The organism is Hyphobacterium sp. CCMP332 (assembly GCF_014323565.1).
Taxonomy (GTDB): domain Bacteria; phylum Pseudomonadota; class Alphaproteobacteria; order Caulobacterales; family Maricaulaceae; genus Hyphobacterium.
Genome location: NZ_CP058669.1, coordinates 647501 through 704126 on the forward strand (window position 1 = coordinate 647501; position 56626 = coordinate 704126).

At 59.4% G+C, this 56626-nt stretch carries 52 protein-coding genes, 3 tRNA genes and 2 rRNA genes (2 of these 57 cut by a window edge); 41 read left to right on the forward strand and 16 right to left on the reverse strand.

Annotation, left to right across the window (positions count from 1 at the left end; genetic code table 11):
- Positions 1-2530: ribosomal RNA gene (locus HXX25_RS03335) — 23S ribosomal RNA — on the forward strand (it extends 223 nt beyond the left edge of the window).
- A 91-nt stretch (positions 2531-2621) separates the two neighbouring features.
- A 5S ribosomal RNA gene (gene rrf / locus HXX25_RS03340) occupies positions 2622-2736 on the forward strand.
- A gap of 183 nt (positions 2737-2919) precedes the next feature.
- Here rrf and HXX25_RS03345 read toward each other — a convergent pair.
- Complete coding sequence (locus HXX25_RS03345; RefSeq protein ID WP_187167105.1) at positions 2920-3714, reverse strand: FkbM family methyltransferase; 795 nt, start codon at positions 3712-3714, stop codon at positions 2920-2922.
- Positions 3715-3834: 120 nt separating this feature from the next.
- On the opposite strand from HXX25_RS03345, the gene HXX25_RS03350 reads away from it, so the two are divergent.
- Positions 3835-3911, forward strand: a tRNA-Met gene (locus HXX25_RS03350).
- A 48-nt stretch (positions 3912-3959) separates the two neighbouring features.
- Here HXX25_RS03350 and HXX25_RS03355 read toward each other — a convergent pair.
- From HXX25_RS03355 to HXX25_RS03365, 3 genes are all read right to left on the reverse strand, one after another.
- Positions 3960-4451, reverse strand: a complete 492-nt coding sequence (locus tag HXX25_RS03355) for a hypothetical protein (protein WP_187167106.1) — start codon at positions 4449-4451, stop codon at positions 3960-3962.
- A 74-nt stretch (positions 4452-4525) separates the two neighbouring features.
- Complete coding sequence (locus HXX25_RS03360) at positions 4526-6148, reverse strand: phosphoenolpyruvate carboxykinase (RefSeq protein WP_187167107.1); 1623 nt, start codon at positions 6146-6148, stop codon at positions 4526-4528.
- Between the two features lie 142 nt (positions 6149-6290).
- On the reverse strand, positions 6291-7178 hold the full coding sequence (locus HXX25_RS03365; protein WP_187167108.1) for a pirin family protein: 888 nt from the start codon (positions 7176-7178) through the stop codon (positions 6291-6293).
- Between the two features lie 152 nt (positions 7179-7330).
- On the opposite strand from HXX25_RS03365, the gene HXX25_RS03370 reads away from it, so the two are divergent.
- From HXX25_RS03370 to HXX25_RS03385, 4 genes are all read left to right on the forward strand, one after another.
- Positions 7331-8818: a M28 family peptidase gene (locus HXX25_RS03370; protein WP_187167109.1), complete on the forward strand. Its 1488-nt coding sequence runs from the start codon at positions 7331-7333 to the stop codon at positions 8816-8818.
- A 181-nt stretch (positions 8819-8999) separates the two neighbouring features.
- Entirely contained in the window at positions 9000-10124 is a 1125-nt protein-coding gene (gene wecB, locus HXX25_RS03375; protein WP_187167110.1) for a non-hydrolyzing UDP-N-acetylglucosamine 2-epimerase, read from the forward strand.
- Positions 10124-12475 (forward strand): glycosyl transferase family protein, encoded by a 2352-nt coding sequence (locus HXX25_RS03380; protein WP_187167111.1) that lies wholly within the window; start codon positions 10124-10126, stop codon positions 12473-12475. The genes wecB and HXX25_RS03380 overlap by 1 nt, the downstream gene beginning before the upstream one ends.
- The gene (locus HXX25_RS03385) at positions 12475-14223 is read left to right on the forward strand and encodes a hypothetical protein (RefSeq protein ID WP_187167112.1); all 1749 of its coding nucleotides are present in this window, start codon (positions 12475-12477) and stop codon (positions 14221-14223) included. Before HXX25_RS03380 ends, HXX25_RS03385 begins: the two co-directional genes overlap by 1 nt.
- Before the next feature lie 12 nt (positions 14224-14235).
- Here HXX25_RS03385 and HXX25_RS03390 read toward each other — a convergent pair whose 3' ends face one another.
- The gene (locus HXX25_RS03390; RefSeq protein ID WP_187167113.1) at positions 14236-15042 is read right to left on the reverse strand and encodes a hypothetical protein; all 807 of its coding nucleotides are present in this window, start codon (positions 15040-15042) and stop codon (positions 14236-14238) included.
- A 24-nt stretch (positions 15043-15066) separates the two neighbouring features.
- Positions 15067-15996, reverse strand: a complete 930-nt coding sequence (locus HXX25_RS03395; protein WP_187167114.1) for a hypothetical protein — start codon at positions 15994-15996, stop codon at positions 15067-15069.
- Between the two features lie 164 nt (positions 15997-16160).
- On the opposite strand from HXX25_RS03395, the gene HXX25_RS03400 reads away from it, so the two are divergent.
- From HXX25_RS03400 to HXX25_RS03420, 5 genes are all read left to right on the forward strand, one after another.
- Positions 16161-17870, forward strand: a complete 1710-nt coding sequence (locus HXX25_RS03400; RefSeq protein ID WP_187167115.1) for an amidase — start codon at positions 16161-16163, stop codon at positions 17868-17870.
- Positions 17867-18508 carry a glutathione S-transferase family protein gene (locus tag HXX25_RS03405; protein WP_233346855.1) on the forward strand — a complete coding sequence of 214 codons (642 nt, stop codon included), beginning with the start codon at positions 17867-17869 and terminating at the stop codon, positions 18506-18508. The genes HXX25_RS03400 and HXX25_RS03405 overlap by 4 nt, the downstream gene beginning before the upstream one ends.
- Before the next feature lie 196 nt (positions 18509-18704).
- Entirely contained in the window at positions 18705-21230 is a 2526-nt protein-coding gene (locus HXX25_RS03410; RefSeq protein WP_187167116.1) for a TonB-dependent receptor, read from the forward strand.
- Positions 21231-21353: 123 nt separating this feature from the next.
- On the forward strand, positions 21354-22391 hold the full coding sequence (locus HXX25_RS03415) for an OmpA family protein (RefSeq protein WP_187167117.1): 1038 nt from the start codon (positions 21354-21356) through the stop codon (positions 22389-22391).
- Positions 22392-22892, forward strand: coding sequence for a helix-hairpin-helix domain-containing protein (locus HXX25_RS03420; RefSeq protein WP_187167118.1), 501 nt, complete (start codon positions 22392-22394; stop codon positions 22890-22892). It abuts the gene before it with no gap.
- On the opposite strand, the gene HXX25_RS03425 is transcribed toward HXX25_RS03420, so the two are convergent.
- From HXX25_RS03425 to HXX25_RS03435, 3 genes are read right to left on the reverse strand one after another with little or no spacing between them, the layout of a single operon-like run.
- Entirely contained in the window at positions 22889-23359 is a 471-nt protein-coding gene (locus HXX25_RS03425; protein ID WP_187167119.1) for a hypothetical protein, read from the reverse strand. The genes HXX25_RS03420 and HXX25_RS03425 overlap by 4 nt on opposite strands.
- Before the next feature lie 11 nt (positions 23360-23370).
- Positions 23371-25503 carry a methylmalonyl-CoA mutase gene (gene scpA / locus HXX25_RS03430; RefSeq protein ID WP_187167120.1) on the reverse strand — a complete coding sequence of 711 codons (2133 nt, stop codon included), beginning with the start codon at positions 25501-25503 and terminating at the stop codon, positions 23371-23373.
- Complete coding sequence (locus tag HXX25_RS03435) at positions 25500-26852, reverse strand: methylmalonyl-CoA mutase family protein (RefSeq protein WP_187167121.1); 1353 nt, start codon at positions 26850-26852, stop codon at positions 25500-25502. The genes scpA and HXX25_RS03435 overlap by 4 nt, the downstream gene beginning before the upstream one ends.
- A 150-nt stretch (positions 26853-27002) precedes the next feature.
- On the opposite strand from HXX25_RS03435, the gene HXX25_RS03440 reads away from it, so the two are divergent.
- Genes HXX25_RS03440 through HXX25_RS03450 form a run of 3 tightly spaced genes read left to right on the forward strand, consistent with a single transcriptional unit; the run spans position 27003 to position 29356 of the window.
- On the forward strand, positions 27003-28643 hold the full coding sequence (locus HXX25_RS03440) for a DUF2793 domain-containing protein (protein WP_187167122.1): 1641 nt from the start codon (positions 27003-27005) through the stop codon (positions 28641-28643).
- Positions 28644-28653: 10 nt separating this feature from the next.
- Positions 28654-28848, forward strand: a complete 195-nt coding sequence (locus HXX25_RS03445; RefSeq protein WP_187167123.1) for a hypothetical protein — start codon at positions 28654-28656, stop codon at positions 28846-28848.
- A 4-nt stretch (positions 28849-28852) separates the two neighbouring features.
- Positions 28853-29356 carry a hypothetical protein gene (locus HXX25_RS03450; protein WP_187167124.1) on the forward strand — a complete coding sequence of 168 codons (504 nt, stop codon included), beginning with the start codon at positions 28853-28855 and terminating at the stop codon, positions 29354-29356.
- On the opposite strand, the gene pip is transcribed toward HXX25_RS03450, so the two are convergent.
- Positions 29353-30369: a prolyl aminopeptidase gene (gene pip, locus HXX25_RS03455; protein ID WP_187167125.1), complete on the reverse strand. Its 1017-nt coding sequence runs from the start codon at positions 30367-30369 to the stop codon at positions 29353-29355. The genes HXX25_RS03450 and pip overlap by 4 nt on opposite strands.
- Before the next feature lie 5 nt (positions 30370-30374).
- Positions 30375-30449 (reverse strand) — tRNA-Thr (locus tag HXX25_RS03460).
- 283 nt (positions 30450-30732) lie between these two features.
- On the opposite strand from HXX25_RS03460, the gene murA reads away from it, so the two are divergent.
- From murA to HXX25_RS03500, 8 genes are all read left to right on the forward strand, one after another.
- Positions 30733-31992 (forward strand): UDP-N-acetylglucosamine 1-carboxyvinyltransferase, encoded by a 1260-nt coding sequence (gene murA, locus HXX25_RS03465; protein ID WP_187167126.1) that lies wholly within the window; start codon positions 30733-30735, stop codon positions 31990-31992.
- A 9-nt stretch (positions 31993-32001) separates the two neighbouring features.
- Positions 32002-32439, forward strand: coding sequence for a DUF2948 family protein (locus HXX25_RS03470; RefSeq protein ID WP_187167127.1), 438 nt, complete (start codon positions 32002-32004; stop codon positions 32437-32439).
- Positions 32439-32915: a UPF0262 family protein gene (locus HXX25_RS03475; protein WP_187167128.1), complete on the forward strand. Its 477-nt coding sequence runs from the start codon at positions 32439-32441 to the stop codon at positions 32913-32915. Before HXX25_RS03470 ends, HXX25_RS03475 begins: the two co-directional genes overlap by 1 nt.
- A 119-nt stretch (positions 32916-33034) precedes the next feature.
- Entirely contained in the window at positions 33035-33253 is a 219-nt protein-coding gene (gene infA / locus HXX25_RS03480) for a translation initiation factor IF-1 (protein WP_019961978.1), read from the forward strand.
- A gap of 20 nt (positions 33254-33273) precedes the next feature.
- Positions 33274-33858 carry a nucleoside triphosphate pyrophosphatase gene (locus tag HXX25_RS03485; RefSeq protein ID WP_187167129.1) on the forward strand — a complete coding sequence of 195 codons (585 nt, stop codon included), beginning with the start codon at positions 33274-33276 and terminating at the stop codon, positions 33856-33858.
- Positions 33855-34931, forward strand: a complete 1077-nt coding sequence (locus HXX25_RS03490; protein ID WP_187167130.1) for a ribonuclease E/G — start codon at positions 33855-33857, stop codon at positions 34929-34931. The genes HXX25_RS03485 and HXX25_RS03490 overlap by 4 nt, the downstream gene beginning before the upstream one ends.
- A complete protein-coding gene (locus HXX25_RS03495; RefSeq protein WP_187167131.1) occupies positions 34928-35098 on the forward strand; it encodes a DNA gyrase inhibitor YacG in 171 nt (56 codons plus the stop codon). The genes HXX25_RS03490 and HXX25_RS03495 overlap by 4 nt, the downstream gene beginning before the upstream one ends.
- Before the next feature lie 89 nt (positions 35099-35187).
- Positions 35188-35263, forward strand: a tRNA-Phe gene (locus HXX25_RS03500).
- Positions 35264-35277: 14 nt separating this feature from the next.
- Here HXX25_RS03500 and HXX25_RS03505 read toward each other — a convergent pair.
- Both HXX25_RS03505 and HXX25_RS03510 read right to left on the reverse strand, forming a co-directional pair.
- Positions 35278-35640 carry a hypothetical protein gene (locus HXX25_RS03505; protein ID WP_187167132.1) on the reverse strand — a complete coding sequence of 121 codons (363 nt, stop codon included), beginning with the start codon at positions 35638-35640 and terminating at the stop codon, positions 35278-35280.
- Positions 35641-35741: 101 nt separating this feature from the next.
- Positions 35742-36299, reverse strand: a complete 558-nt coding sequence (locus tag HXX25_RS03510; RefSeq protein ID WP_187167133.1) for a DUF5655 domain-containing protein — start codon at positions 36297-36299, stop codon at positions 35742-35744.
- A 143-nt stretch (positions 36300-36442) separates the two neighbouring features.
- Between HXX25_RS03510 and HXX25_RS03515 the strand changes: the two genes are divergently transcribed.
- The 4 genes from HXX25_RS03515 to HXX25_RS03530 are packed head-to-tail and all read left to right on the forward strand — an operon-like array spanning position 36443 to position 41486.
- The gene (locus tag HXX25_RS03515) at positions 36443-37888 is read left to right on the forward strand and encodes an MBOAT family protein (protein WP_187167134.1); all 1446 of its coding nucleotides are present in this window, start codon (positions 36443-36445) and stop codon (positions 37886-37888) included.
- A gap of 19 nt (positions 37889-37907) precedes the next feature.
- Complete coding sequence (locus HXX25_RS03520; RefSeq protein WP_187167135.1) at positions 37908-39191, forward strand: hypothetical protein; 1284 nt, start codon at positions 37908-37910, stop codon at positions 39189-39191.
- The gene (locus HXX25_RS03525) at positions 39184-40512 is read left to right on the forward strand and encodes a TAXI family TRAP transporter solute-binding subunit (RefSeq protein ID WP_187167136.1); all 1329 of its coding nucleotides are present in this window, start codon (positions 39184-39186) and stop codon (positions 40510-40512) included. Before HXX25_RS03520 ends, HXX25_RS03525 begins: the two co-directional genes overlap by 8 nt.
- Entirely contained in the window at positions 40512-41486 is a 975-nt protein-coding gene (locus HXX25_RS03530; protein ID WP_187167137.1) for an NADPH:quinone oxidoreductase family protein, read from the forward strand. The genes HXX25_RS03525 and HXX25_RS03530 overlap by 1 nt, the downstream gene beginning before the upstream one ends.
- Before the next feature lie 2 nt (positions 41487-41488).
- Here the strand turns inward: HXX25_RS03530 and HXX25_RS03535 are convergent, their stop codons facing one another.
- A complete protein-coding gene (locus HXX25_RS03535; RefSeq protein WP_187167138.1) occupies positions 41489-42730 on the reverse strand; it encodes a hypothetical protein in 1242 nt (413 codons plus the stop codon).
- A 744-nt stretch (positions 42731-43474) separates the two neighbouring features.
- On the opposite strand from HXX25_RS03535, the gene HXX25_RS13945 reads away from it, so the two are divergent.
- The 9 genes from HXX25_RS13945 (at position 43475) to HXX25_RS03575 (ending at position 50706) form a co-directional block, all read left to right on the forward strand.
- On the forward strand, positions 43475-43600 hold the full coding sequence (locus tag HXX25_RS13945) for a hypothetical protein (protein ID WP_255466961.1): 126 nt from the start codon (positions 43475-43477) through the stop codon (positions 43598-43600).
- Between the two features lie 618 nt (positions 43601-44218).
- Positions 44219-45301, forward strand: coding sequence for an isoaspartyl peptidase/L-asparaginase family protein (locus HXX25_RS03540; RefSeq protein WP_187167139.1), 1083 nt, complete (start codon positions 44219-44221; stop codon positions 45299-45301).
- A 1-nt stretch (position 45302) separates the two neighbouring features.
- Positions 45303-45950 (forward strand): TIGR02466 family protein, encoded by a 648-nt coding sequence (locus HXX25_RS03545; protein ID WP_233346856.1) that lies wholly within the window; start codon positions 45303-45305, stop codon positions 45948-45950.
- Positions 45947-46345, forward strand: coding sequence for a hypothetical protein (locus HXX25_RS03550; protein ID WP_187167140.1), 399 nt, complete (start codon positions 45947-45949; stop codon positions 46343-46345). Before HXX25_RS03545 ends, HXX25_RS03550 begins: the two co-directional genes overlap by 4 nt.
- 51 nt (positions 46346-46396) lie before the next feature.
- Positions 46397-47539, forward strand: a complete 1143-nt coding sequence (locus HXX25_RS03555) for a homogentisate 1,2-dioxygenase (protein WP_187167141.1) — start codon at positions 46397-46399, stop codon at positions 47537-47539.
- An 80-nt stretch (positions 47540-47619) separates the two neighbouring features.
- Positions 47620-48267 carry a carbonic anhydrase gene (locus tag HXX25_RS03560; protein WP_187167142.1) on the forward strand — a complete coding sequence of 216 codons (648 nt, stop codon included), beginning with the start codon at positions 47620-47622 and terminating at the stop codon, positions 48265-48267.
- Positions 48268-48340: 73 nt separating this feature from the next.
- Positions 48341-49300, forward strand: a complete 960-nt coding sequence (locus HXX25_RS03565) for a sodium-dependent bicarbonate transport family permease (protein ID WP_187167741.1) — start codon at positions 48341-48343, stop codon at positions 49298-49300.
- 2 nt (positions 49301-49302) lie between these two features.
- The gene (locus tag HXX25_RS03570) at positions 49303-49614 is read left to right on the forward strand and encodes a DUF190 domain-containing protein (protein ID WP_187167143.1); all 312 of its coding nucleotides are present in this window, start codon (positions 49303-49305) and stop codon (positions 49612-49614) included.
- A gap of 78 nt (positions 49615-49692) precedes the next feature.
- On the forward strand, positions 49693-50706 hold the full coding sequence (locus tag HXX25_RS03575; protein WP_187167144.1) for a fumarylacetoacetate hydrolase family protein: 1014 nt from the start codon (positions 49693-49695) through the stop codon (positions 50704-50706).
- On the opposite strand, the gene hspQ is transcribed toward HXX25_RS03575, so the two are convergent.
- Positions 50703-51041, reverse strand: coding sequence for a heat shock protein HspQ (gene hspQ, locus HXX25_RS03580; RefSeq protein WP_187167145.1), 339 nt, complete (start codon positions 51039-51041; stop codon positions 50703-50705). The genes HXX25_RS03575 and hspQ overlap by 4 nt on opposite strands.
- A gap of 154 nt (positions 51042-51195) precedes the next feature.
- Between hspQ and HXX25_RS03585 the strand changes: the two genes are divergently transcribed.
- Positions 51196-52314 carry a Ppx/GppA phosphatase family protein gene (locus HXX25_RS03585; protein ID WP_187167146.1) on the forward strand — a complete coding sequence of 373 codons (1119 nt, stop codon included), beginning with the start codon at positions 51196-51198 and terminating at the stop codon, positions 52312-52314.
- Positions 52311-53051, forward strand: coding sequence for an RlmE family RNA methyltransferase (locus tag HXX25_RS03590; protein WP_187167147.1), 741 nt, complete (start codon positions 52311-52313; stop codon positions 53049-53051). Before HXX25_RS03585 ends, HXX25_RS03590 begins: the two co-directional genes overlap by 4 nt.
- Before the next feature lie 151 nt (positions 53052-53202).
- Here HXX25_RS03590 and HXX25_RS13460 read toward each other — a convergent pair whose 3' ends face one another.
- Positions 53203-53697: a GIY-YIG nuclease family protein gene (locus HXX25_RS13460; RefSeq protein ID WP_233346859.1), complete on the reverse strand. Its 495-nt coding sequence runs from the start codon at positions 53695-53697 to the stop codon at positions 53203-53205.
- 27 nt (positions 53698-53724) lie between these two features.
- On the opposite strand from HXX25_RS13460, the gene HXX25_RS03600 reads away from it, so the two are divergent.
- From HXX25_RS03600 to HXX25_RS03610, 3 genes are all read left to right on the forward strand, one after another.
- Complete coding sequence (locus HXX25_RS03600; RefSeq protein ID WP_187167148.1) at positions 53725-54525, forward strand: Coq4 family protein; 801 nt, start codon at positions 53725-53727, stop codon at positions 54523-54525.
- Positions 54526-54727: 202 nt separating this feature from the next.
- The gene (gene guaB / locus HXX25_RS03605) at positions 54728-56200 is read left to right on the forward strand and encodes an IMP dehydrogenase (RefSeq protein ID WP_187167149.1); all 1473 of its coding nucleotides are present in this window, start codon (positions 54728-54730) and stop codon (positions 56198-56200) included.
- A 180-nt stretch (positions 56201-56380) separates the two neighbouring features.
- Positions 56381-56626 carry the start of an RsmB/NOP family class I SAM-dependent RNA methyltransferase gene (locus HXX25_RS03610; RefSeq protein ID WP_187167150.1) on the forward strand. 1065 nt of this gene lie beyond the right edge of the window, so only the first 246 of its 1311 coding nucleotides appear in the window; it begins with the start codon at positions 56381-56383; its stop codon lies off the right edge, out of view.

Sequence of the window (56626 nt, forward strand, 5' to 3'; positions counted from 1 at the left end):
ATCAACCGAGATTCCCTAAGTAGCGGCGAGCGAACGGGGACTAGCCCTTAAGCTAGACAACTGGTAGGAGAAGGCTCTGGAAAGTGCCGCCATAGTGGGTGATAGCCCCGTATCCGAAACCTGAGTCTGGTGAAATCGAGTAGGACGGGACACGTGATATCCTGTCTGAACATGGGGGGACCATCCTCCAAGGCTAAATACTCCTGACTGACCGATAGTGAACCAGTACCGTGAGGGAAAGGCGAAAAGAACCCCTGTGAGGGGAGTGAAATAGATCCTGAAACCGTATGCGTACAAGCAGTCGGAGCGGACTTGTTCCGTGACGGCGTACCTTTTGTATAATGGGTCAGCGACTTATGTTCAGTGGCGAGGTTAACCGTTTAGGGGAGCCGTAGGGAAACCGAGTCTGAATAGGGCGATTTAGTCGCTGGGCATAGACCCGAAACCGGGCGATCTATCCATGAGCAGGTTGAAGGTGCCGTAACAGGCACTGGAGGACCGAACCCACTGTCGTTGAAAAGCCAGGGGATGACTTGTGGATCGGAGTGAAAGGCTAATCAAGCCCGGAGATAGCTGGTTCTCCCCGAAAGCTATTTAGGTAGCGCCTCGGACGAATACCACAGGGGGTAGAGCACTGTTTCGGCTAGGGGGTCATCCCGACTTACCAACCCGATGCAAACTCCGAATACCTGTGAGTACTATCCGGGAGACACACGGCGGGTGCTAACGTCCGTCGTGAAGAGGGAAACAACCCAGACCGCCAGCTAAGGTCCCCAAGTACCAGTTAAGTGGGAAACGATGTGGGAAGGCTCAGACAGCTAGGAGGTTGGCTTAGAAGCAGCCATCCTTTAAAGAAAGCGTAATAGCTCACTAGTCGAGTCGGCCTGCGCGGAAGATGTAACGGGGCTCAAACTGGTCACCGAAGCTGCGGCTGCTTGCATACTTTGTATGCGGGGTAGGGGAGCGTTCTGTAAGCCTGCGAAGGTGTGTTGAGAAGCATGCTGGAGGTATCAGAAGTGCGAATGCTGACATGAGTAACGACAAGAGTGTGAGAGACCCGCTCGCCGAAAGTCCAAGGGTTCCTGCGCAATGCTAATCAGCGCAGGGTTAGCCGGCCCCTAAGGCGAGGCCGAAAGGCGTAGTCGATGGGAACCAGGTCAATATTCCTGGGCCAGCGGGTAGTGACGGATTGCGTGGAAGTTGTTTTCCTTATCGGATTGGATGGGCAGCCATGAGGCAGTCCAGGAAATAGCTCCATCAGCACTATAGACCGTACCCTAAACCGACACAGGTGGACTGGTAGAGAATACCAAGGCGCTTGAGAGAACTATGCTGAAGGAACTCGGCAAATTACTCCCGTAAGTTCGCGAGAAGGGAGCCTGGCTGCGCGCAAGCGTTGTCCAGGGGCACAGACCAGGGGGTGGCGACTGTTTACTAAAAACACAGGGCTCTGCGAAGTCGCAAGACGACGTATAGGGTCTGACGCCTGCCCGGTGCCTGAAGGTTAAAAGGAGGTGCAGAAGCTCCGGATTGAAGCCAGATAGACGGTCGGCAGTAACTATAACGGTCCTAAGTGTAGCGAATTCCTTGTCGGGTAAGTTCCGACCTGCACGAATGGCGTAACGACTTCCCCGCTGTCTCCAACATCGACTCAGCGAAATTGAATTGCCTGTCAAGATGCAGGCTTCCCGCGGTTAGACGGAAAGACCCCGTGCACCTTTACTACAGCTTCGCACTGGCATCAGGATTGTGATGTGCAGGATAGGTGGTAGGCTTTGAACCCGTGACGCCAGTCGCGGTGGAGCCTCCCTTGAGATACCACCCTTCGCACTCTTGATGTCTAACCGCGGCCCGTTATCCGGGTCCGGGACCCTGCGTGGCGGGTAGTTTGACTGGGGCGGTCGCCTCCTAAAGCGTAACGGAGGCGCGCGAAGGTTGGCTCAGAGCGGTCGGAAATCGCTCGTTGAGTGCAATGGCAGAAGCCAGCCTGACTGCGAGACTGACAAGTCGAGCAGAGTCGAAAGACGGCCATAGTGATCCGGTGGTCCCGAGTGGAAGGGCCATCGCTCAACGGATAAAAGGTACGCCGGGGATAACAGGCTGATACTGCCCAAGAGTCCATATCGACGGCAGTGTTTGGCACCTCGATGTCGGCTCATCTCATCCGGGGCTGGAGCAGGTCCCAAGGGTACGGCTGTTCGCCGTTTAAAGAGGTACGTGAGCTGGGTTTAGAACGTCGTGAGACAGTTCGGTCCCTATCTGCCGTGGGTGTAGGATACTTGAGAGGAGTTGCCCCTAGTACGAGAGGACCGGGGTGAACGAACCACTGGTGGACCTGTTGTGGCGCCAGCCGCAGTGCAGGGTAGCTATGTTCGGACAGGATAACCGCTGAAGGCATCTAAGCGGGAAGCCCCCCTCAAAACAAGGTATCCCTGAGGGCCGTGGTAGACCACCACGTCGATAGGCCGGAGATGTAAGCGCAGCAATGCGTTCAGTTGACCGGTACTAATAGCTCGATTGGCTTGATCTTTTGACGGTTCATGCACGGCGAACGCCTCGTTCGCGCGTGACAGAGCGTCGGAAATCTGGATGTCTCAATGAAACTGAATCAAACGTGCCGACCGGGTGGTTATAGCGAGGGGAAACCACCCGTTTCCATTCCGAACACGGCCGTTAAGACCCTCAGCGCCGATGGTACTATGTCTTAAGGCATGGGAGAGTAGGTCGCTGCCCGGTCTGCACGTTTGATTTGGCCCTGATCCGAACAATTCATCAAAAAGCCCCGTGGGAAACTGCGGGGCTTTTTTGTGTCTTCATTCCGCTTTGCATGGAGGGCCGCAAGGCCCGAACGCCAGTGTCTGGCATCGCCTCGCGCAAAGGCGGCTTGTGCCGGCTCTATCTGGGCTTCCGGTGTGTCGCTCATGGCAATGACAGGATCACATTTCGCCCCAGATCCCGCTCGACAATATAGCCTTGTGAAATCGCAAGAGCGACCGGGTCCGTTTCGGGGGTCGCCAACAGCTGCTCAACAATCAGACAGCGCGGCCAGCTGGCCCTTGGAGCGCTCTGGAAAAAGGGTGCCAGAATACGGTGCTCCAGACCCTCAACATCAATCTTCATGGCATCAAGCCGCTCTATGGAGCGTTCCGTGAGATAATCGGCCAGAGGCAGGGCAGGGACAGTGATGGTCTCGCCTTCGCCCTGCAGCCCGCTTTCGCCGCGATTGTGATGATTGATGGTGAAGGTAATGTCCCCGCGCTCATCCGAAATCGCCAATTCGTCCAGCTGCACTGTCGCATCAAATTGATTGGCTGCCAGATTGAACGCAAATCTCCGCGCCATTTCCGGCTGCGCCTCGATCGCGAACAGGCGGGCATTTGCCGGGGCCTTAGCCGCGAGATGAAGCGTGTATCCGCCGCAATTGGCGCCCAGATCGACAAAAGTGAAGCCCTCCTTGATCAGGGACGAAAGATGCGCCAGCTCCGCGGGGTCAAAACGGCCGGGCGTATATAGCACCCGCTTTTCCGAGAGATTGTCCCTTGGATGCAAACGGGCTCGAAAGCCCAGCCTTTCGACATCGGCTATGTCGGGGGCAAACCAACTGGCCAGCCGCGCCCAGGCCTTGCTGTCGGCGGTGTGCGCACGTTCCAGAAATCGTTTGAACAGGCCCGATGGAGCGGCAGCCCCCCAGGGCCGGGGATCAGAATTTGTCATCCGTTCTGCATAGGCGAGAGAAAAGCAGTCGCCAAGCTGTCATGATAGTGTGACGGGCCTTGCATCAGCCTCCGTCATGGCCTAGATACGCCCTCCCGTCCTTGAAGGATGGGGTTTTGACGCGGGATGGAGCAGCCCGGTAGCTCGTCAGGCTCATAACCTGAAGGTCGTAGGTTCAAATCCTACTCCCGCACCCAAAAAAGCCCCTGGCACTTGCCGGGGGCTTTTCCTTTTCTGAGGGCTGGTTAGCCGGCGAATAGGCCGCTGGCGGTTTCGCCAACAACTTCCCATTCGCCCGGCGCGGTCTGACGCAGGCGCGCCGTGATCTCGAAATAGCTCTCGCCGCATTCCATATCCATGCATTCCATGCCGTCGGGGACGATCTCGAACCCGCTAACCGAGAGCATGCAGAACTGTTCCAGCGGGACATCCTCGATTTCGGTGCAATTGGCCGATCCGGACGAAACCTGCGTCACATCGTTTGCTCTCTCGCGCAAAGCCGCGATTTCGCTTTCCGGCGTCAGTTCGACTCCGCTGACAAACATGGACATCGGTCCGTAGTCGGATCCATTCTGATCAATCACAGCGACGCTATCGCCGGCGTCCTGATAGACGCCCAGAAGTTCGTTTGCGTTTGGCGATGTCCAGGACAGAGTGTCTGGGGCGGCAGTGTCTGTCGACCCACCACAACCAGCAAGGCAAACGGTTGTGGCGAGGGTGAAAATGATCCGTTGCATAATCTGTCTCCAAATAAAAAGTCCCGGTAGAGAGGCTACCGGGACTTTGTCAAAACGCTAATCGTGAAGGCGTTCTATTCCGCGACGGCCACGTTGACCTCGGCCAGGGTCGGAGCGGCTGCGCGCACATAGGGGGCAACATGATCCTCGAATTTCGTGAAATTCGAGACAAACATCTCTGCCAGTCTTGCTGCCTGGACGTCATAGGCGTTCGGATTTGTCCAGGTGGACCGCGGGTCGAGAATGCGGCTCTCAACACCCGGAACAGCGGTCGGAACCATAAAGCCGAAATTCGGGTCCTGGCGGAAGGTGGCATTGTTAAGCGAACCATCAAGGGCCGCATTCAACAGAGCGCGCGTGGCCTTGATCGGCATGCGCTGGCCTTCGCCATAGGCACCGCCCGTCCAGCCCGTATTGACCAGCCAGCAATCGACGCCGTGTTCCGCGATCAGTTCACGCAGAAGAGCGCCATACTCGGCCGGGTGGCGCGGCATGAAGGGCGCGCCAAAACAGGCTGAGAAGGTCGCGGTTGGCTCAGTGACGCCTTTTTCGGTGCCGGCGACTTTTGCGGTGTAGCCCGACAGGAAGTGGTACATGGCTTGCGCAGGCGTCAGTTTCGCGATCGGCGGCATGATACCGAAGGCGTCACACGTCAGCATGATCAGGTTTTTGGGCTGACCACAGCGACCGGTGTCGGAAGCGTTTGGAATGGCCTCGATCGGATAGGCGCCCCGGCTGTTTTCAGCCAGTGTCGCGTCGTCCAGATCAAGCTCCCGGGTGACGGGGTCCATGACAACGTTTTCCAGCACAGTGCCCCAGCGTTGTGTAGTGGCGTGAATTTCCGGCTCCGCCGTCGGGCAAAGCCGGATCATTTTTGCGTAACAGCCGCCTTCAAAATTGAAGAGGCCGTTTTCCGACCAGCCATGCTCATCGTCGCCAACCAGCGTGCGGCTGGCGTCTGCGGAGAGCGTGGTTTTGCCCGTGCCCGACAAACCGAAAAAAATCGCGGCATTGTCGCCATCGGTGTTGACCGAGCAATGCATCGGCATGATGCCCTTGGCCGGCAGCAGGTAATTGAGAATGGTGAAGACAGACTTTTTGGTCTCACCGGCATAGGATGTGCCGCCGATCAGAACCATTTTGCGCGCAAAATCGACTGCAATGACAGTTTCGCTGCGGCAACCATGACGCTCGGGATCGGCCTTGAAGCTCGGCAGGTTTACAATCGTGAATTCCGGGTCAAATCCGGCCAGCTCGCTGGCTTCAGGACGGCGCAGCAGGTGGCGAATGAAAAGCGAGTGCCAGGCAAACTCCGTCACAACCCGGACCGGAAGGCGATGATCGAGGTCGGCGCCGCCAAACAGATCCTGAACGAATAATTCCTTGTCCGCCATGTGGGCCTGGAAGTCTTCCCAGATTGCGGTGAACTGGTCCGGCGTGATCGCCGCATTGGTATCCCACCAGACGGTGTCTTCGGTGGTCTCATCGCGGACGGTAAACTTGTCCTTTGCGGATCGGCCTGTGTGTTGACCGGTCTTCACAACAAGGGCACCGCCCTTGGCGATCTCGCCCTCACCACGTTGAACAGCTTCCTGATAGAGGGCAGCTTCGTTCCAGTTGTGATTTAGCGGCCCGGTTCTGGACACTCCCAGATATGCCAATACGTTCGCATCGCGGTCATTCGCCTGCTCGAACATGGTACCCCCCGGTTGCTGGATGTCGCTGATCGCGACCGATCCATCCTGATGTGCGTTTTGCCGGTTAAACGCCCTCACTAAGGGACGAGACGCCCGGCATCAAGTCTATTCTCCCACTGCAAGTGCAGGGCCAGATAACGAATTATGACTCAGGAAGCGGAATGTGTTCTGTTTCGCCCGGTGGCAAAGCAAAGGCGCTGTTCTCGAATCCGGCATCAGCTGACGCTTTCCAGTCGGCCTTGGCTTTCTCAAGGCGGTCCTTGGAGCTGGACACGAAATTCCAGAAAATGTGCCGGTCTCCCGCCAGCTTTGCGCCGCCACAGATCATAACGCAGGCCGATTTCACTGTGCGTATGCCGATCGACGCCTCATCATCCAGTACGATCATCTCGCCTTCACCGAACAAGCGGCCATCAATTTCGATCTCGCCACTGACGACATACACAGCCCGCTCTTCGTGCTCGTCGGTCAGTTTGAAAACGGAGCCGGCGTCAGATTCGACATGCAGATAGAAGATCGGAGAAAACACTTTCACTGGAGATGTTTTACCGTAAGCCGATCCCAGGATCAGGCGCATCTTCACACCATCCATCTCGATTTCGGGCAATTCCCCGGAGGCATGATGGCTGAAAAACGGGTCGGTCTCTTCATCTCCGGTGGGCAGCGCGACCCACGTCTGGATGCCGTGCAGTTTGTGACCAGCGGCGCGCGCCGTGTCACCAGTCCGTTCTGAATGAACGATGCCGCGCCCCGCCGTCATCCAGTTCACATCGCCGGGTTTGATCGTTTTATGGACGCCGAGCGTATCACGGTGGTCCATTTCGCCATCAAAGAGGTATGTCACGGTCGCAAGACCGATATGCGGGTGTGGACGCACATCGATGCCAGTGCCGGGCTCGAATTCAGCGGGTCCGATATGGTCGAAAAATATGAACGGCCCGACGAGGCGTCTTTTGGCGACCGGAATAAGGCGACGAACGGCAAACCCGCCGAGATCCTTCGCCCGTCCGGAAATCGTCATTTCAATCATACGGCGATGCTCCTGATAACCCGGTTCGAATATAGGGGGCTTTTCACGACTTTGCACACCGAGTGAGGACACGCGTCTGAGCGCTTGCCTTGAGGGGCGGGGTGAGCCGGGTTAGCTTCCGCAGCAACACTGGGTTTTGGGAGATATCCAACATGTTTATTCGCGTTGCGAGTGCCGCCTGCCTTTTGATGTCAGCAACTGCATATGCGCAAGATGACGCTTTGATCAGCGAAGAATCCGCGGCCACGGCACGCGAACTGATGCAGCGGGGTCTGGAATCGGACACCGGTTATGAGATCGTCAGATCGCTCACCACCGAGGTGGGGCCGCGGCTTGGCGGCTCCGAACAGGAAGCTCGAGCCCGCGACTGGGCAGTACAGATGTTCACTGAACTGGGTTTCGAGAATGTCCGGGTCGAGCCCTTTGAAATGCCGTACTGGGATCGAGGCAGTATTGAACTGCGGATCGTCGAGCCGTTTCCCCAGATGCTGATCGGGTCGGCGCTCGGTGGTTCTGCCGCAACGCCGCAAAACGGGCTGGAGCGCGATATTGTCTTTTTTGACAGTTTTGATGCCTTGCGCGATGCGCCCGATGATGGATCGCTCGAAGGCCGGATTGCCTACGTAAATGACCGGATGATATCGGCGCAAACCGGAGCCGGTTATGGTCCGGCCAATGCAAAGCGCCAGTTTGCCTGGCTCGAAGCCGAGGCGCGCGGCGCTGCGGCCGTCATCATCCGGTCGGTCGGCACTGACAGCCACCGCTTCCCTCACACAGGTATGATGAGCACACCCAATGCATCTTCAGTGGCGGCAGGCCGTCATTCCCGGGCCGTCATCGACTACCTCAATGCCGAGCATCCTGACTTCAACGAGAATCGTGTCTGGTCGTCTATTCCGGCTGTCGCGGTTTCCGCACCGGATGCCGATCAGATTGAGCGCATTCATGGTGCGGGTGAAACCCTGAGGGCCCACCTCTCGGTCGTGGCCGGGTGGAGGGGCATGCGTCAGTCCGGAAATGTCATCGCCGAAATTCCGGGACGGGAACTGCCTGACGAAGTCGTCCTGATTGGCGCCCACCTCGATAGCTGGGACGAAGCCACTGGCGCGATCGACGATGGTGCCGGAGTCGGTATTGTCACCGCTGCAGCCCATCTCATCGGTCAGTTGCCGCGCGCGCCGCGCCGCACGATTCGCGTTGTATTGTTTGGAGCAGAGGAAGTCGGCCTGCTGGGTGCCTTTGCCTATGCCCGGCAGAATGCCGATGAGATCGGAAATATCGTTCTGGCCTCGGAATCTGATTTTGGCGCGGGTCTCGTTTGGTCGTTGACTTCGGGCACCAGCGATGAAGGAACGGCTTTCCTCGATGAAACCCAGCGCATCATTTCCCCGCTGGGAATTATTCGCGGAGATCGTGCCAATCGCGGCGGCGGGCCGGACATCATTCCGCTCGCCATGCAGGGGGTGCCAGTCTTCCGCCTGACCCAGGACGGCACGGATTACTTCGACCTGCATCACACGCCGGATGACACATTCGACAAGATAGACCCGGACGAGCTGGCCCAGAATGTCGCGGCATGGGCCGCCGTTGTTTGGCTTGCCGCCGACTCAGATGTCGAATTCCGAACGCAGGATGAATAGGTCTGACACCTGACCGCCTCTATTGGGCTTAACGGACACTTAACCGCCCCAAATGGGGCGGCTTTGTCGTTTCTGTCCCGGAATGGCCTTTTAGTGGCGGTTATTACTCCCTGATTCAAAGCGACTTTCCCGGTGCGAGGGATTTCCGGCGGGCTTGCCCGCCATCGCACTGGGGGGCGATATGGGAATCGCTATTATAGCGGGAACGCGGCCTGAGATATTAAAGCTCGCGCCCGTTTACCTGAGTTTGGAAGAAGCGGCGCTGGAGCCGGTCTGGATTGCCACGGGACAACACGGCGATCTGGCAGAGCAGGCGCTGGATGCCGTCGACATCCGGCCGGATGTAACGCTGAGCGGTGGATGGGATCCCCGTTCCCTGACGGAATTGTCCGCAGGGTTGCTGTCTCAGCTGGGACAGTGGGTCGAGGTAAACAAGCCACGTGCTGTCCTTGTGCAAGGCGATACGGCGAGTGCCTGGTCCGGCGCGCTGGCGGCGCATTTGCACAAAGTACCGGTCGGGCATGTCGAAGCCGGCTTGCGAAGCGGCGACACCAACAACCCCTTTCCTGAAGAAAGCTTTCGGCGGCTGATTGCGCCGATTGCCGACTTTCATTTTGCGCCGACGCGTTTGGCCGAGAAAAATCTGCGTCTGGATGGTGTGCGCCGGTCCCGGATTTGGATCACCGGCAATACCATCATTGATACCGTGCTGCAGATGGCGGACCGCGTTCGCGCGCCAGCGATCCTTGATCAGGTGAAGCCGGGCGAACGGATCATTCTGTTGACCGCTCACCGCCGAGAAAACTGGGGCGAGGGTATCGCGGGTATTTGCCGCGCCGCCAGAACACTCGTCGAGCGTCATCCGGATATTCGTATCATCTTTCCGGCCCATTCAAATCCGCGGGTCCGGGAAACGGTCGAGGCCATGCTGGGCGCAACTGACCGCATTCATGTCATCGCGCCGTTGGCCTATCCCGAGTTCATCGCCGTTCTGAAAGCCAGCCACCTCGTCTTGTCAGATTCCGGCGGCGTGCAGGAAGAGGCGCCCAGCTTTGATGTGCCTGTCCTTGTTCTGCGCGAGACCACCGAACGCCAGGAGGCTATCGACGCAGGCGTTGCCAAACTAGTGGGGACAGACCCCGGCGTCATCGTGAGAGAGGCGTCAAGACTTCTCACTCGCGCTGCCGCGCACCGTAAAATGGCAAGTCGACAAAATCCGTTTGGAGATGGCAAGTCGAGCCCTCGGATCGCTGACATACTGGCGCGTGAACTGAGCAAGCCGGTGGCTTTCAGGCAGGCCAGCTGATGGAGGGGTTTGATCCCTCCATGGCGCAAATCGCCACCGTGGATGCAGGCCTGTTGGCCTGGATCGAAGCTGTGTTGCAGGCGCTTTTGTCGGGTGACGCCGTTCGCCTCTATTGGGCCATTTTGAGCGGTCTGACCGTATATGCCGCTATCGCCATCTTTATCTCGTCAGTCGATGACGCCTTTCTCGATCTCTACTATTGGGTGCTCACCGTTCAGCGTGTCGTGACACGGCCCTTCCGCTATGTGCCATCGATGAAGCAGCTCGATGAAATGGAGCAGAAAAAACTCGCCGTCATGGTGCCGGCCTGGCACGAAGCCGATGTCATTGGCCGTATGCTGGTCAATACGCTCAAGACGATGGATTACCGCAATTACGAGATTTTCGTCGGCGTCTATCCAAACGACCAGGAAACCATTGACGAGGTCAATCGCATCGTTCGCCAGAATCCCGGTATCAACATCGCTTTTGTCGGCCACAACGGCCCGACCTGTAAGGCAGACAATCTGAACTGGATGGTTGCTGGAATCGTCAATCGCGAAGAAGAGCTTGGCGAACGCTTTGACGGCATACTGATGCAGGACTCCGAAGACGTCATTCACCCGATGTCCTTCAAGGTGATCAATGCCTATCTGGATAAGGCGGATATGCTTCAGCTGCCTGTGCTGTCAATGCCGCGAAAATGGTCATCGCTCACCGCCTGCCATTATATGGATGAGTTCGCCGAATGGCATGGCAAGGACCTGATTGCAAGATCGCATATGACGGATCTCGTTCCGTCTGCCGGCGTCGCAACGGCGTTCAGTCGCGATGCGATTGAACTCCTGCGGGCCGAGCGGCACAACCAGCCTTTCAATGTGGATTCGCTGACCGAGGATTATGATATCGGCCACCGCTTTTATGAGGCCGGTCTGAAATCCATGTTTGTGCGCTACTGGGCGCGCATGCCGTATGCGACGCGAAAAGCCTGGTTCGCCAATCGGGACGTGCACAAGCACCGACGCGAACTGGTGTGCACGCGGGAGTTTTTCCCGGACAATGTGAAGGTCTCCGTGCGCCAGAAATCCCGCTGGATGCTGGGTATATCCTATCTCGGATGGAAGCAGCTGGGCTGGATCGGCCCGGCCTCCCATCGCTATTTCCTCTACCGCGACCGGAAAGCCATCTGGACAGCCCCGACGGGCATGCTGGCCTATGCCATCCTTCTGCAATGGGCCTTGTACTGGCTGATCGCATCGCTCTTTCCGCAAGCCGGCGGATTGCCGCCGTTGATTGATCCAGACTCGTGGGTCTGGTCGATTGTGCTGATCAACTTCGTCTTCCTGTTGAACCGTGTTCTTCATCGCCTGATCTTCACGACGGCGGCACATGGATTGAAATACGCTGTGCTTGTTCCGGTTCGGATGGTTTGGGCGAACTACATTGGCTATCTTGCTTCAATGCGCGCGGCCCGGCGTTACCTCTGGCACGTCATCAGCGGTAACCGTATCACTTGGGACAAGACTGCCCATGCCTATCCGTCCATGGCCGAGCTGGGACAGGGCGAGGGTGGCCGCTTGGGCGACGCGCTGATTTACTGGGGGGCCATCGATGAGCGGGGGCTGCAACGCGCCGTTGCGATGCAAGCGGATGAATACCGCCCGCTGGGGCTTCTCCTGCTCGATCTTGGCGATATAAACGATGACCAGCTCGCCGATGCCGTCGCCGAGCATAAAGGCCTGGAGCGCATTTCGCTGGACCCGCTCGCCACAAAGCCGGAGGTCCTGAAACATCTCCCGCATGACCTTGCCGCCAAATATGGCGCTTTTCCGATGGCGCGGGATGGCCGCAGCTTGCAAATCGCCGTGGGTGAACCACTGAGTGAAACGCAGCTATCCGACCTGCGGCGCAGGCTGGGCCGGCCCCTGAAAGTCTTTGTCGCGCCGCTGAGCGATGTCAGTTTTGGTATCCGTTTTGGATATGATCCTGAGCTTCTGGAATCCGATATCAGAGCCGCCCGCGTGCTCAAACGTCTGTCCATTCTGGACGACAAGCAAGTGTCGGCCGTCTGGCGCAGCCTGCGCAAGGACTGGGTCCGGCTGGGCGATCATCTGGTCCGGCGCGGCGCGCTCAGCCATGCTCAGCTGCTGACCGAACAAAAAGGCGTGTACGTCGTTGATGAAGCGGCGCTGGGTGCGGCTCTGGTTCAGAAGCGCATCATCAGCAAGACGGATCTCGATGCGGCACTTGCCGCTCAACCCAAGCCTCCACTAGGCTTTGTGCAACGCGCCAAGGCGCTGGGCTATCTGACCGAGGTGGAATGGAGTGAAATCCAGGAGGCTCATGCCGATCTGGTCATGGAGGATGCCTGATGTCCCGTTTTTATAATCGCGGCTGGATCACCCCGGCCAAATACAATTTGCGGCCCCGGCTCCTGCTGGCGTCCACAGCCTCATTGACAGCGATCAGCTTTGCGGTTTCAGCAGGTGCGGATGATGATCCACGATCAATGGAACAGCGGCGCGCGGAAGCCCGCAGCCTGATGGAACAATCGGGATGCGCTGTTGCATTGCCCGCGCTGGGCGCCGTCGCGGACACCAGCCGCATGGCACTCGATTATATCGCTGTGGCTGAATGCGCGGTCGAGGCTGGTGATGCGGCACAAGCGGCCGACGCCTTCTGGCAGGCCGTCATTTATCGCCATCAGCTTGATGATACCCAACGCGCCTATGTCTTCCGCAGCCTCGGCTATCAGGCTGAAGCCGCTGGCGAGTTTTCGCGATCAGCGATTGGCTGGAATGAGGCTGCCGAAATCACCGGTGCGCCATTTGATGAACTGATGGCGGCCCGGGCGGCGCGGCTGGACGGGCGTCCTCAATCCGGCGCTGCCCGTCTTCAGCGGATCGAGATGGCGGAATTGTCCGGCTCCGATCTGGCGCTCTATTTTGAAGAACGCGCGCTTGTCATGGCTGATACTCAACCCGCAGCGGCGGCCATGTATCTGGCCCGCGCGATCGAGATAGAGGATCGCCCATACCGGCGCTTTCAACGCGGATTATTCCTCCAGCAGGCCGGCGATGAAGGCGCGGCCCTCGCAGAGTTCAGCGCCGCATTACGGAGCGAGCCCCGAAATGTGGATATTCTCCTGTCGACAGCCTATTCGGCGCAGCGCATAGGCGATGCAAACCTGGCCGCAGACCTGTTCGAGCGGGTTCTGGCAATCGACCCTTCGCGCTCAACCGTGCGTGAGGATCTCGGCTATGCCTTGATGCAGGCAGACCGGGAAGACGAGGCCGCCACAGTTTTTCGCGCTGCAATTCTCGATCCGGCGATGCGGGAGGGTGAATCGGCCGAGGAGCGCGATGCACGTACCTACCGCTTGCGTCGTCAGGTCGAACAACTCGAGCGATCGACTTACGGCTTTGTCTTCGCGTCCTATCGGGACGGGTCTGCGCCCAATTCCGTCAATTTGCCGGAGACCGGGCCAAACGAGACTCAGTTCGGTGGCGAATTTGGCTGGCGGCCTGATGCTTTCAATACGACCAACACCGGACTGACCTTGTTCGGCCGCGCCTATGTCTCGGCCGACCCCGGGACCATCACACTCAATGACGAAACCCTGCAAATGGGCGTTGGCGCGCGTTGGAAGCCACTGGCGCAACATGATTTCTACCTGGCTGGCGAGCGAATGATCGCAGGCGGTAATCAGGCCCGCGATGCCTGGCTGCTACGCGCCAGCTATGGCTGGTCGGACGGGCTTGATTGGGATCCCAATCAGAGCAGCTGGAATTATACCACCGCTTTCGCTGACCTGGCCTATATCCCGGACGATCCCGAATTCCTCTCCGCCTACGCCTCGGTCCGCCAGGGCAGACGGTTCCGCACCGGCGACCGCTGGACAGTGACACCTTATGTGACGGGCGTTGCGCAATGGTCGGATGATACCTTCCAGACACGCGAACGTCTGGAGGTCGGCCCGGGCGTTGTCTTCTCGCATTGGTTCGACGAAAGCGAAACATCTGCTCCGGCCCAGCGTCTGGATCTGGAAATGGAATACCGTTTCGGTATCGGCGATACGGACGATGAAGCCTTCATCGCCCGCGCGGTCTGGCACTTCTGAGGGTCTGAAGGTTCAGGAATAAGTGTCGGCCGGCAAAACCTGCCAGCTGACCGCCATTCCAAGCTGGCTGAAGACTTGTGTCCAGTAGCTGCGCTGGTCGCCATTCTGCTCGCTTTCCCAACCGGGACGCTCGATCAGATGGATTTCCAGTGTGATGCCCGCCAGTGCCATTCCGTATTCCTGGCGGATCGACTGAACGGTTTCGGCAACGGGTGGAAGCCGGTCAAACACATCGCCGCGTGCCCGTCCGTAAACGGAGACGATGTCCGAATTCTGCAGCATGTCTGACACCAGAACGATCCGGCGGCCCGGCACGGTTTGAGCCATGGATGGCTCCTGAGCCAGTTCCGCCAGAGCCTCCAGTATGGGGCTTTGAGGCGCATCCTTGGGCACAACCAGATCGGCCAGTGCTTGCTGCAATGGCGCGTCGAAAAGGGCTTCATAGCGCGCCTGAATGCGGTCCGGATTGCGATAAAGCGGGTTGACCTGGTCACCGCTGCCGGGATTGCAGAGCGAAAACTGGTTCGTGTCGTCCAGCCGGCCGGTTTCATCCAGTTCAAAGAGCGACAGACGCTCGCCAACCGCCAGCGTATCGCGCTGGGTCAGGATGATTCGCTCTATCGCGGCGGCTTGCTGCGTGGAGTAGAGGTCGGTCTTGTCGATAATGACCACGCGGTGTGGCGGCGTTTCGCCTGCAATACAGAGCGTGTCGGTATCATATTCTGCGGGGCGCAGCGTGAGCGCGAAATAGCTGACCGCTGCGACCACTCCGGCCACGAGTAACAGGTTGAATATACCAAGCAGGTCGCGTCCGGACATTAATCACCCCCCCAAAAGGCGGGATCAGCGCGGGCGCGCTGATCCGAAATCTTCTGCCATATCCATAAGCAGAATTTGGGCTTCGGCAATTTGCTCTTCTGGCGAATTACGGCCACCCGCGGCTTTCTTGACCACGCGGTTGAGTTCGCGAGCCGAACGTTCAGCACGGCGTTGCACCACACCAAAGCCCGGGATCGCATCATCAAAAGTGCGGCCCTTGTAGGCGGCAATGATGCCAAAGGTCAGTCCCAGTGTCAGCAAAAGATATGCCTCGAGGGTCTGGAAGGAAAACGGGGCGGCAATCAGGTGCTGGATCGGAGCGATCAGCTCGCCGGTAACCTCTGTTCCGCCCAGGGCCAATGATGCTGCGTGGATTTCAAGCAGGTCGCGATAGTGTGCAGCGGCCAGATTGAGCACAACGATGAATGCGACAGCCACGGGCAGGCCCAGCGCAGCGGCAGCAAACGACCAGCGCTTTTGCGGATTCGTCAGGTGGCGCAGGCAGAGATAGCCGATAACAAAGAAAGCGGTAATGACATTCACAAAGGAAACGGTGATGGCCTGAAGCCAGCCGCCCAGCAGACCCAGATCGGAACTGCCAGAGAAGAAGTAGGCATTGGCCAGCCCTTCAAAGAGAACCAGAGCGGCCAGAACCGAAAATGTCAGCAAATGCGAATCCGGATAGATGGCAGACCGTTCAATCGGCTTGCCGGCAGGACCGCTTTTTTCCTTGCCGATGGGGTCATCGAATGCCCAGCCGGCCGTGCGGCGAAAAGCGCGCAGGTTTTCAAAGTCGCGCCGGGCGCGGGACAGCGTGAATTGCAGGTCAAAGTCCTGAATGTGCGCGCCGTTGGAAAAATGTTCGCTGGCCAGAGCACGTGACCGTTGATCACGTTCATTCTCCGGCTTGTAAAACTGCCGCGTAGCGGTTTCGTTCAAATCGTTAAGTGCCATTTTCTCCCCCAGAATTTCGTTAGACAGCCCGCGTCGGGAGCGACGCAAATATGTCGTTAACCACGAAATGTGGCAGATTGCGGCGGCAATGCGGGCTGAAATGGGGTGATTTGATGGGAAACCGGATCAAACCGTTTATGTTGCGTTCATAAAGGGAGGTTGGCATGGCAACGACGCGACGCGAAATATTGGGTGGTCTGGCTGTTGGGGGCGGGACTTTGGCCTTCCTGCCTCAGGCGAACGCGCAGGAGCAGCTGACCGGCGATGTGATCCAGTGTTCCGAGGGCTTGTTCGGAATCGACTATACCGAATCGGAAGTCGAACAGATGATTATTGGTCTGGATGACTGGGCAGAAAATGCGGCGCGTTTGCGCGCGATCGACCAGCCGAATTCGCTTCAACCCGCGACAACGTTCGATCCACGTCTTCCCGGTGTCTCATACGAGATGCAGCATAACGGCCCGGATGTTGCTCCGGAAACCGATCCGGGACCGGTTCCGTCGCGCGAAGCTGACATTGCGTTTTCGCCGGCATGGAAGCAGTCGAAATGGCTTCGCGCCGGGCACATTTCATCCGAGCGACTGACTCGGATTTATCTGGACCGAATTGAACGTTTTGGCGGCGAACTGGAGTGCTTCGTAACGGTGACGGCTGAGCTCGCCATTGAGCAGGCCAGGGCGGCGGATGCGGCACTTGCCCGCGGTGAATATGCAAGCCCGCTTCAGGGGCTCCCGTATGCGCTCAAGGACATTGTGGATGTTGCCGGCATACGCAGCACCTGGGGCGCTACGCCTTATCAGGACCGGATCGCGGAATCGGATGCAGCTGTCTACCAGCGGCTGCGGGAAAGTGGTGCTGTCCTGATCGGAAAGTCTACCAGTGGCGCCATTGCCTATAATGACCTCTGGTTTGGCGGGCTGACGCGAAATCCGTGGAACACAGATGAAGGCTCCTCCGGGTCCAGTGCGGGATCGGCGTCTGCCGTCGGCGCAGGGCTGGCAAGTTTTGCAATCGGCACCGAGACGCTGGGCTCTATCGTATCGCCTTCGCACCGATGCGGAACCACTGGCCTTCGCCCGACCTTCGGACGCGTTTCGCGGGCCGGTGCGATGGCGCTCTGCTGGTCGCTCGACAAGATAGGCCCGCTAACGCGCAGTGTGGCCGATACGGCGCTCATCCTGGAGACGCTCAATGGATACGATGTCGCGGATGCGTCATCTCTCGAGATGCCTTTTGGTGTCGATTGGCAAACGGATCCCGCGACTTTGAAGGTCGGATATTTTCCCGGCGATTTCGAGAATGCCGCCGCGCCGGACCGGGCCGCATTGCAGGCGGTCAGGGATATCGGATGTGAGCTCGTCGAACTCAGCCTCCCGGATTTGCCGTATGGCGCATTGGGAACGGTTGTCGAAGTTGAAGCGGCCGCCGCTTTTGAAGAACTCACCTTGTCGGGCGGCGATGATGCGCTGCGCTGGCAGGGGCCAAATGCCTGGCCCAATACATGGCGCCGCGCCCGCCTGCGCTCGGCAGTGGATTACATCAATGTGGATCGCTTTCGGCGCACTGTCTGCGAAGCCATGGCTGTAGTATTCCACCAGTGTGATGTGATCATCGGGCCGAATTTCGCATCGAATATGTTGCTGATTACCAATTTCACGGGCCATCCGAGCCTGATTTTCAGATCGGGTTTTGTGGAACGGACACTGAATCCGCTGACCGCCAGTGGCGCAGCGCGGCAGGAGCAAACGCATCTTCTGCCCCACGGCACCTCGCTTTGGGGGCCGCTATTTGGCGAGGATAAACTGCTGCTATTGGGGCGGGAAATTGAATCCCGGCTGGATGTAGCGAGCGAGAGACCGGGACAATTCTCATGATGGATGACTACGTATTCTACGACTGTTTGACGGCACCCAGCCCGCGCCGGGCGCGAATTTTCATCGCTGAGAAAGGGCTGGCCATTCCGACCGTTCAGGTTGACCTGCGCCACAAGGAACAATTGGGTGAGGCCTACAAAGCCATCAATCCCAGATGCACTGTACCAGCGCTGAAATTGCCCGACGGACGAGTGCTTGGCGATAACGCCTCGATAGCGAGATATCTTGAGGAAATCCGTCCTGATCCGCCTTTGATGGGACGTGATCCCGTCGAGAAGGCGGTCGTTGCGGAATGGAATGCCATTGCGGAAAGCGACGGCCTCCTGGCGATGGCTGAAGTCATTCGCAACTCCTTGCCGGGCATGAAGGGCAGGGCGCTGACCGGGCCAAAAGACTATGATCAGATTCCCGAGCTGGCCGAGCGGGGACGCGCGCGAATTGGCAATTTTTTCGAATTGCTGGATCGCCGCTTGTCTGAACAGGCTTATCTCGGCGGCGAGGCATTCTCGGTGGCGGACATCACCGCATTTGTTGTGATTGAGTTTGCCGGATGGGTGAAGCTCGTTCCCGATGAGAATCATTCAGCTTTGAGAAGCTGGTATGAGGCTGTTTCCTTGCGGCCGAGCGCGAAGGTTTAGAACGTGTCTAATGTGACATCAGTGCAACGCAGCAGGGGAAAAGGTCTGAGATGCTTGGGTTTCAGGCACTCTGAGGCATTTCGCGAAGCGGATTGTCCTTTTTCCGTCGACCGAAATAAGACAGAATTGCGAAATCAATAACGGCAAAAATGCCGAGATAAGCACAACTGGCAAGTCCAGGACCGGGAGAAACAGAATGAAAATGATTAGCCGCGCAGCTCTTATGGCTGCCGTATCCGCCGCGGCGTTTACCGCGCCAGCTTTTGCTCAGGAGCGTCAGACGGTCGACGTCATCACCGTCACGGCCCAGAAACGCGAGCAGGGCATTCAGGATGTGCCCGTTGCCGTGACAGCTTACACAGCTGAACTGCTTCAAAATGCCGGCATTCGCGACATTCGCGATCTGGCAGTGATCGCGCCGGGTTTGAACATCACGTCGACTTCCAGTGAATATTCCACGACCGCTCGTATCCGCGGCGTTGGCACGGTGGGGGATAACCCGGGCCTGGAATCATCTGTGGGTATCGTGATCGATGGTGTCCCGCGCGCCCGGAACGGGGTCAGCTTCGGCGATCTCGGCGAAATCGAGCGCATTGAAGTTCTTCGCGGTCCGCAAGGTACGTTGTTCGGCGCCAACACGTCGGCGGGTATCATCAACATCGTAACCGCGGGTCCCGAATTCGAATTCGGCGCGAATGCTGAAGCGACCTATCTGACCGGCGGCGCAGATGGCTTCCGGATTTCGGGTAGCGTAACCGGTCCGATTGCGGAAGATCAGGCGGCTTTCCGGATCTACGCTGCGCGCGGCGAACGCGATGGTTTCCAATCTGTTCAGACCTTTGGCGGTCCTCGCACTATCAACGAAGACAACAATCAGGACTTCTACACCATTCGCGGTCAGTTGCTGTTCAATATCGGCGATCGTGGTGAGTTGACCCTGCAAGGCGATTTTACCAGCCGGGACGAGAATTGTTGCGGTGCGCCGAGCATTGTATCGGGTCCGACAGCCGCCGCTGTGAACGCATTGCAGCCGGGTGGCCGTCCGCTTCCAGGTTCGGAAGACCCATTCAGCCGTGTCATTCAGTCCAACCGCGACACCACGCAGGACATTGAAGATGGCGGCTTCCAGTTCCAGTATGAATATGAGTTTGAAAACTTCTCGCTGACAGCGATTGGTTCGACCCGCGATTATGAGATCGTTACCGGTCAGGATACGGACTTTACAGGTGCGGATATCGTCTATCGCGATCCGTCCCTGAACTCCTTCGAATTCGGGAACTCGACATTCGAGCTTCGTGCCCAGGGGCAACGCGAGAATCTTGACTGGATGGTTGGCGCATTCTTCTCGACCGAAGATCTCGTTCGTCGTGATGCCATCCAGTACGGATCCGACTTTGAAGCCTATCTCGGCCTCATCGGTGGCGGCGACCCTGTCCTGGTGACAACACTGGCGAATGGTCTCGGCGGTGCCTTCATTCCGGGCTACACGCCTCTGGCACCCGGTCAGGGATTCCCGGCAGGAAGTGCGAATAGCGGTGGTGACCGGTATGAGCAGGATGGCCAGACTTTCGGCATCTTCACCCACAACACGTTCGCACTGACGGAGAATACCGATCTTACGTTCGGACTTCGCTGGAACTCGACCGAGAAAGACGCGACAGCACAATTCTCGCCGGGCAATGCGCCAGCGTGTGATGTCTGGGAAACCGTCTTTGGTGAAGCGCTCGATTTCTCGACCGCACAGAACCAGGCAATCCTCGCCGGCTTCTCGCAAGCATCTCAGGTGTCTGTCGCCGGCCTCATCCAGTTCGGCACGTTTACATGCTTGCCGAGCGCACGGGATGTCTATTCGAATATCAACTTCAATGAATCGCTGTCGGAAGACGAGTTCACGGGGCTTGTGTCACTATCGCATCGCTTCAACGAAGACTTCCTGATGTACGGAACGTATTCGCGTGGCTATAAGGCTGGCGGATTCAACCTCGACCGCTTCACGCAGGCGGGTTCGAACGCGGTGAACTTCACCAATGTTCTGGCTGGCACGAGCCCTTATCCGGCTCAGTTCGATCCGGAGATCGTGAACTCGTTCGAAATCGGTTTCAAAACCGAAGGGTTCAACGACACGCTGTTGGCGAACCTTTACCTCTTCCACTCTGACTTTGAATCCTTCCAGCTGAATACGTTCAACGGACTGGCTTTCTTTGTGACCTCTTTGAACCAAGGGGCGGTCACTCAGGGTGCAGAGCTCGAACTGCTCTGGTTCCCGGAAGAAGTGCAGGGCCTGACCATTCAGGGTGGCATCACCTATGCCGATGCCACGTATAATTCGTTCGCCCCGACCGGCACGCCGGATGTTGACCGCCTGTCGGGCCAGAACTTCTCGCTGGCACCGGAATGGTACACTTCCGCATCAATCAGCTATGTCCGCCCGTTCGGCGATGGCATGGAATGGCTGGCGCACCTGAGCGGCCGCTACATGTCCGAGCAGAATACCGGCTCTGACCTTGATCCTGAGAAAATCCAGGAAGGCTACTCTGTCTTTAATGCGCGTGTGGGTATTGGCGCTGATGATCAGAGCTGGGCACTCGAACTGTTTGCCAACAACCTTTTCGATGAGGACTACATCCAGGTTGGTTTTGACGGTCCGTTCCAGCCGGGATCGTTCAATGCCTTCCTCGGCCAGCCGCGCATGTGGGGCGTCACGCTCCGTGCTCGCCGCTAGACGGCCTGGCTTTTAGAAATGAGGGCCGGAGCCATGCTCCGGCCCTTTTTTATTGCGATAGAATCACCGATCCTGTGGAAACGCGTATTTTGAGTTATGATGTTGTCGGGAAGTGAGTGCTGAATGTCATCGGAACGCCGCACATTATTGATTGGATTGGCCGTCTTTCTGGCCTTTTCGGTATATACGTCGGTATTCAGTCCGATCGCACCACGGCAACTGGAAACACGCCTGCAATCGGCTGCGGAAGACGCTTTGTCGGACCGGCGTTTTCGCTGGGCGAGTGTTTCGGTGGACGGGCAGGTCGCGACCCTTTCCGGCCGCTGGCCGAATGATAGCGAACACAATGCAGCCATTGAAGCGCTATGGTCCTCGGAATGGTCGGGCGGATGGCTTGCCGGTGGTATTACGCGCATTGTCGACAACAGCATTGCACAGCCCGGCGAGGCCGAAAGCCGGATTATTGCGGTGTTCAATTCGGACGGCGTAACGCTGTCTGGCATAGCGCCCGGCGATGCTGCCAGGACCGGATTGATCGAACAGGTGAGGCCGCTATTCCGCGGACGAATCGAACCGCGACTCGCGGCCCGGTCCGGCAATAGCAACCCTGACAACTGGCTGGATTCGGCCATGACCTTGCTCACGGCCCTTGAGGCGTTGGAGCGTGGGGTGGTTATCCTGGATTCCGATTCTGCCGTACTTTATGGCGTATCCTCAAGCAGTGATAATGCCCGGCAAATTCTGGAATCGATCGAGAATATTGCGGGCGCAATTCAACCGGTTGCACTCATATTAACAGATGATGAAGTGCTTGGGGGCATCAACTCCGCGCGCAATTGCGAAATGCTGCTCGATGCCGCCTTTGCCATGGGACGTTTGAGATTCAACCCGGGAAGTGCGTCCTTGTCACCTGGCGCACACGTTGTCCTCGAACACGTCTCAGCCGTTTTTGCCCAATGCCCCTCTGGCACATTGGGGGTCAGCGTGCGCCCCGTCGTCAGCGGAAATAGCGATGCAGAAATACTGGCGCGGTCGCGGGCCGAAGCTGTGCGCAATGTATTGATGACCTTTGGTATAGACGAAAATCGTGTCACCGCTCTTGTCAGCGCGGATCAGGATCAACTTGTCCGGATCGTTCTGGACGGTGAAGGAGAAAGCTGAATGCTCTGGTTAATCTGGCAAATGTGGTTTTTCCTGATCCTTGCCTTTCTGATGGGTCTGGGGCTGGGCTGGCGCCTGTGGTCGGCCTCCGGCGAAGCCGGAAAGGCCCTGCAAGCCGCGAGGGACGAGATCGGCCGCTTGCAGCGCGAGAATGACAGTCTGTCCAGTGTGGCCGCGCGCCATCAGGCCGCACTTGAGGCCAGCCAGTCGTCAGCAAAGCCGGAATCTGCCGATTCAAAGCCGATGGCCAAACCCGCAAAAACAAAAGCCGCAGCCCGTGCCAAGACGCCTTCCAGAACAGTTGAGGCCAGTGATTTGACCGAGCTGAAAGGTCTGGGACCGAAAGCCGCTGAGGCGTTGAATGCCGGCGGTGTCACCTCTTTCGAGCAGATCGCAGCCTGGACCAAATCCGATATCGCCAAATGGGACGAGGCGCTCACGGCGCGTGGGCGGATTGAACGGGACGATTGGGTGGGGCAGGCAAAGGCGAAAATCGCCTAGCCGAGACGTTGGACAATTTGCCGCGCATCATAGGCATCGGGAAGGTCTGGCCTCGGACCGGACCGGATCAGAATCTCCAGGAAGATCGTCTTGTCACCGGCACCGGGGGCAAACTGGATGCCAAGGCCCACGCTTGATCCCGAATAGCGCCGTGATCCAAACGTCTGGCCAACAGAGCCGCCTACGCGCACGGGCCGATCATCATCACCATCGCTGGACCGGGAGACAATTTCGAACCAGTCGCCGCCCCGCTCCAGCGTCAGTTCCGCGGCGCGGAGCAATGCCAGGTCTTCCAGTTCTTCAAAGCTGACATCCGATCCGCCATCAAACCGGATTCGAAAGCGATCCGACTCGATCTGCCGTTCGGAGTATCCGCGGTTGGACCCAGCGGAAGGCGCATAGGTGGTTGGTGCAGAGGCGCAAGACGTTAAGCCGGCGAATAATCCGATAATTATGAAACTGCGCATCCGATACCTCCTCAAGCCTTGACCGCGACCTCCATACGCTCAAGCAAATTCAGAGCGCTGTCGGCAATGACGGTGCCCGGCGGGAAAACCGCGGCAGCGCCCATCTGGCGTAAAACCGGTTCGTCATCGGGCGGGATGACACCGCCAACGACCACCAGCATGTCCTCGCGCCCGCGATCACGCAAGGCATTCCGCAATTCCGGCAGAAGTGTCAAATGACCTGCTGCCAGCGATGACATCGCAGCGGCATGGACATTCTCTTCATCCGCGAGCTCAGCAGCTTCTTCCGGCGTTTGGAAGAGCGGGCCAATGATGACCTCCCATCCCATATCGGCAAAGGCCGAAGCGACGACTTTCTGGCCGCGATCGTGGCCATCCTGACCGAGCTTTGCGATCAGGATTTTCGGCTTGCGTCCGGTGCGGGCTTCAAAATCAGCAGCAGCCTTGAGTGCCGAGGCCACCTTCGGATCCTTGCCGGCTTCTTCCGCATAGACGCCCTTGATGACTTTGATCTCAGCCTCATGGCGATTGAAGACGCGCTCCATCGCAGCCGACATTTCGCCAACGGTAGCCTTGGCGCGGGCCGCCTCGACGCAAAGCGCGAGGAGATTGCCACCCTCAGACGCCGCATGCGTTAGCGCCGCCAGTTTTGCTTCAACGGCAGCGTAATCACGCTCGGCCTTGAGACGTTTGAGCTTTTCTTCCTGTTCTTTTCGGACCTGGTAATTATCGACCTTCAGAACCGGCACATCCTCGTCTCCATCAAGAATGAACTTATTGATCCCGACAATCGTCTGCTGACCACTATCAATCCGGGCCTGGGTTCGCGCGGCCGCTTCCTCAATCCGCAGTTTGGGGGTTCCTTCGGCGATTGCATTCGCCATGCCGCCCAGCGCGTCGATTTCGCGGATATGCTCTAGGGCTCGCGCGGCAAGATCCTGCGTCAGGCTTTCGACATAATAGGACCCGCCCCAAGGATCGATAGAGTCGACGAGGCGGCTTTCCTCGGCCAGCGCCAGCTGCGTGTTTCGTGCGATGCGTGCCGAAAAGTCGGTCGGCAAAGCAAGCGCTTCATCCAGCGAATTTGTGTGCAAGGACTGTGTATGCCCGTCAATCGCGGCGATCGCTTCCAGCGCCGTGCGGCCGATATTGTTGAATACATCCTGTGCCGTCAGGGACCAGCCGGATGTCTGGCAATGGGTTCTGAGGCAGATTGACTTGTCCGACTTGGGCGAGAACCGCTCCTGCACCAGGCCGGCCCACAGCAGACGGGCCGCTCGAAGTTTGGCGATTTCCATGAAGACATTCATGCCAATGCCGAAAAAGAATGACAGGCGGGGCGCAAAACGGTCCACATCGAGTCCGGCCTCGACACCGGTTTTGATATATTCCAGACCATCGGCAATCGTGTAGGCGAGTTCAATATCCGCTGGCGCACCAGCTTCCTGCATATGGTAACCGGAAATCGAAATGGAATTGAATTTCGGCATGTTTTCAGCCGTGTAGGCGAAAATGTCCGAAATGATCCGCATCGATGGCTTGGGCGGATAGATGTAGGTATTCCGGACCATGAATTCCTTCAGGATATCGTTCTGGATTGTCCCTGAAAGCTGTTCCGGCTTCACGCCCTGTTCTTCGGCGGCGGCGATATAGAGCGCCAGAATTGGCAGGACCGCGCCATTCATTGTCATCGAGACACTCATCTCGTCGAGCGGTATGCCGTCGAATAATTCCCGCATGTCGTAGATGGAATCGATTGCGACACCCGCCATGCCGACATCGCCGGCCACGCGCGGATGATCGCTGTCATAACCACGATGGGTCGCCAGGTCGAATGCGACTGACAAGCCTTTTTGACCTGCCGCCAGATTTCGCCGGTAGAACGCATTGGAATCTTTCGCCGTCGAGAAACCGGCATATTGGCGAATGGTCCAGGCACGCTGCAGGAACATGGTCGGGTAGGGCCCGCGAATGAAGGGCGCAGCGCCCGGAACGGTCTGGCGAAGGCGCTCATCACTGTCATTGGCCGAGTAGCTGGACTTGATGTCGATATGCTCGGGCGAGCGCCAGGGTGCCGTGTCACCGGCAGAAGAGCTGGCAACAGGATGAAAATCCCGGCGGCTGAAGTCGATGCGATGGCTCATGAGTTTGCTCCTGCCAAGGCTGCATCTTCAAGGCGTATGGCTGGAAACAGGGGCAGGCTCGAGGGCGGCAATTGGCCGGTTTCGAACTTCATTTCACGCAAATCCGGTGCGGCAAATCGATTGATTCCGAACAGGACACGATCGCCGCTTTCATATTGTTTCTGCAAGGCCTGCCGCGCCGCAATGACGTCTCGGGTAAAAGCGCTGTCCCCGGAAAGGGCACTGTACCCACCATCGCTCTCAATGCTCTGGAACTGACGCCAGGCTTGTTCAGCCAAGGCCTGCGTCAGGTGTTCATGCAGGAAAGCGCCGGCCGCCGGGTCGGCAACCGCCCCGATATGAGCTTCTTCCTGCAATAGGATTTGCAGATTGCGAGCGGCGCGCCGTGCCAGCCTGTCCGGGCGTCCGAGCGCATAGGTGGCCGGCAGGATGGTAAGCGCGGAAACACCAGCCGCCGCAGCCGCAAAGCCCGCCGCTGATGTCCGGATCATATTCGTCCACGGGTCGCGCCGCGTCATCATGCGGCCGGACGTCACCGCGCGCATCCGGGGTGCGCCATCCTCCGCGCCGTAGGCTTCAAGAATATTTCGCGTAACCAGATATCCGGCCCGGATCTTCGAGAGCGTCAGATGAATGTCGGCATCGGCAGCCACTATGACCTCGATTTGAGCGGAAGCCTGCTTCGGCGAAACGCCGGCTTCAATCAGCGCTCCCATGGCCTCGGCATACCCGGCGGCGGCCAAGGCCAGCTCCTGAACCTCGGTGCCGCCCGTTTCGTGAATGGCGCGGGCGTCCACACTGGCAATGACGAATGACGGATGGGCTTTGGCCAGTGCTGCCAAACGCGGGTCGGCCGCATCAAGAGCCAATCCGGCTACGGACGCGCCCGCCTCCCTCATCCATGCTGCAAACCCTTCAGCATCGAAATCATGCCCCGGTTCCAGAAAGACCGGTGCGATGGATGTGTCGACGCCGTCCAACACCTTTGCGAGATCGCTTGCCTTGCCCATTGCGACGCCGCACGCGCCTTCGGGATCGATGTGCAAGCCGATTTGCGAAACGCCGCCCAACAAATCGGCAAGAATCGCCTTGTTGGCGCTCAATGGTTCGGCCTCCGTGAAACCTTGCCGGATCTGCCACGGAAGAAAGGCATCCGCTCGCTGCGGAGCGGCATTTCCGGTGCGTTCAGCGCTGAAAAACACCGGCCCCCGTTTAACTCCGTCCTCCGTCTTGCGAACAAGTGTTGTCTCAAAATCTGCTCCGCGAAGCGCCTTGTCTGCCAAAGCGCGCCAGTCATCCGTCTGGGCGGGTTGTAATCCATCAATGAGGGCGTGGAGCGTTTCGGTCATCAAAAATTCCTGCTGGCCGTTGTCTTGGCAAGAAAAAGGCGTGAGCCCGGCTCAAGGTCAAGCCGCAAGGGCATGGATAGCATGAATGCTTATCCGCACCGACCTCGCCAGCGTCTAGCCTGCAAGCCGGATTAAGGAGCTTTGCGGCACATGACCACTGAAACATCCCCGCGTTTGGGGCTTGATTACGTAATGGCCGCTCAGGCCCAGAAACATGTCACGGTGAATGAGAGTTTTCGTATTCTGGATTCTCTTGTGCAGGCTTGCGTGCAAAGTCGTGTGACCGACGAACAACCCGCCAGCCCCGGTGAAGGCGAGCTCTACATTCTGACCCCGGCCCGTTCGGGCGAACACTGGTCATTGATGGCAGAGCAAAACCTCGCAGCGTTTCGGGATGGTGAATGGTCGGAAATCCCGGCATTCGAGGGGCTGATGGTCTGGATCAGCGATGAGGCCAGATTCGGCTTTTTCGACGGATCGGCATGGGGCGATGTGGCGGCAACGTTTGACAGCCTCCAGAATCTCGACCTGCTGGGCATTGGCACGACTGCAGACGCGGCCAATCCCTTTTCAGCCAAACTCAATGCCTCACTCTGGACGGCCAGGACAGCGGGCGAGGGCGGAACGGGCGACCTTCGATACACGCTGAACAAGGAAAGCGAAGCCGATGTCCTGTCGCTGCTCTTTCAGAGCGGGTTTTCCGGTCGCGCGGAACTGGGCCTGATTGGAGACGACGATCTCCTGCTGAAAATGAGCGCGGACGGAACGAACTGGTTCGAATTGCTGCACATCTCGCCGACGCGCGTATCAGTCCCGGCCAGCGAAGGCCTGAGCGTGGCGGCGATCAACGGAACCGCACCCGGCCAACGCCGCAATCTGATTATCAATGGCGACTTTTCGATCGCGCAACGCGGGTTGAGTTTTAACAGCCCGGCAGCCGGAACCTGTACACTGGACCGTTGGCTTTTCGTATCGGGCGGCGGCATGGCCGCAGACATATCGCAAGAGGACTTCACGCTCGGACAGACCGATATTCCCGGCGCGCCAGCGCATTTCATGCGCTGGGCCCTGACCGGGACGGCCAGCGGGAATCCGTGGATCGAACAGCGCATCGAGAATGCGCGCTCGCTTCCGGTCGGCGATGCCACATTGAGCTTTTATGCGCGGGCATCCCGCAGCGTTGCCATGATTTCGCGGCTGCGCCGCAATTTCGGATCCGGCGGGTCCACGACGGATCAGATCGCCCAGGATTCCATTGCCCTGACCACAGACTGGACGAGGTTCGAAGTCCCGGTCGCCGTCACCAGCCTGACGGGCAAGACTCTCGGCGCGGGCCACTATCTCAGCCTCGAATTCTATCTTCTGGGCGGCGAAACATCGGTCGACATTGATATTGCTGACGTACAGCTGGAATGCGGGCCGATTGCCAGCCGCTTTGAACGGCTGAGCGAGGCCGAAAATCTGCGCCTTTGTCAGCGCTATTTTGTCAAGACATGGCCGCAGGGCACGGATCCCGGCAGCGCGTCTGAGGCTGGCAGCCTTGCGGGGGCAACGAGCGGTCCGTCGGCAACCGCGATCTTTGACTGGCGATTTCCGGTCGAAATGCGCGGGAGTCCATCTCTCACGCTTTACTCACCCGCAACAGCGGCAAGCGGAAAAATCGATGCCGCCGGAACGGACCTGGCCGGCACACCGCTTGCCATCTCGTCAAACACGGCAAGTTTTCAGTCCGCCCCGCATTCCGGCCTGGTGCTCGCTCGCGCCCATGCCACGGCCAATGCCGAACTCTAGGAGTTGAAAGATGGAATTCCGATTTGAATCGGCGGCGAGAGATGTCGTCCGGGTCACGGACGGCTCTGACATTCGCTTCATTCCGGCTTCAACAGACAATGCTGAATATCGACTGTTGTGCGATGGCCGTCCGGCGGATCCGGTATCCGGCCTGCCCGCCATCGAGCCCGTCATCATTCTTGAGCCCCTGAGCGAGGAGGAATAGACATATGGATATTGCCGAATTGAGTGCATCTGCCCTTTCGGGCGGCCTGCTCGGGACACTGGGGACAGCCCTGGGACGGGTCACCGGTTATTTTGAACGCCGTGTCGAGCTGGGTCAGGAACGCCAACGCTGGACACATGAATTGCAACTGGAGGAAATGCGGGCGCGAAATGCGGCTTCCGCCGCCGATAGTGAACGCGCGACTGCGCTGCAGACCGCGCGTTTCGAGGCGTTGGAAGAGAGCCTGCGTGGCGATGCGGCCCTGGAGTCCGGTTATGCGTGGGTGTCTGCCGTTCGCGCGCTTGTTCGCCCGATTCTGACACCGCTTCTCTGGCTGCTCTATCTGATCGTGTTTTTCGCAGTCATGAATGGCACGGCAGATCATTTCATTGCCGATGAAGTGGAAGCTGAATTTGTCGGTTACTTCATTGCCAATATTGCCTTCACGGCCAGCGCCGCAACCTTGTGGTGGTTCGGCGACCGGGCGCGCCCGTTACCGCGTCCCTAGGCAGCAGCTTTTGCCAGCCTTGCCAGGGCCGCCAATAATGCGGGGTAAACGGCGTCTGTCATGGCGTGGCCGTTCTGGGTGATCATCGTCAACCGGGCGTGCGGGCAGGCATCCTTGAGGCGATATGCGGCGTCGAGCGGGCATACGATATCATAACGGCTCTGGACGATTTCCACGGGTATATCGGCGAGGCGATGAGCCTCCCGGATCAATTGGTCAGGTTCCAGAAAACACCCGTTTGCAAAATAGTGCGCCTCGATCAGCGAGTGAGAGGCCACGAAATCGGCCCCCCTTGCAGAAAGGCCTTCGCGGACATGCTGCGGTGAGGCGTCCAGCCACGAAATGCGGTCTTCATACTCGGTCCAGCGATAGAGCAGGGACTGCCGCAGATCATCGAGTGTTGTGTCGGGGTCGGTGACGCGCTTCAGAAGAGGCATCCCGCTCTCGATTTCAGTCTGCATGGAATCACATGCGGATTGAAAGAAAGCTCGAATATTGCCTTTTTCGGGAACCTCAGCCTGTGCGATGAAGGTTTCGAACGCATCCGGAAAGAGGTTCGGCGCGCCGGGGCGGGTGTGCCACCATGCAAGCTCGGAATCCGAGGCCAGAAACACACCTTCTACCAGGACGCCGGAAACGGCTTCCGGGTGGGTTTGCGCATAGGCCAGGGTAAGGGTGGAGCCCCAGGACGGTCCCACCACGATCCATTTGTCGAAACCGAATGAGCGTCTCAGCGATTCGATATCCGCAATCTGGTGTTGCGTCGCATTTCCATCCAGAGAGAAGAGCGGCTTCGAGCGCCCACATCCGCGTTGGTCAAACAGCACAACATCGAAAACATCCGGGTCAAAATAGCGCCGGTGTGCGGGTGTGCAGCCGGATCCTGGGCCGCCGTGCAGGAAGACGAGCGGAACACCGCCGCGTTTTCCGCACCGTTCCCAATACAATTCGTGCCCGTCACCTGTCGGGTGATAGCCGGTCTCGAATGGGGTGATGTCATCAAAAAGGATCATAAGAATGGTGCCGCAAGGGAGAATTGAACTCCCGACCTCATCATTACCAATGATGCGCTCTACCACTGAGCTACTGCGGCCAAAGCCATGGATCGCGGCGTATAACCTATGCTGTCGCGCTCGCCAAGTCCGGCTTGACGAGAAGGTGCAGCGGGGTCACATCAGGACTCATGAGCATCAAAGATCCGACAGGCGAAGGACCCAGGTCGCCCGCGCCGAAGACGCAACGTGAAGATCGCCTCGCAGAGGCGCTTCGGAAAAACCTCCGTCGTCGCAAAGCCGCAGCGAAAGCTGCGAAGTCGCCTTGAAATGGCCATCGGCCGCATTTGAATTGGCATCAGGTTTTCTCGAAGGCAGGTTTTCATGGATGCAATAAAGGTGCGCGGCGGCAATCTCTTGCGGGGCGAAGTCGTCATTTCCGGTGCCAAAAATTCGGCGCTGAAGTTGATGGTTGCGACATTGCTGACCGATGAAAAGCTGACCCTGAAGCGTATGCCGGATCTCGCTGATACACGGTTTCTTTCGGGCCTCCTGACTCACCTCGGCGCGACGGTCGAACGCGATGCGGCAAGCATGGGTCTGCACACTGAAAGATTGGCCAGCGCGGAAGCGCCCTATGACCTCGTCCGGAAAATGCGCGCGAGTTTTAATGTCCTCGGACCATTATTGGCCCGGAATGGAGAAGCGCGCGTATCCCTGCCGGGCGGTTGCGCAATTGGTGCGCGGCCTGTCGATCTTCATCTGAAAGCGCTGGAAGCGCTGGGGGCAACGATCGAACTGGCCGATGGTTACGTCGAAGCCAAAGCCAAGAAGGGCTTGATTGGCGCACAAATCGTTTTTCCTTTTGTATCTGTCGGTGCAACCGAACACGCCATGCTCGCGGCCGTTCTGGCGAAGGGCGATACAGTCCTTGAGAATGCGGCCCGGGAGCCGGAAATACAGGATATCGCCGATTGCCTGAATGCCATGGGCGCCAGGGTGTCCGGTGCGGGAAGTTCGACCATCACCATTCAGGGCGTTGATCGCCTGCACGGCGCTGAGCATGCGGTCGTGCCCGATCGCATCGAGACCGGAACTTATGCGCTGGCAGTTGCAACAGCGGGCGGCGATGTGCTGCTGCGAGATGCTGTCTGGAAACACAATACGGCACTTTGGGACCGCATGAGTGCAGCAGGCGCGACGCTAAGCCAGGAGATCGAGGGCGTGCGCGTGAAGGCCAGTGGCGAGCGGCTGACGGCAACGGATATGGAAACCCGGCCATATCCGGGCTTTCCGACTGATGAGCAGGCCCAGTTCATGGCGGCCATGTGCGTGGCTGATGGACGATCTGTGATCCGTGAGACGATTTTTGAAAACCGGTTCATGCACGCACCCGAACTGATGCGTATGGGCGCGAAGATCGACTTGCGTGGCAATGAGGCTATCGTCACCGGCGTTAGCGAACTTCGCGGGGCACCGGTCATGGCAACGGATTTGCGGGCATCGGTGTCGTTGGTCATAGCGGGACTGGTTGCCGCAGGTGAAACCACGATCGGGCGAGTCTATCATCTGGATCGGGGATTCGAGAATCTGGAAGCCAAGCTGGCCGGCTGTGGCGCAGATATCGAACGGGTAAAGGAATAGGACCGGGCTGTGGCACGACGCCAACCAATCAGGCTTGCAGCGGAAGATGTGGATGACCTGTCGGTCATTTCGGCAGCCCTTCAGGATGCAGTGGCGCAGCTGGGTGATTTCAGATTCGATCGGAAGGCGCGCCGGTTTACTGCTGTTTTCAACCGCTTCCGCTGGGAAGACGGCAGGGGCACGCAAGGCTGGCGAACGCGTTCGGCGCTGGACGTTTCCGGCATCTTGAAGGTGCAGTCCAAGCGGCTGAAACAGGATGCGCCCGAGGCGATTGTGTCTCTGCTTTCATTGACGTTCGAGCCGGGCGAGACTCCTGGCGGCGCAATCCTGTTTGCCTTCTCCGGCGGCGGCGAATTGCGGCTGGATGTCGAATGCATCGACTCCTTGCTCGTGGATATCGCCGAGCCCTGGCCCGCGAAAAGCCGCCCGAAGCATGAGGCCGGCTAATGAGCGCGACGGAGCATATTGTCTCGATTGAATTGCTGGGTCTGCCGGGTGGCGACACCACGGCGGATCGTGAGCGGCGCGTGGCGATATCGGACCTGCTCGATTCAAACTTCTTTTCCCCGGAAGGCGAAAACCATGGGCCGTATGCCGTCAATCTGTCGATTGATGACGGCAAACTCGCGATTGAGGTCAAAACCGAAGGCGGGGATCCGGTTCACGCCTTCATGTTTTCGCTCGGACCATTTCGGGGAATATTCAAGGATTATTTCATGATTTGCGAAAGCTATCATGAGGCGGTGCGGGATTCGTCTCTGGCGCAGATAGAGGCGATCGATATGGGACGCCGCGGTGTTCATAATGAGGGTGCCGAACTTCTGCGTGAACGCTTCGTTGGTAAAATCGATGTTGATTTTGAAACGGCTCGCCGCCTGTTCACGCTGATCGGGGCTCTGCACCATCGCGCCGGCAGCAACTGATCACCTCATGAATTAACAGGATTTGGGCTCGACTTGTTACGGTGCCCACGTCTATATACCGCGCCGCTGGGCCATTTGTGATATGGCTGAGCGTCGATTCACCGCCAGATGAGGAGCCCATGGCGAAAGAAGAACTATTGGAGTTTCCCGGTGAGGTGACGGAATTGCTTCCGAATGCCACCTTCCGCGTGAAACTGGAAAACGACCACGAGATCATTGCCCACACGGCGGGCAAGATGCGCAAGAACCGTATTCGCGTTCTGGCGGGCGACAAGGTGCTTGTCGAGATGACGCCGTATGATCTGACCAAAGGCCGGATCACCTATCGCTTCAAGTAACTCCCGGACGTGTTGTTGGCATGACTGAGCCCTTGCGCCTTGTCCTTGCCAGCGCGTCACCTCGGCGTTTGGAGCTCCTGCGCCGCATCGGCGTCGAGCCGGACGAAATCCGGCCTGCTGATATCGATGAATCCGAAATTCCCGGAGAAACTCCGCGACAAATGGCTGAGCGCCTGGCGCTGTCCAAGGCTGGCGCGTTTCCGGACGAGACGGCGCTCATATTGGGATCGGACACCGTTGTCGGCGTTGGCCGCCGCATTCTTCCCAAGACAGAGGACGAAAATAGCGCGCGCGCATGTCTGGAATTGCTTTCCGGGCGCAATCACCGCGTCTGGACCGGCGTTGCGCTGATCGCCCCGGATGGCCGCACAGCGTCGCGGCTTGTCGAAACCCGGGTTTCGTTCAAGCGACTTTCGTCCGAAGACGTGAACGCCTATATCGCCAGCGGCGAGTGGAAGGGCAAGGCCGGCGGCTATGCCATACAGGGTATGGCCGAAGCCTTTGTCATGCGTCTTGCCGGGTCGTATTCAGGCGTAATGGGTCTGCCGCTATACGAAACCGCCAACATGCTCCGCGGTTTTGGTTATCCGGTACTGAGATCATGAACCGCCAGATCGCCGTCGAGGAATGGGTCGGTGAAACCCGCGCGGCCGTGATCGAGAATGGACAGATTGTCGAATTGCATTTCGATCGCTGGAGCGAACAGGGCCGTCGTGCCTTTTCGGGCGAGCTCTATCTGGGCCGCGTGCGGAAAGTGGACGGCGCGCTCAATGCGGCCTTTGTCGATCTGGGACGCGGAGAGCCGGGATTTCTTCCGTTCGGCAAGGCGGGACGCCCCGCCGGTCTGCACGAAGGCGCCGCGATCGCGGTAAGGGTCGCGCGCGAGGCGTTCAGCGAAAAGGGACCGACACTGGCCCTGGCTGATGTCGAGGCCAGCGGTGAGGCGCCTTGCCTGTTGGAGGCGGATGCCAATCTCGCCGAGCGCTTGCTGCGCCGCTTTCCGGAAGCCGACGCCATCTGGGCGGACGAAGCCGGCGTTGATATTTCCGCGGCGATTGAGTCGGCGACCACCATCAGAGTGCCCGTTCCGGGCGGCGGCGCTCTGGTCATCGAGCCGACATCCGCGCTGACCGCGATCGACATCGACAGTGCCGGCCGAACGGCAAATGCCGGGCGAAAGCTGGCGCTGGATCTCAATCTGGCAGCTATGGCCGAGATTGCCCGGCAGGTCCGCTTGCGCGGCATTGGCGGCAATGTCGTGATTGATTGCCTGCATTTGCGCGCCCAGCCTGACCGCAAGGCTGTCGAAGTGGCCTTGAAGCGAGCCCTGAAACACGATGCCGCGCGAGTCGATGTCCTGCCCATGTCGCATTTCGGATTGATCGAGCTGGTGCGTCAGCGAACCGGGCGGTCAGTGACGGAGGTCCTCAATTCTGAAAACGGGTGCGAGTCAGACGAAACGCTGGCGTTGAAAGCGTTGCGGATGCTGGAAGCGGAAGCGCAGAGTAATCGTGCGGCCAGACTGGTTTTGCGAGCGTCTCCGCCCATTGCGGACTGGCTCGAAGCCGGAAACATCGATTGGCGTGCAGCTTTGGCCGACCGTATCGGCCCTCGCTTCTCGCTCGAATCGCGGCAGGACGTCGCCAGGGATTATGCGGAGGTTGTCGCGGTAAAATGACCAGGGTGAAGTGTCCGATATGCAAAAAGCCGGCAGAGGCCAAATGGCTGCCCTTCTGCTCGAAACGTTGTGCGGATGCCGATCTTGGCCATTGGCTGGCGGATGATTACGCCATACCGGGCGAGCCAGCGCCTGCAGACGCATTCGACCCCTCTGCAGAAGACTGATCTTTCAACGCAAGAGGGCGTGGACAGGCTGCAATCTGCCGCCTATAAACCCGCCTCTCCGAAGGCCTTTTACACGAAGGCCGTCGAACGCCCGGGTAGCTCAGTTGGTAGAGCAGCGGATTGAAAATCCGCGTGTCGGCAGTTCAATTCTGTCCCCGGGCACCATTTATTTCTTAAAATCATCTCCCGGTTCGCCGCATCGCGACGAGCAGAATAAAGAGCATGATCAGAGTAAACGCGCCGGAGATCCACAACGATTGATCTGGCGATCCGCTCATCATCGGGCTGGCTGCGGAAAGGCCATCGATTTCGCCGCTTTCGACAGATTGGCTCCGAACGGTCATTTCCGGCTCCGGTGCGCCAAAAACCGCGACGGCGGTTTCGTCCACGAAAAACCCGAAGCGGAAAAACAGGCCTGAAATGATATCCGGGAGCCCCGACAGCCATTGATTGACGGGGACGCCGAAGCGTTCAAGCAGGTCCAGCCCGCCGGTAACGAAGCCCAGCATGGAACCGATGGTGATCAGAAAACGAAACAGCATGGCAAGTCTCCCCGTGTGTAGGTCAGTTTCACCTTTCCAACATCGGTCTGGCAAGCTGAATGTCGGCTGAAATCGCGAGAGCCTTCTCGTTCATACGGCCGCTACCCGGCCGCGTCGTATGCGCGTTGGGCAATAGCGACGATGTCATCATCGATTTCGTCGGCGGAATGCAATGAGATGATGTACTGACACATGCCACCGGGTTTCACCGGCGCCATCAGGGGGTGAGATGCGTCGGCCTTCAGATTAATCCCGAGTTCGAACCGGTCCTTTGTTTTTGGCCCGAGCATGGCAAATTGCTTCTTCCGACGCAGCGCTACATATCCCTTTTTCGGCGCCGTCTCGAATGCACCAAACCCGTTGATATGCGCCATCAGCGAGTCATGAATGGCGCGTTGGTGCGCTTTCGAGCCGATATAGATGTCGTCCAGAGGATCGCTTGTTGCAGGGGCATCTTCAACAGATCGCCTAGCAACGTGAACAATTGTATTGGCATCGCCATGACCCAGGCCCCAATTGCTCTTTACCCAGCTGACCATCTCGCCATGCTTGGAAAGACCGAGATCCAGAATCTCTTTCGAGAGTTGATCCCGTGTTTTTCCGGTTTTGGCTTCGATGTTTGACACTTGTGTTTCTGCGGCCTGATCCAGAACGCTCATGAAAATCTCCCCGATTACTTGCCGGTGAGGATGCCCTGTGACCGGCAATCGGGAAAGTGTTTTCGTTGCGCCGTCGTCTGCCACCATCAATTGACCCTTGCGGTGAAGCGCAGTCTATTTGCGTTCGCGCGCGGGGCGGATGAATGCTTTTCAATTCCTTTGAATTCCTGTTTCTTTTTCTGCCCGCCACTCTTGGCATTTATTATGTGCTGCGCCGCTGGGTGGCGCACCATGCCGCGCTGGTGGCGCTCACCATTGCCAGCTTCGTCTTCTATGCGTGGTGGGATATCCGCTATCTGCCGCTCCTGCTGGGGTCGATAATCGTCAATCACATACTGGGGCTGACAATCGCCCGGCACGGTTCGCAGCCATGGCTCGCCATTGGCGTCGTGCTGAATCTCGCGAGTATCGGCCTGTTCAAATACGCGGACTTCTTTCTGGGCAACATCAATGCCGTTGCCGGAACCGATTTTCCGCTCCCCGGCTTTGCCCTGCCGCTGGCGATTTCCTTTTTCACCTTCCAGCAAATCAGTTTTCTGGTGGATGTTGCCCGCCGGGAAAGCCAACCCTCAGGCTGGCTGGGGCATGGATTATTTGTGGCGTTTTTTCCGCAACTGATCGCGGGGCCAATCGTCCGGCATGACCAGATCGCGCCGCAATATGAAGACAAGGACCGCGTCGATGACTGGGCGGCGAATATCGGCATAGGTCTGTCGATTTTTACAATCGGCATTTCCAAAAAGGTATTGCTCGCGGATAATTTCGAACCCTTTGCGGCCAGCGCTTTTGGTGCCGCGGCGAGGGGGGATGAGGTCGGCCTGTTGGAGGCCTGGACCGGTGCACTGTGCTATACCTTCCAGATATTCTTTGATTTTTCCGGCTACTCCGACATGGCCATCGGACTGGCGCGGATGTTTGGGTACAAGCTGCCGATCAATTTCAATGCGCCTTACCGCGCGCGGTCGATCATTGATTTCTGGCGCCGCTGGCACATTACGCTGTCTCAATTCCTGCGCGATTATCTCTACATTCCGCTGGGCGGAAACCGGCATGGTCAGGCCCGGCGCGCGATCAATCTGGCGGTCGTCATGTTGCTGGGCGGGCTCTGGCATGGTGCGGCCTGGACATTCGTTTTCTGGGGCGCGCTGCACGGGCTCGCACTGGGATGGTGCAACTGGCTCAACAAGGTGCGGCCCAATGGCCTCTTGCCGTCAGCGCCCTGGGTGTCGGTGGTTTTCACCTTCGTGTTTGTCGTTATCGCCTGGGTTTTCTTCCGCGCAACATCATTCCCCGCAGCCATCGAAATGCTGCAGGGCATGGCGGGACTGAACGGCATTGGGCCGGGTGTCGGTGATGAGCCTTTCATCGCCATTGCTGTCGGCCTCGCAATTATCTGGGGATTGCCGGACACTGCGTCGGTTTTTATCAAATGGTTCGATGATGTGACCATCAAAACGGCCGGACTGGTGCCGCAAAAGGGTCTGCGCTTCACGACCCGTCCATGGATATCCGGAACGCTCGCTTTTCTGCTCTTCCTGTCCATCGTCAACGCCTGGAACACTGCGGAGTTTATCTATTACAACTTCTAGATCGAAACCGCCCCTGACGATGAAGGGATATGCTGTGCGTCTGGTTCTGACACTGGCGGCATGGTTGATCCTGTTTGGTGGTTTCACCTTTATCGTCGACCCTTATCATGTGAATGCATGGAGCGAGATTCCCGGGGTTAACGAGCGCCGGACGCGGGCCCATGCCGATGGATACCGCGTCGCTGTCGGACACGGACTGGTCGAAACACAGGCGGGAACATTGCTGTTTGGCTCGTCGCGCTCGCATGACGGTTTTCCGCACGAAATTTCCGATTGGCCGGGTGGTTTCGAGAATATGGCCATGGGCGGGACAAACGCGTTCGAATTAGCCAATGCGGCTGTTCTCGCCGCCGGGAACGAGAACGTCGACTGCGCCATCATCGGCCTCGACCTTCGCGAATTCGGCGACTATCCGCGTGCAGATTCGACCTACTGGCTGACGCCACTGGCGGGTGGTTCGCAACTCCAATCCCATATCCAGACATCGCTTTCGCTGGATGCCTTTGCCCGTGCGTTGCAGACCGTGATCGATAATGCGACCGGCGGTTCGGACGTCGACTGGGAAACGGCTTATGCGCCGGAAAACTCCCGCGAACGTTTCGATACCGAACTGGCAAAGCGCTATCGCAGCTATCGCGGCTTTGTTTACGATCCGGAACGCCCCGAATTCGTTTTCCGCGGCATAGACGCCTTGCTGGCGCGCGGCATTCAGGTGCGTGTCTTCATTCACCCCATTCATTCGCGCATCGAAGAAGCGCGATGGCGAACCGGGATTGACGATATCGAGCTTCAGCTGAGACGCGATCTTGTTGCGCTTGCTGCAGCGCGCAACCCATCGCCCTCCCGGTCTCCTTGCTTTCCCGGCGAAGGGCTGGAAGTCTGGGATTTTGCAGGCTTCTCCGAAGTCTCGCAAAGCGCACCGCCGGCCCATTCCGGCGACCCCCTCAATCCCTGGTATTATGAACCCTCCCACTATCGGCCTGTATTGGGCCTCACCATTCTGGATCGATTGTCGGGGGAGATGACGCAAGCACCGGTCCGTCCAGAACAATTTGGTGCCCGCATCACCGTGGACAATGTTGAGCAGCATTGGGCCGATGTCGCGGCGCGGCGCTCCGAATGGCTCGAAAATGACGAATGGGCCGGTTGGGTGACGGAGCAGTACGACGCCATGGATGCCGATCCCCCGCGTATCGAAGAACGGCCCCATGTTTTCCTCAACCGGGATGATTTCAATTCCCTTGAGCGCCGCGTCTCGCGTATAGAAGCGCGGGGAAGCTTGAGCCGGGAGACAAATGAATAGCCTGATAGCGCGTTGGAAAAATCTGAGCCTGACCGAAAAAGTGATGTGGTCCGGCGGATCACTCGTCTCTGTCGTGATCACGGTCATCCTTGTTTGGGTGGCGCTGTCGATCGACCCGGCACCACCGCGCTCCATTACGCTCGCCACAGGCGCGCCAGGCGGTGCATATGATGCGGCCGGGCGTCGGATCGCCTCCTTTCTTGAAAGCGAGGGCGTCACGGTCGAACTTGTTCCCACCGCGGGCTCTGCAGAGAATATCAATCGTTTGATGGCCCGCACCGCGGATGTTGCCATCGTTCAGGGCGGCGTCGGTGCCGAACTTGCCCCGATGGGACGGCTCGAATCCCTTGGAGCGCTGTTTTACGAGCCGCTATGGGTTTTCACCGCAGCCGGAAACCCTGTCGGCGACATTCGCGACCTGGCAGGCATGCGGATAGCGGCCGGCGATGTCGGCTCGGGGACGCGGGTTTTGTTATCCGCACTGTTTGAGCTGAACGGCGTTGATGACGCTATCTGGGTTGAAGAAGCCGGCAGCGCCGCGGCGGCCGCTCTCCGCACAGGAAATGCCGATGTGGCGGCATTCATGACATCGCCGGATCGCGCCTATATCCGCGATCTTGTCGCTGACCCGGCTATCTCCGTCATGCAGATGGAACGCGGGCCCGCCTATGTTCGGCTCTTGCCCTATCTGTCGACCGTGACGCTTCATGAGGGCGTTCTTGACCCGGCCACAAACATTCCGGAACAGGATGTTCATCTCATCGCGGCGGCTGCGGTGACAGTGGTTCAGGCGGATTTGCATCCCGCCATTCAATCCCTGATCTTGCAGGCCATGCATGAAGATTTCCAGGGTGGAACGGTCTTGTCGGCGCCGGCAGAGTTTCCGAACCGCCATCTGGTTACTTTCGATCTCTCGAATGAAGCTGAGCGTTATTTTGACCGCGGCGGCCCCGCCTTTCTCCAGCGCTACTTGCCATTCTGGGCGGCCAATCTGGTGGACCGGATCTGGATACTGGCCATACCGGTCGTCACCCTGTTATTCCCCTTGTTCAAATCCGCGCCGCCCATCTATCTGTGGCAAATTCATCGCCGGATTAAGCGCTATTACCGGGATCTGCGCCTTCTGGAACAGAGCGTTTTCCGGGAGGGTGAAACCCCGGATTATCCCGGCCTGCTCGCGCAACTTTCCACGCTGCAATCTGACGTGCGGAAAATGAATGTCCCCTGGACCTTTTTTGACGAAGTCTATGTGCTTCAGACCCATATCGTCTATGTTGAGCAATTGATTTGGAATGAAGCGAAAGCAAAGAGAGAGACTTGATGAAAGCCGTTGTTTGCAAGGAATTTGCGCCCTACCAGCAACTCACCGTCGAGGACGTCGACGACCCGGTTGCCGAGGCCGGACACATCGTGATTGATGTGAAGGCGGCCGGTGTGAATTTCCCCGATATCCTTCTGGTAGAAGGCAAATACCAGATGAAACCTCCGCTGCCTTTCATTCCCGGCGGCGAAGTCTCGGGCACGGTTTCGGCCATTGGTGAGGGCGTGCAGGGCTTCAGGGTTGGCGATCGCGTGGTTGCGGCAACCCTGCTCAACGGCTTTGCTGAAAAGGTGGCCACGGCAGCGGTGCAGGCCGCGCCGATCCCGGATGCCATGCCGTTTGACGAAGCCGCTGCGCTGATCACGACTTACGCCACCACGATCCATGCGCTCAAACAGCGCGCCGAGTTGAAAGAGGGCGAAACGCTGGTCGTGCTGGGCGCGGGCGGGGGTGTCGGCACGGCGGCCTGTCAGCTGGGCAAGGCGTATGGCGCGCGCGTCATTGCCTGCGCGCGCGGTGAGGACAAGCTGGCGGCGGCGAAACAGGCGGGCGCGGACGAGCTGATTGATTATGAAAGCGAAGATCTGAAAGCCCGCCTCAAGGAGCTGACCGGCGGCAAGGGCGCGGATGTGGTTTATGACGCCGTGGGCGGACCCTTCTCGGAACCGGCCATGCGCGGCCTCGGCTGGGGCGGGCGCTTCCTGGTGGTCGGATTTGCCGCCGGGGATATTCCGAAGATGCCCCTGAACCTCGCTCTCCTGAACAGCCGCGATATCCGCGGGGTTTTCTGGGGCGCCTGGGCCGGGCAATTCCCGAAGGAGAACGGGAAGAATATGGCGGAGCTCTTCGCGCTTTATGCCAAGGGCCAGATCAAGCCCATGGTGTCGGCCAGCTACCCGCTTGAAGACGTCACCAAGGCCTTCGACGATCTGATGGAGCGCCGCGTCAAGGGCAAGGTCGTTCTCACCGCCTGAAGCTAGAAGCTCTCGTTTTTCAACCGGTTGCGATAATGGAGGATCTCTCCCTTATCGCGCCGGATCTGATCCTCCAGCCCCTTGTCGATCCCCGAGGTGTGAAAGCGCGCCCATTCGCTCGCATACATTTTCCGCTCCACCAGTGAGGCCGGGTCGGCGCAGATATGGAAGATGTAGAAATAGGGCAGGACGGTAAACCAGACTGTCGCCGCAATCGAAATCGTCAGCGCTTCCGGCCATTCCAGACCGAAGGAGAAACTGGCCGCGACAAAGCCGGCATTGGCGGCCAGCAGAATGAGAAAACTGCCCCATTTGTAGAGATCGGTATTGCGCCGGATCTGGAACAATATGTTGCGGATTCCCTGCTCGTTCAGGAAGGACCGCCAGATCATCCAGTGATAGCAGAGCATCCAGTCGACCGCCGAGGTCAGCACTTCGGCCTCGTTGGACTTTTCCTTCTCCGCATTGGCGGATTCCTTCAGCGCATCGGCGCGGATCGTATTGATCCGGTTCAGCCGCGTTTCGATATAGCCGTTGAAATTCTGCGTGTTACGGATCTGCTGGTTCTTGTAGCTGACATAATAGGAAAAGGTCGCAAAGCCGAAGCCCAGGATCGGCCCGATCAGGCTGAGCAGCATCCATTGATCCTGAAAGATCTGCAGGCCGGCAAACACATCGCGCCCGCGCGCATGGTCGATGAAGGCGGCAAAAAACGGCGCAAAGCCCAGCACCATGCCGGCGGTCAGCAGCCACAGGAAATAGGTCGCCGTATTCTGGTTCGTCGTATGCCGCATCCGCGTCAGCGTGCCGACATAATAGCGGTCTTCCTCCTCGATGGTTTTCAGCTTCTCGTTCGGCGCATCTTCCTCGCCGGAGAGTGCCGAGCTTTTCGCCTCGTTTCCATAGATGGACTCGATATATCCCGCTTCCGATTCCTCGTAGAAGACATTGCTCTGATTGAAGAGATTGATCGGGTGGGCAAAGAAACGCCGGGCTTTCTCGGCATAGGCTTGCGCCGCCTCGTGATCGACTTCGGAGGCGCGCAGAGCGATGATTTTCGGGCGCGGAAAGCTTTTGAAGAACAGCGCCTTTTCAACATCGCGGGCATCTTCGGATACTTCCGCATGCGCACCGGGGGCATGCGTGCCGGCCGCTTTCACCGCGCTGGCCTGCGCGGCGCGTTTGCCCGCCGCCGCCATACCGCCGCCCGATCGCCTGAAAAGTCCCATAATCGCCTTGATCACGCTGTCACCTCCTGTCGGGACGGACTATGGCGCATGTGCGCGGGGATTGTAATCGGGATTCCCCTCATGCGAGTCCTCCCGCCGGACGGGTTTGCCGTCGGGCCGGGTCTGGACCGGACGGCGCAGGGCCTGCGCCCGGCGTGGATAAGATTCCGGTTTTTGGCAAATCAGTCTCCTACTACGACTACTACTACAACGACTACAATTGCTCCGGCGGGCCGGTCCGGCGCGCGTCCCAATCGTGTGTTTGGCAAGGCGCTTCCGCTTGTTTTCATCTTTCCAGACATCTCCAGTGAGTCTCCAATTCGACTCCAACTGTCTCCAGCTGTCTCCGACAGTTTCCAACTCGCCTCCGGCTGTTTTCAGAGCCCGGCCCGCAGCGCGTGGGGCGCAGACCCGCAGACGCAGTTGGCGGCCAGTGTAAGCGGTTCGGGGGGCGAGGGGATAAGGCGGTCATGACCCGTCTATGGGACGTATCCGAAGCGGCCACAGGCTTCACCAGGCCGGTCTGAACAGAACGCTTCGCGGGCCCGTCCGCACCGCGCGCGGGGAGGGATGAAAGATGTGTGTCCCTGTTTTTCACTTGGTCATCCCTGCAAAAGCAGGGACCCAGTTGCGCTAGCCCAACAGGCACGCCCTGAGCCAACCAGCCTCCAGCATCAACGCTGCGCAGATTGCGCGCATGGATTGGCGGGCTTCATTGCGGCTCTGGGGCCCTGCTTTCGCAGGGATGACGGCAAATACGTGTGTGTCCCTGTTTTTCCCGGCGGCTGCACGAATTACACCACTTATGATCGCCAGTGGCTGCTATCGGATGAGCGCGGGTCGGTCATCACCATCACCGATGATGCCGGAAATACCAGTCGCTAATGGTATAATCCCAAGATAAAGAACCGAGCGGAACATGACGATCCGCTGATATCGTCCCGCAAACAACCCTGATTTCTGGAATTGACCGGCCTCTAGACGGTTCGAAATCGAGTATCCGAACCCTTGGGCTGAGGGAAGAGATCCAGTAATTTAACGAGTGCTCCTGATCAATACGAAGAGATTGCGATTAATTCTCGCGCCCAAATAGCACCTCATTGCGCTCGTTCAGTATTGCAAAATCTCTGTAGCCATTGGGGCCCATGAATACCATATCATGCCCAAGCGCCCTGAGATCATATATCGTCCCATAGACGCATGCTGGGGCCGGCAACTCCATGCCCCCATTGCCGATTTCGGCTATGTCTATGCTGTTCAAGGGATGCCTGTCGCTCGACGCAGAGGTGCATCCTGTAGCCACAATCGAGCAAAGAAGGATTAGCGTTCGCATTTGCTCTCTCCAAAAAGGAGCAACAAAAATAACGCGAAGTAGTCACGATTTGCTAGCATAAGTTGGACGAGGGCCGCGCGGGGTCGGACGGCTTGCGGGCGCTTTCCGATGCCCCCTTGCATTCCCGGCATAATCAGGCGGAATGTCGCGCAGCAAACGGGGAGGCGATCATGCGGATACTCACAGCAACACTCATAGCAACATTATTGGCGGGCCTGACGACGGCCGCCAGCCTGGCACAGGACGAAGCCCGCTGGGCCATTGTCGTCCATGGCGGGGCGGGCGTGATCGAGCGCGAGTCGATGACCGCCGACACCGAGGCGGCCTATCGCGCCGCGCTGGACGCCGCGCTGGAAACCGGCGGGGCGATCCTGTCCGAAGGCGGGTCGTCGCTGGATGCCATCGAGGCCGTGATCCGCGATCTGGAAGACAATCCCTTGTTCAATGCCGGGCGCGGCGCGGTCTTCACCGCCGAGGGCCGCAACGAGCTGGATGCCTCCATCATGGACGGATCGAACCTGAATGCGGGCGCTGTGGCCGGTGTGACGGGGATCCGCCACCCGATCACCGCCGCGCGCGCCGTGATGGAAAATTCCCGCCATGTCATGCTGGCCGGTGAGGGGGCCGAAATATTTGCCCGCGAACAGGAACTGGAATTTGTCGATCCGGCGTATTTCTTCACCGAGCGCCGCTGGCGCTCCATGGAGCGGGCCGTGGGTGATCTCGGCCTGCCCCTGCCGGAACGCCCCGCAGGCGCACCCGAGCCGGAAGAAATTCAGGAAGGCCATCTCGATCTGATGGAGCGCGAGCACCGCTTTGGCACGGTCGGCGTGGTGGCGCTGGATCAGTCCGGCCATATCGCGGCCGGCACCTCCACCGGCGGCACCACCGCCAAGCGCTGGGGCCGGGTCGGCGACAGCCCGGTCATTGGCGCGGGCACTTATGCCACGGAGAGCTGCGGAGTCTCCGCGACGGGCACGGGCGAGTATTTCATCCGCCTGAACATTGCCGCCCGTATCTGCCATGAGCTGGAGGTGATGGATCGCGGCGCGGAAGAACGCGCCTTTGCCGCGCAGGATGCCGCCGACATGGTGATCCAGGGCGCGCTGACCGATCTGGGCGGGGATGGCGGCGTGATCGTGCTGTCGGGCAGCGGCGAGACCGCCTGGAGCTTCAATACGCCGGGCATGTACCGCGCCAGCTGGGGATCGGACCGTGAACCCGTGGTCGCCATTTACGGCGATGAGGACTGAGATGGTGGCAGAAACGCAGGAAGCGACGCTCTCGAAGATCTTCGCCACGCCGCTGATTGAAGCCCGCCCGGCCGCTGCTCAGCCGCTTGTCGCGCCGTTGCGGCAGGCCATTCTGGCGCGCCGTGCCAGTCACCCAGGTATCGCCCGCTCGAATATTCTCGGCTGGCATTCCGATACGATGATGCTGGATTGGGGCGGCGAGGCAGCCGGTCTGCTGGCCCGGGCGACGGTCGAAACCTGCGCTGCTTTCACGCACGATATGGGCCGTCAGCCGAACGGAGAGCCGCGCTTCGAATTCGGCATGGACATGTGGGCCAATATTTCCCCTGCCGGTGCGTCCAACCAGATGCATGCGCACCCCAGCTCGCTCTGGTCGGCGGTTTTCTACGTCGATGATGGTGGCGACAGCCAAAGCGGAGAGCTTGTCCTGCTCGATCCCCGTTTTCCGATGAACCGGATGATGGCGTCTGACGTGGCGCTGGGCGAACGCCCGGCGGACGGCGCGCCATTATCGCAGATCCATATCCAGCCCGAGGCAGGGAAGATGGTCATATTTCCGTCCTGGCTCATGCATGCCGTGCGGCCACATAGCGGTCCGGGAGAACGCATTTCCATCGCCATGAACCTGCCGGTCCGTCAGGTCGCATGACGGGACTGCGCGACGGGCTGGCCTATTTTGCCATCGTCTTCGCGGCCGGCTTTCTGTTCGGCGTGATCCGGGCGGTTTTTCTGACGCCCCACCTCGGCGCATTGCCGGCCGTGCTCGTCGAACTTCCCTTCATTCTGGCGCTGGCCTGGTGGGCGTGCGGCCGGATACTCGATCGCCGCCGGGTCCCGGCCCGTCTTGCCGATCGCGCCCTGATGGGTGGCAGCGCCTTTACCCTGCTGATTCTGGCCGAAGCCGCGCTGGCAGCCGGCCTTCAGGGGCAGACAATTGTGGAATTCATGGCCGGATGGCAGGAACCGGCAGGGGCTGCCGGACTGGCCGGTCAGATCGTGTTCGCCGTCTTGCCGCTGATCCGGACAAACAGGACTTCCATTTAGTTTCATTTGTAACTAAATTGGCGGAGAACCCGTTCGGCAGGAGACATGGCCATGGCCAATCGCAAATGGATTTACGCCTCTCGCGTGGAGGGCAATGCCTCCCGGCAGGCCCACGCGGATATGCCGGAAGGCACCTATGAGCGCGAAATGTCCAAGGAAGGCTTCTTCGGCCCCGCCGCTTTCCTGCACCATAAAAATCCGCCCACCGGCTGGGTGAAGTTTGAAGGCCCGCTGCAACCGCGCGCCTTTGACCTCAACAGGCTGAATGCGGCGGAAAACTCGCCGTGGAATTCCAGCGCCGTCCTGCACAACAATGCCACCGATGTCCGCTTCTGGAAGCTGGCCGGGCCGATGACGGCGCTGGCGCGCAATGCCGATGGCGACCAATTGCTCTTCATCCATCGCGGCACCGCCGACCTCTTCTGCGACTTCGGCCATATCGAGGTGACGCAGGGCGATTATGTCTATCTGCCGCGCGGCACGATGTGGCGGTTGAGCCCGTCCGAGCCGCTCGCCATCCTGATGATCGAGGCGACGAATACGCACTACACCCTGCCGGACAAGGGTCTGGTGGGACCGCATGCCGTGTTTGATCCGGCGATCCTCGATGCACCGAAGGTCAATGACGCCTTCATCGCGCAGCAAACCGACGAAAACCATGAATGGGTGGTCGAGGTGAAAAAGCGCGGCGCGGTCTCCCGCATCACCTATCCGTTCAATCCGCTCGATGCCGTCGGCTGGCATGGCGAACTCGCTCCGGTGCGCCTGAATGTAAAGGATATCCGGCCGCTGATGAGCCACCGCTATCACCTGCCGCCGAGCGCCCATACGACTTTCCTGTCGGATCGCTTTGTGGTCTGCACCTTTGCGCCGCGCCCGTTCGAGACCGATCCCGGCGCGCTGAAAGTGCCCTTCTTCCACAATAATGACGATTACGATGAAGTCCTGTTCTACCATGCCGGCGACTTCTTCAGCCGCGACAATATCGATGCCGGCATGATGACCTTCCACCCCGCCGGATTCACGCATGGCCCGCACCCCAAGGCGCTGAAGAACATGCTGAAACAGACCAAGGACGCGACTGACGAATATGCGGTGATGATCGACACGCGCGATCCGCTCGATGTCGGCGAGGGCGCGTCCAGCGTTGAAAATCGCGACTATGTCAATTCGTGGAAAACGCCGGGCGGATAAGCGCTGTGCCTGCCGGTGAGAGTTGATATGCCGCCGCGACCGGCACTAGTCTGCTGGCTGGACAAAACTGACAGGAATTCATGCCCAAGCGCTCCATGCCCCACGAACTGACGGATGGTTTTGACCGGTTCCGCACCGAGCTCTATCCGCGTCAGCACAGCCTGTATGAAAGCCTCTCGGACAAGGGTCAGAAACCCCATACCATCGTGATCGCCTGCTGCGACAGCCGGGTCGACCCGGCGCAGGTCTTCGATGCGCGGCCGGGCGAGCTCTTCGTCGTGCGCAATGTCGCCAATATCGTGCCGCCCTGCGAGATTGATGGCGCGCATCACGGCGTCTCTGCGGCGCTGGAATTTGCGATCCGCAAGCTGGAAGTGCCGAATATCCTGGTGCTGGGCCATCGTCAGTGCGGCGGCGTCAATGCCTGCGTCTGCGGGGAGCCGGATCCCGATTCGCTCTTCATCGACCACTGGATCGAACCCATTGCCGAAGCGCTGGAGGATGCCCGCGCCGAGTTGCCCGGTATCGAGGATATCGACGCCCTGTCCGAGCGCACCGAGCTCTGCTCCATCCGCCGCTCCATGGAGCGCCTGATGACCTATCCCTTCATCCGGCAGCGCGCGGAGGAGGGACGTTTGAAGATTCACGGCGCCCGCTTCGGCATTGCCGATGGCGAGCTGGAATGGCTGACCGTTGACGGCGATTTCACGCAGGTCGAGCACCGCTAGGCAGATCTGCTCTTGCGACTGGTTCGCAACGCTGCTACACGGCGCAAAATCATGAGGAGAGCGCCCGGTGGGATTGTTTGATCTGGCAACGGCAAATCTGATTTCGCCGCCGATACTGTTCTTCGCTCTGGGGCTGGCTGCCGCGCTTGTGCGCTCCGATCTCGTGGTCCCCGAAGCCGTCGCCAAATCGCTGTCCATCTATCTGATCATGGCCATCGGCTTCAAGGGCGGCGTCGAGATGGCGAGTAGCAGCCTGTCGGTGGCCGCATTGGCGATTGGCGCCGGCATTGTATTGTCCTTCGCCATCCCCTTCATCAGTTTTGCCCTGCTGCGGGCGACCAGCAAGACGGATCGCACCAACGCTGCGGCGATTGCGGCGCACTATGGCTCGATTTCCATTGTCACCTTCATCGCGGCGTCGGATGCCGGTGCGGCGCTGGGCCTCGCGGCGGCCGGTTTCATGGTGGCCGTGGCCGCCGCCATGGAAGCGCCCGCAATATTCTCCGGCCTGATGCTGGCGGGAAAACAGGACGGGCAATCCAACAAGGAGCTGGTGCGCGACGTCGCCTTCAACGGCTCCATCGTGCTGCTGATCGGGGCGTTCGCGATTGGCTGGGCGACCGGCGAGACCGGCCAGCAAGTCGTCCAGCCCTTCTTCTACGATATTTTCCGCGGCGTGCTTTGCCTCTTCCTTCTGGATATGGGGCTGGTTGCCGGACGCGGCCTGGTCCGGCAGGCGGGCGATATCCGGCTGCCGGTCATCCTGCATGGCCTCTACATGCCGTTGATCGGCGCCGCGCTGGGCCTGATCGCCGCCATGCTGATCGGCATGGAGCCGGGCAGCGGTGCGCTCCTGATGACGCTGGCGGCCAGTGCGTCCTACATTGCCGTGCCGGCCGCCATGCGCCTCGCCTTGCCGAAAGCGAAGCCCGCCATTTCGCTGACGCTGTCGCTGGGTATAACCTTCCCCTTCAACCTTATTTTCGGCATCCCGCTCTATTATGCGGTCGCCGGCCAGATGCTGGGTGGATGACCATGGATACGACGCCAAAAAAGCGGCTTGAAATCGTGATCGAGGCCCCGGTCCTGGATCGCCTCTGCCGCCGTCTGGATAAGCTGAAAGTCAGCGGCTACACGGTGATGCCGGCGGTGTCCGGGCGCGGCAAGAACGGCTCCTGGTCGCGCAAGGGCGAGATCAGCGAAAGCCAGCGCATGTTCGTGCTTTTCGCCGTGCTTGACGAAAAAGACCTCTCGCCCGTGCTGGACGAAGTCTATGCGCTGGTCTCGTCCCAGATCGGCATCGTGACCGTCTCGAACGTCGAAGTGATCCGGGCCGATCATTTCTGACGTCCGCAGACAGGCCTTGAACCGTTTGCTGCGCGCGTTAGTAAAGCGCCAAAGCAAACATGTCGAAGGGCCGAAATCATGAAACTCGCTTCGCTGCGCAATGGACATCCTGACGGTCAACTGGTCGTCGTTTCCCGTGATCTTTCCCGCTATGCCGATGCCTCGGACATCGCGCCGACACTGCAGGCCGCGCTGGATGACTGGGACCGGTGCAAGCCGGCGCTGGAAGCCTTGTCGGACCTGGTGAATGACGGAACGGCGGACACCTCGGCCTTTGACCCGGCACAGGCTTTGTCGCCCCTGCCGCGCAGCTTCCAGTGGGCGGACGGCTCGGCCTACGTCAATCACGTCGAACTGGTGCGCAAGGCGCGCAATGCGGAAATGCCGGACACCTTCTGGACCGATCCGCTGATGTATCAGGGCGGCTCGGATGCCTTCCTCGCGCCGACCGAAGACATCCCGCTGGGCGATGATAAATGGGGCTGTGATTTTGAAGGCGAAGTGGCCGTGATCACCGGTTCCGGCCCGCAAGGCCTGTCGCCGGACGAAGCGGCAAAGCAGATCCGCCTTCTGATGATCGTCAACGACGTGTCCTTGCGCGGTCTGATCCCGGGCGAGCTCGCCAAAGGCTTCGGCTTCTTCCAGTCCAAGCCGCCAACGGCCTTTGCGCCGGTTGCGGTGACGCCGGACGAGCTGGGCGACGCATGGGACGGCCGCAAGGTGCACCTGCCGCTGGTCAGCTATCTCAAGGGCAAAAAATTCGGCGAGCCCGATTGCGAGGTCGACATGACCTTCGATTTCGCACAATTGGTCGCGCATCTGGCCAAGACCCGCCCGCTGACGAACGGCACGATTGTCGGTTCCGGCACCATCTCCAACAAGATGGATGATGGCCCCGGCAAGCCGGTTTCCGAAGGCGGGAAGGGCTATTCCTGTATCGCCGAAATCCGGATGATCGAGACCATCTATGACGGCGCGCCGAAAACGCCCTTCATGACACCCGGCGACACGATCCGCATCGAGATGTTCGATAAGGGCGGCCAGTCCATTTTCGGCGCGATTGATCAGAAAGTCGTGCGGTATACGGGCTAGTTCGGCCGCATCTCGCCCGCTTTCAGCAGATAGCGCTCGCCGTCAAAACCCTCGAACAATTCGCGGGTCTGGGGGTGTTTGACCGGGCCGCTCTGGGCGTCCGGCAACAGATTCTGCTCGGAGACATAGGCGGTATAGAAGCTGTCCTCATTCTCGGCCAGCACATGGTAGAAGGGCTGTTCCTTCGCCGGGCGGAGGGCTTCCGGAATGGCTTGCCACCACTCCTCGGTATTGGCGAATTCCGGATCAACATCGAACACCACGCCCCTGAAAGGGAAGAGCCGGTGGCGAACCACATCGCCAATGCCGAACCGGGCGTCACGTTCCAATGCCATTCTGTATACCATCCTTCTGTCTGTGCCGGTTTGAGCCGGTTTCACTTGATGCTGCCGAACTAAGCCTTATGCTGCAAGATGAAGGCAAAGATCAGGCCGAAACGCGGCGAGCCCATCGGGACCAACGCGCGAGACGGCGAGAGGTAGGTATATAATGGCGCAGGACAAGCCTGCTGCCGCGCAATCGCGATTCACAGGACCACAACCCGGCCAGCACAAGAAGGGCGGGCCGGGGCCTGCATTCGCCGCGATTGATCTGGGCACAAACAATTGCCGCATGCTGATTGCGCGTCGGGCAGGGCGCAGCTTCCGGATCATTGACGCCTTTTCGCGCATTGTCCGGCTGGGCGGTGGCCTCACTGAAACCGGCAAGCTGAATGATGCGGCGATGGACAATGTCGTCTCGGCGCTGGGCGTTTGCGCGGAAAAGATGAACCGGCGCGAAGTGGTCAAATACCGCTCGGTGGCCACACAGGCCTGCCGGCTGGCGGACAATGGCCCAGAACTGATGGCGCGGATCAAGACCGAGACGGGGCTCGATTTCGACATCATCACCCCGGAAGAAGAAGCCCGCCTGGCGGTGCTGGGCTGTCTGGATCTGATGGATGAATCCTATGATGTGGCGCTGGTCGTGGATATCGGCGGCGGCTCGACGGAGCTCTCCTGGGTGGATCTGGCGCAATGGCGCGCGCGCGGCGGTTTTGAAAGCGGCGGCCGCCCGCCGATCCGGACCTGGGCGAGTGCGCCGGTCGGCGTGGTCACCCTGTCCGAACGCATTCCCGAGGCCGAACATCCGGATGACTGGTATGAGGCGATGAAGGATTTCGCCGCTGAGGCCATCCGCACGCCGCGCGGGGCGCGCAAGCTCAAAACCCTGTTCACCTCCGGCCGCGCCCACATGATTGGCACGTCCGGCACGATTACCTCCGTTGCGGGCGTCCATATGGGCCTGCCACGATATGAGCGCTCACTGGTCGATGGCAGCTGGATGACCGCCGCCGATGCCCGCGCGGCCTGTCTCGATCTGGCGTCGAAGGATATTGATGGCCGGGCGGCCAATCCGGTGATCGGTCGCGACCGCGCCGACCTTGTGCTGGCGGGCTGTGCCATCCTCGAAGTCGTCATGGACAAATGGCCGGTTGAAAAAATCCGCGTCGGCGACCGGGGCCTGCGCGAAGGCCTGTTACTCAATCTGATGCAGAAACCGAAGCGCCGCCGCCGCAGGAATGCTAAGGGCGCGGGCTCAAGCTCCGCTCCAAAGGCTGCCGAATGAGTGACGACCCGAATCCGCCGGAAGAAAAACGCCGCCGCCGATCCGGCCCGGTGAAGAAGGGCGGCGATGCACGCTCGGCCAAATCCCTGCACGAGAAGGTCAAATCTGCGCGGGGCCGCAAGCTCTCCTCGACGCGCTGGCTGCAGCGCCAGCTGAATGATCCTTACGTTCAGCGGGCCAAGCAGGAAGGCTATCGCTCGCGTGCGGCCTACAAGCTGATCGAGCTGGACGAACGCTTCAAGCTGCTCAAACCCGGCGCCCGCATCGTTGATCTCGGCGCAGCGCCCGGCGGTTGGGTGCAGGTGGCACTGAAAAGGGGCGCCGCCCATGTCGTCGGCGTGGACCTTCTCGAAATGGACCCGATCGAGGGCGCGATCATGATGACGCTCGATTTCTCCGAGCCGGATGCCCCGGAACAGGTGAAGGCGGCGCTGGGCGGGCCGGCGGATATCGTCCTGTCCGATCTCGCCCCGTGGACCACCGGCCATAAATCAACCGACCATTTGCGCATTGTCGCCCTGGTCGAACTCGCCGCCGAGTTTGCGCTGGAGACGCTCCGGCCCGGAGGCTCCTTTGTCGCCAAGGTGTTTCAGGGCGGCACCGAGGATGATCTTCTGCATCGCCTCAAGCACCGCTTTGAAACCATCCGCCACGCCAAACCCCCGGCCAGCCGCTCGGAAAGCGCTGAAACCTATCTCATCGCCAAGGGCTATCGCGGCGATACGCCGGAAAAGTGAGGGGGGGCGAGACGATTGTGTCCCTCACCGTCATCCCGGACGGAGCATCGCGACGATCCGGGAGCCCCTCCGATAAAGTCGGGAGAAACGGGGAATAAAACAGTTTTAAGTTCTAAACCCAGCGTCTTGCTCCGGCTTGACCGGAGCATCTCTAATTATGCCAGAGCGTTTCCGATAAATCACGCCAATCGGGATTCCTCCTTTCGATCAGTTCGATTTTCCAATACCGCAGCCAGTGTTTCAATCGCCGCTCTCTTTGAATCGCCGCCGACATCAGATCGTGAATTTCATACCAGACCAGGCTTTTGCAATTGTATTTTGATGTGAAGCCCGTCCGTAGCTGCTCCTGATGCTCATGGACGCGTCTGACCAGATCATTCGTCACACCGATATAGATCGGGCCATTCTTGCGGCTGGCCATCATATATACGGCGATGCAGGGATACCGCTTCGACATGATAGCAATCAAAGATTGATGAGGTCCTCCGGTCAAGCCGGAGGAAGGCGGAATTTGGTGAGCATTCGGAATTGCGCCCCCCGCAAACACGGGAAAAACCGCGTTGGCGCCACCTCCGGCCAGCCGATTGATCCACCGGATCAATCTTCGTGGCCGAAGCCCCTTGACGAAAAAGTAAACAGTGTTCACTTATCCTGTATCGGAGGAGAGTATTCCATGCCGGATACGCAGACATTCCAGAGTGAGACCACGGGCCACACGCACAGCGCCGCCGATTATCCCGTGCGGCCGATCAATCCGTGGAAAGCCTGGCAGGCGTTTCAGGGGCTGGTGCGCGACAAGGAAGACACGCGCTATGTGTTTGCCTTCTTCGAGAATGTGAACGGCCGCTCCTACACCAAATTCTACGAGCGCTTCACCGCTTCGGAGTATGGCCAGTCCATCCTGACCGATCGCGAGCAGGTGGGCCGCGTCCTCAATGATCGCGCCACGCTGGAATCCTATGGTCCCGGCACGTTTGCCGCCGCCTATCTGGACTATCTCGACTCCGAGGATCTCAAGCCCGAAGGCGTGTTCGAGGCCCATTGGGCGCAGGCGCCAAAGGAAATGGCGGCGATGCGGGATAACTGGCCGGGCCTCTATGCGGTTTCCTACATGATGAGCCTGACGCATGATCTCTATCATGTGCTGTCGGGCTATAGCCGCGATCCGCTGGGCGAGGCGCTGCTGCTGGTCTTTACCGGCACGCAGACGAATGGCCGCGGGCCGAAATGGCTGGGCCGTCTGGCCGGCCTGCGTCTGCGCTATGAAATCCCGTCCTGGCCCGTGGGCCGGATGATGGCCGAGGCCAAACGCAATGCGCTGGCAGCTACGCCGTTTTACACCACGGACCTGACGGCGCTCCTGCCGCTGCCGCTGGAAGAGGCGCGGGCGCGCCTGAAGGTGAACCCGCCGCAGCTCTATCGGGATACGCTGGCCGCTTATGACGGTCCCGCTCCGGTGGCGGTGCGCGCTTGAGGCCGACGCGAGGTCTGTCAGTGCGAACCCGCAGTATATACCAGCGTCTTGCTCCGGCTTGACCGGAGCATCTCGGTGTCGGTGAGGTCCTCCGGTCAAGCCGGAGGATGACGGTTTTTTTAGGCGAACCGAAACGACATCCCCCCTTGCGCCCGGAGTGATTCCCCGTTAATCCGCCCCCGCAAGCAGCAAGGAGGTCTCCATGGCGGAGATTCGCGAAGGCCTGACCTTCGATGATGTGCTCTTGCAACCCGGCGCATCCGAAGTTTTGCCCGCAGACGCGGACACCACCACTGTCATTGCTGACGGGGTGAACCTCAATATTCCGATCCTGTCGGCAGCGATGGATACGGTCACCGAAGCGCCCATGGCCATTGCCATGGCGCAGGCGGGCGGGCTGGGCATTCTGCACCGCAATCTGACCGTTGAGCAGCAGGCCGAGGAAGTGCGCCGCGTAAAGCGTTTTGAAAGCGGCATGGTGGTCAATCCGATCACGATCGGCGCTGACGCGACCCTGGCCGATCTGAACGCGCTGATGGCGCATCACCGCGTGTCCGGCATTCCGGTTGTTGAGGGAAGCGGCAATATGCCGGGCAAGCTGATTGGCATCATTACCAATCGCGATGTGCGCTTTGCCGAGGACCCGAACGAGAAGGTCGGCAATATGATGACCCGCGAGGTCGTCACCGTGCGCGAAGGCGCCGGCGAGGACGAGGCACGGCGTCTGTTGCACAAGCACCGCATCGAGCGTCTGCTGGTGGTCGATGAGGATCAGCGCTGTATCGGCCTGATCACCGTCAAGGACATGGAAAAGGCCCAGACCCACCCGCTCGCCTCCAAGGACCGTCACGGCCGCCTGCGCTGCGGCGCGGCGACGACCGTCGGCGACAGCGGCTTTGAACGCGCCGAAGCCCTGATCGAGGCCGGTGTGGACGTGCTGGTGATCGACACCGCGCACGGCATGTCGGCCAGCGTTCTGGATCAGGTCCGCCGCGTGAAGCGCGCCTCCAACCGCACGCGGCTGGTGGCCGGTAATGTTGCGACCTATGACGGCGCGCGGGCGCTCATCGATGCGGGTGCCGATTGCATCAAGGTCGGGATCGGCCCGGGCTCGATCTGCACCACGCGCATTGTCGCCGGTGTCGGCGTGCCGCAACTGACCGCCATCATGGATGCTGCACGGGCCGCCAAGGGGTCCGAGGCGTCGATCATTGCCGATGGCGGCGTCAAGTATTCCGGAGATTTCGCCAAGGCGCTGGCCGCCGGGGCGGACGCGGTGATGATGGGCTCGGCTCTGGCCGGGACCGAGGAAAGCCCGGGCGAGGTCTTCCTGTTCAAGGGCCGCTCCTACAAATCCTATCGCGGCATGGGCAGTGTCGCGGCCATGGCGCGCGGCTCGGCCGATCGTTACTTCCAGAAGGATGTCGGCGACCAGATGAAGCTGGTGCCAGAAGGCGTCGAAGGTCAGGTGCCGTACAAGGGCCCGGTTGGTCCGATCCTGCACCAGATGATGGGCGGATTGCGCGCTGCGATGGGCTATACCGGATCGAAGACGTTGAAGGATTTCCGCGAGCGCGCCGAATTCATCCGCATCACCAATGCGGGGCTGAAGGAAAGCCACACCCACGACGTCACCATCACCCGCGAAGCGCCGAACTATCCGACACCGGGTTAGGGCGGCACGCCTGCTTCGAGGCTCCCCCGGATCAAATCCGGGGTCGCACCTCAGCATGAGGTGGTTTGTGAATATCCGGGCGCTGGCGTATTGCAGGGCCTTATCGCATACGCTTTCACCTCATCCTGAGGTGGCGGCAAAGCCGCCCTCGAAGGAGAGGTGGCCATCAGGAGCCAATCCATGAGACTCGGTGGACGCATCGCCGCGGCAATAGACATTCTCGACGTCATCGAGCGCCAGAACCGCCCGGTCAAACTGGCCGTGCGCGAATGGGGCTCGGCCCACCGCTTTGCCGGCTCGGGCGACCGCGCCTTCATTTCCGGCCTGGTGATGGATGCGCTGCGGCGCAAGCAATCGCTTGGCTTTGCCATGGGCGATGACAGCGCGCGCGCCCTGGCGCTGGGCGTGGTCGGCCGCATCTGGGGC

Bases quoted from the DNA above. Each gene is read 5' to 3' on its own strand.
- HXX25_RS03345 (WP_187167105.1), bottom strand. From the start codon at position 3,714: ATGACAAATTCTGATCCCCGGCCCTGGGGGGCTGCCGCTCCATCGGGC.
- HXX25_RS03355 (WP_187167106.1), bottom strand. From the start codon at position 4,451: ATGCAACGGATCATTTTCACCCTCGCCACAACCGTTTGCCTTGCTGGT.
- HXX25_RS03360 (WP_187167107.1), bottom strand. From the start codon at position 6,148: ATGTTCGAGCAGGCGAATGACCGCGATGCGAACGTATTGGCATATCTG.
- HXX25_RS03365 (WP_187167108.1), bottom strand. From the start codon at position 7,178: ATGATTGAAATGACGATTTCCGGACGGGCGAAGGATCTCGGCGGGTTT.
- HXX25_RS03370 (WP_187167109.1), top strand. From the start codon at position 7,331: ATGTTTATTCGCGTTGCGAGTGCCGCCTGCCTTTTGATGTCAGCAACT.
- wecB (WP_187167110.1), top strand. From the start codon at position 9,000: ATGGGAATCGCTATTATAGCGGGAACGCGGCCTGAGATATTAAAGCTC.
- HXX25_RS03380 (WP_187167111.1), top strand. From the start codon at position 10,124: ATGGAGGGGTTTGATCCCTCCATGGCGCAAATCGCCACCGTGGATGCA.
- HXX25_RS03385 (WP_187167112.1), top strand. From the start codon at position 12,475: ATGTCCCGTTTTTATAATCGCGGCTGGATCACCCCGGCCAAATACAAT.
- HXX25_RS03390 (WP_187167113.1), bottom strand. From the start codon at position 15,042: ATGTCCGGACGCGACCTGCTTGGTATATTCAACCTGTTACTCGTGGCC.
- HXX25_RS03395 (WP_187167114.1), bottom strand. From the start codon at position 15,996: ATGGCACTTAACGATTTGAACGAAACCGCTACGCGGCAGTTTTACAAG.
- HXX25_RS03400 (WP_187167115.1), top strand. From the start codon at position 16,161: ATGGCAACGACGCGACGCGAAATATTGGGTGGTCTGGCTGTTGGGGGC.
- HXX25_RS03405 (WP_233346855.1), top strand. From the start codon at position 17,867: ATGATGGATGACTACGTATTCTACGACTGTTTGACGGCACCCAGCCCG.
- HXX25_RS03410 (WP_187167116.1), top strand. From the start codon at position 18,705: ATGAAAATGATTAGCCGCGCAGCTCTTATGGCTGCCGTATCCGCCGCG.
- HXX25_RS03415 (WP_187167117.1), top strand. From the start codon at position 21,354: ATGTCATCGGAACGCCGCACATTATTGATTGGATTGGCCGTCTTTCTG.
- HXX25_RS03420 (WP_187167118.1), top strand. From the start codon at position 22,392: ATGCTCTGGTTAATCTGGCAAATGTGGTTTTTCCTGATCCTTGCCTTT.
- HXX25_RS03425 (WP_187167119.1), bottom strand. From the start codon at position 23,359: ATGCGCAGTTTCATAATTATCGGATTATTCGCCGGCTTAACGTCTTGC.
- scpA (WP_187167120.1), bottom strand. From the start codon at position 25,503: ATGAGCCATCGCATCGACTTCAGCCGCCGGGATTTTCATCCTGTTGCC.
- HXX25_RS03435 (WP_187167121.1), bottom strand. From the start codon at position 26,852: ATGACCGAAACGCTCCACGCCCTCATTGATGGATTACAACCCGCCCAG.
- HXX25_RS03440 (WP_187167122.1), top strand. From the start codon at position 27,003: ATGACCACTGAAACATCCCCGCGTTTGGGGCTTGATTACGTAATGGCC.
- HXX25_RS03445 (WP_187167123.1), top strand. From the start codon at position 28,654: ATGGAATTCCGATTTGAATCGGCGGCGAGAGATGTCGTCCGGGTCACG.
- HXX25_RS03450 (WP_187167124.1), top strand. From the start codon at position 28,853: ATGGATATTGCCGAATTGAGTGCATCTGCCCTTTCGGGCGGCCTGCTC.
- pip (WP_187167125.1), bottom strand. From the start codon at position 30,369: ATGATCCTTTTTGATGACATCACCCCATTCGAGACCGGCTATCACCCG.
- murA (WP_187167126.1), top strand. From the start codon at position 30,733: ATGGATGCAATAAAGGTGCGCGGCGGCAATCTCTTGCGGGGCGAAGTC.
- HXX25_RS03475 (WP_187167128.1), top strand. From the start codon at position 32,439: ATGAGCGCGACGGAGCATATTGTCTCGATTGAATTGCTGGGTCTGCCG.
- infA (WP_019961978.1), top strand. From the start codon at position 33,035: ATGGCGAAAGAAGAACTATTGGAGTTTCCCGGTGAGGTGACGGAATTG.
- HXX25_RS03485 (WP_187167129.1), top strand. From the start codon at position 33,274: ATGACTGAGCCCTTGCGCCTTGTCCTTGCCAGCGCGTCACCTCGGCGT.
- HXX25_RS03490 (WP_187167130.1), top strand. From the start codon at position 33,855: ATGAACCGCCAGATCGCCGTCGAGGAATGGGTCGGTGAAACCCGCGCG.
- HXX25_RS03495 (WP_187167131.1), top strand. From the start codon at position 34,928: ATGACCAGGGTGAAGTGTCCGATATGCAAAAAGCCGGCAGAGGCCAAA.
- HXX25_RS03505 (WP_187167132.1), bottom strand. From the start codon at position 35,640: ATGCTGTTTCGTTTTCTGATCACCATCGGTTCCATGCTGGGCTTCGTT.
- HXX25_RS03510 (WP_187167133.1), bottom strand. From the start codon at position 36,299: ATGAGCGTTCTGGATCAGGCCGCAGAAACACAAGTGTCAAACATCGAA.
- HXX25_RS03515 (WP_187167134.1), top strand. From the start codon at position 36,443: ATGCTTTTCAATTCCTTTGAATTCCTGTTTCTTTTTCTGCCCGCCACT.
- HXX25_RS03520 (WP_187167135.1), top strand. From the start codon at position 37,908: ATGAAGGGATATGCTGTGCGTCTGGTTCTGACACTGGCGGCATGGTTG.
- HXX25_RS03525 (WP_187167136.1), top strand. From the start codon at position 39,184: ATGAATAGCCTGATAGCGCGTTGGAAAAATCTGAGCCTGACCGAAAAA.
- HXX25_RS03530 (WP_187167137.1), top strand. From the start codon at position 40,512: ATGAAAGCCGTTGTTTGCAAGGAATTTGCGCCCTACCAGCAACTCACC.
- HXX25_RS03540 (WP_187167139.1), top strand. From the start codon at position 44,219: ATGCGGATACTCACAGCAACACTCATAGCAACATTATTGGCGGGCCTG.
- HXX25_RS03545 (WP_233346856.1), top strand. From the start codon at position 45,303: ATGGTGGCAGAAACGCAGGAAGCGACGCTCTCGAAGATCTTCGCCACG.
- HXX25_RS03550 (WP_187167140.1), top strand. From the start codon at position 45,947: ATGACGGGACTGCGCGACGGGCTGGCCTATTTTGCCATCGTCTTCGCG.
- HXX25_RS03555 (WP_187167141.1), top strand. From the start codon at position 46,397: ATGGCCAATCGCAAATGGATTTACGCCTCTCGCGTGGAGGGCAATGCC.
- HXX25_RS03560 (WP_187167142.1), top strand. From the start codon at position 47,620: ATGCCCAAGCGCTCCATGCCCCACGAACTGACGGATGGTTTTGACCGG.
- HXX25_RS03570 (WP_187167143.1), top strand. From the start codon at position 49,303: ATGGATACGACGCCAAAAAAGCGGCTTGAAATCGTGATCGAGGCCCCG.
- HXX25_RS03575 (WP_187167144.1), top strand. From the start codon at position 49,693: ATGAAACTCGCTTCGCTGCGCAATGGACATCCTGACGGTCAACTGGTC.
- hspQ (WP_187167145.1), bottom strand. From the start codon at position 51,041: ATGGCATTGGAACGTGACGCCCGGTTCGGCATTGGCGATGTGGTTCGC.
- HXX25_RS03585 (WP_187167146.1), top strand. From the start codon at position 51,196: ATGGCGCAGGACAAGCCTGCTGCCGCGCAATCGCGATTCACAGGACCA.
- HXX25_RS03590 (WP_187167147.1), top strand. From the start codon at position 52,311: ATGAGTGACGACCCGAATCCGCCGGAAGAAAAACGCCGCCGCCGATCC.
- HXX25_RS03600 (WP_187167148.1), top strand. From the start codon at position 53,725: ATGCCGGATACGCAGACATTCCAGAGTGAGACCACGGGCCACACGCAC.
- guaB (WP_187167149.1), top strand. From the start codon at position 54,728: ATGGCGGAGATTCGCGAAGGCCTGACCTTCGATGATGTGCTCTTGCAA.